Origin of the sequence: Goodfellowiella coeruleoviolacea (assembly GCF_024171785.1) — a bacterium.
GTDB lineage: Bacteria > Actinomycetota > Actinomycetes > Mycobacteriales > Pseudonocardiaceae > Goodfellowiella > Goodfellowiella coeruleoviolacea.
The window spans coordinates 225,847-283,517 of the sequence record NZ_JAMTCK010000006.1 but is presented as its reverse complement, the minus strand read 5'-3'; the positions used below and the strand labels follow the sequence as shown (position 1 = coordinate 283,517).

The following is a 57,671-nucleotide window of genomic DNA, read 5'->3' as shown; positions in this document are numbered from 1 at the left end:
CGAGGTGACCGACTGCCGGACCGTGCACTAGGAACGCCAGCGCGGTCAGCGGGGGCGGGATCAGAACGGGTTCAGCGCGTCGAGCACCTTCTTGCCGCCGCTGACCGCGCCCTCGACCAGGTCCCTGCCGCCCTCGACCGCGTCACCCAGGTTGCCGATGGTGACGTCGAGGGCGTCGTTGGCCAGTTCCCGGCCGGTGCTGGCCGCGTGGTCCCCGGCCGCACCCCAGTCGCCCCGGCCGATGTCGCCGATGACCTGCTTGGTGCCGCCGGCCACGTCCTCGACGATGTCCGCGGTCTCCTTGGCCATGTTGCCCGCCTTGTCCACCGCCGGGCCGATGACCGGCACGTCCGAGGTGGGCAGCTCCGGCGGCAGGGGGCTGTCCTGCCAGCGCTGCGCGGTGACCTCGCCGCCGTGCCCGGTGGCGATCCTGGCCAGGTTCTGCAGCGACTCGGAGCCCTCCCGGTAGTACTCCGAGTGCGCGTTGGCGACGTTGGCGGAGTCGGTGGTGCCGAACACCGTGGCGCCGAAGGACTTGTCGTACGGGCCGGTGGACGAGCCGTCCTTGGTGAACCAGTCCGAGCTGGTGCCCTGCACCACCGGGTCGTGCTCGGTGGCCCCCGCGTACACGTGGCCGGCGCCGGGCGAGAGCTGGTTGACGTTGGACGCGCCCACCCCGGGCGAGCCCACGAACGCGATGTCGTCGGCGGCCAGCCCGTTCATGCCGGCGTAGCCGACGGTGGTGCTGCCGTAGCTGTGCCCGACCACGGTGAGGTGCTGCCGGTTGCCGGCGGCCTCGGCCGCGGCCCGGTAGCCGGCCACGTCGTCGACCAGGTTCTTGCCGCCCGCCTCGGCCTGGGCCGGGCTGCCCACCTGGTCCGGTGACCAGCTCGGCGCGTCGTAGCCGAGCCACTGGATGGTGGCGTTGCCCTTGGCGCCCATCTGCTGGCGCAGGTTGATGGCCTGGTCGAGGGGGAGGTTGCCGACGGTGGTGCCGGTGCCGGGTACGGTGACCGCGAGGTTCTTGGCGGTGTCCGGGTCGCCGAACGCGATCGCCAGCTGCGCGTCACCGCCGGGGCCGGCCGGGTTCCAGGCCAGCAGCCTGGCCGGCTCGCCGAACGCCTGCTGGGACTGGGTGTTGGCCTGTGCCAGTTTGTCCGCCGCCTGCCTGGTGTTCTCCAGCTTATTCGCGGCGTCCTGGCGTTCGTCCAGCAGCGCGGCCAACGCCTTGTCGTTGGTGTTGCGCAGGTCCTGCTGGGTGGCGTTGGCGGGCAGGCCCAGTTCCGCGGCCCTGGCCGCGATCCGCTTGTCCAGGTCCTTGACCTGCTGGTCGAACCGCTTGTCGTCGTCCTTGAGGCGCTTCTCGTTGGCGTCACTGAGCACGTCGGAGGGCAGCCCCCGCAACTGGCCGAGCTGCTGGAACTGGGTGTCCTGCAACTGCTTCTGCTGCTCGGGGGTGAGCGAGTCCCACCACTTGGCCACCTCCTGCGGGGAGGAGCCGATCTCCGGGATCGTCACCCCGGACAGCGAGGTGGCGTCCCCGCCGGGGGTGGACGACAGGGTGGTGAGGCCACTGCCCGGGGACTTGGCGGCCTCGCCGTAGGCGCCCTGGATGCTGGCCAGCTGGGCGGCGTAGGCGCGCAGTGCCTGCTCGTAGCTCTCCCGCAGGGCCTCCAGGTTGCTGTTGACCTTGTTGGCGAGTTCGGTGAGCTGCTGCTCGTCCAGCATGGGTGAGCGGGACCGCCACACCTCGATGGCCTGGTCGGCGCCGCCGCGCAGCTGCGTGTACGCCTTGGCCGTGGCCTGGATGACCTGGCTGCCCGTGGTCAGCCGCTCCCCGGCCTGGCTGGTGGCGGTGGCGTTCAGCTCGGCGCGCTGGGCGAAGGCGTCCGACGCCGCGCCGGTCCAGGTGGACCGGGCGGTTGCGGTGCCCTGCTTGATGGTGTCGTGCGCGGTCCTGAGCGCGTTCGTCGCGTCGGTGAGGGGCTGGGCAGCGGCAGCGATCTGGCCGGCGTCACCGGCGGCGAGCTTGCCGTAGGGGATTTCGGGGTCGGTGTAGCTCATCGCGCCACTCCAGAGACGAGATTCGCCCGATTGAGGACGAGTTGTGCACAGGCAGGGGAGTTATCCACAGATGTGATCGGCGTGGTGTCGGTGGCGGGTGGGACGGATAGGCTGGAGCCGGGGTCGCCCCCCTGGGAAGGGTGGGGGCTGGTCTGGGGGCGGTTTGACCCCTGGCGGCCTGGCCCCTGGGGGTTTGGCCACTGGCGGTTCAGCCACTGGGGGTTCGGTTCCTGGGGGTTCGGTTCCTGGTGCGGTGACCACCGCGTTCGCGCCCGGTGCTGGGGCGTTCGTCGGTGCGCGGCCGGCTCGGCGGCGGTGGGCTGGGGCTGGTGCCAGGGGTGGTGGGGTTTCCGCTGGTCGGGGTCGTGACCCGGGTGTTGTGCTGGCCTGGCCGGGTGGGCCGGGCCGGCTGAGTTGGCGGCGGCCGTCCGGGTGCGGGCCGCCCGGGTGCGGGCCGCCCGGATGTGGGGCGCCCAAGTGTGGGGCGTGCGGGTGCGGTGCGTGCGACCGCCCGCTGGCGTGGTCATCCCGTGCCCCAGATGGCGTCGAGCTTGTCGGCGGAGTCGCCGTCCTGGCGCTCGTACGCCTCGGCGTTCTCGGCGAGCCCGGTGCCGGTGTCGGCCACCCAGCCCGCGCCGGCCTTCAGGTCACGTGCGTGCAGGCTGGTGAAACCCGACAGCGCCCGGGTGAACTCGGCCGCCGCGGCCACCTCGCCCAGGGCGCCGTCCGCCAACCGCACCGAGTCGACCGTCCCGGCCGCCGTGCCGATCGTGTCCGAGGCGGAGGCGAACTGCTTCGACCCCTCCCGCAGGGACGCTGGTTCAACTTCGAAGGAGGCCATGGTGTTCCTTCCCGCAAGCCGATGATCAACCGACGTCCCAGGCGGCGGTCAATCCGATCAACCCCAGATCGTGCGGATGCGACGCAACCGGGAGCACGTCGGTTCCGCCCACCGTGCCGGTGCCGGCGGAGGCTGGTCCGCCGCTGCCGGTGCGGTCCGCCGGACGCCGGCGCGGCGCGGTCAACTGGGCGCTGGTTGGTGCTGTGCGGCGGATGGTGCCAGCAGCGGCGCACCCGGTGTGGGCGATCACGGCGAATCACGCGGAACAGGACAACCCCGCGGCGGGCGGCCGTGGGCAGCGGCCGACGGTGCGAACCAGGATCGATCCAGCGGATCGGTTGTCGGGGTGATGCCCGAGAATCGGGGCGACCCCGGGAAGCGGGCCGGACTGGGCGGGACAGGACGGGACCAGGCCCGGGTCGAGCCAGCGCGCGACGGGCCGGAGCGGAGCCGGGTGGGCGGTCAGCCGCGTCCGCGGTGGGTGCGACAGTAACCGAAACACGGCCGTCGGCGGGCTGCACCGACGACGGACAGCAACGTCGGGGAGGCACGGTGGCAGGGCACGTGGGGCCAGTGGGATGGGACAGCCAGCGGTGGATCGAGGTGTTCACCCGGCAGGCGGCCCTGTTCCGGGAGGCGGTGGACCAGGCCGACCTGGAGACCGGGGTGCCGTCCTGTCCGGGGTGGACCTTCGCCGAACTGGTCGTGGACGTGGCCGCGTTCCTGGAGCTGGCCGGGGACTACCTGCGCACCGGCAGCCTGCTGCAACTGCCCCCGCCCGCACGGGTGGCCGGCGCTGATCCCGTGGCCTACCTGGACGCGCAACTGGCCGCGACCGGCGCCGCACTGGCCGCCACACCAGCGGACTCCCCGGTGTGGACGCCCTCGCCGGCCAGCCCCGACCAGGCGTGGGTGTGGCACCGGCGGCTGGCGCACCGGATGAACCTGCGGCGCTGGGACGCGCAGGCGGCACTGCGCACCCTGGTGCCCACCGACACCGACCAGGCCGTGGACGGCATCGACGAGGTGCTGGGCACCCTGCTGGCCATCAAGTACGCCACGGACGTGGCGCCCGAGGCCGGCGGCACGGCCGTGGTGCGGTGCACGGACGCGCCGGCCGCCTGGCACGTGCGGTTCGTGCCCGGGGTGGCCGCCGAGGTGCGCGCGGCCGAGCCGGGCGAACCGGCCGACGCCGAGGTGACCGGCCCGGCGACCTCCGTCTACTACGGACTGTGGCGTCGCGACGAGCTGCCCGCCACCGGCCAGGACAAGGTCCGCTGGGCGCTGCGACTGGACGGGCGGGCGGCGTGACCGGACCACGGGGTTGATCGGCCCGGCGGCGGGCCGGGCCGACCGGACTGACCGTCCACATCGGACTGGTGGTGCTTGCCGGCTGGGCGCGCCGGCCGTCCGCGCGCCCCGGGCTACGAACCGGCCGTGGTGGTCAGCGTGTGCAGATCGGCCAGCACCTCGGACGCGGTGACCGGGTCGAGCACCCCGAACGCCGTGGTGGGTGTGGGGAACTCCGGTGTGCCCGGCTGGTCGTGCAGCCAGACCCGCTCGACGCGCTGCTCCGGGTAGTAGTCCACCGCGCCGACCGCGATGCCCGGGGACAGGTTGACCACCAGGGCGCGGTTGTCCGGCAGCGGCCGGGAGATCCAGCACTCCAGGCCGTCGTCCTTGACGGCGGCGCGTTCCCACCCACGCCGCTCCAGGCCGAGCACGGTGAAGGTCGACGTGGTGCGGTCGTGGAAGCGGGTCAGCTCGGTGCTGGCGCGCTCCTGGTCGGTCAGCGCGTGCACGGGCCGCTCCAGCTGCGGGAACGGCTGCAGGATCGCGTAGTCGGCGAACACCTCGCGCCACGCCGGGACCGTGTCCGCGAGGTGCACCGGGTGGGCGATGCCGACCTGGGCCCCGGCCGGCAGCACCAGGGTGTCGTCGTGGACGTCGGCCAGGGTGCGGTCCTCGGCGAGCCGGAACGACACCCCGCTGTCGGCGACCCACACCAGCCGCCGGGCGATGTGCCAGACCAGCGGGTGGGTCACGACCAGGTCGTGGAACTCGGCCAGGCTCCACCGGCGCTGGGCCACCATGGCCCGTTCCAGTCGGCGGATCTGGTCGGCGGACACCGTCCGCACGTCCTTCTTCAGCGCGGTGAACCGCTGGTGCGCGGCCGGGGCCAGGTCCGGGTCGTCGCGCACGCCGGGCTTGGGCAGGGCCCTGAGCCGCTTGCCGGTCTGGTCGGTGACGAACGGCTTGAGCTGGTCGTCGAAGCCCACGGTGAACCGGCGGGGGCCGTAGTCCAGGGTGAGGCTGCCGCGCTCGTCCAGCCCGAAGTCCGGCACCAGCCGGTCGGCCAGCTGCTCGGGGCTCAGCCCGCGCTCGTCGGCCAGTTCGGCGATCCTCTCCTGCGCCTTGGCACGCAGGCCCTTGAACTTCACCGTGGTGGCGATGGAGTTCAGGTGCGCCAGCGCCGTGTCGGTGCCGATCGCGACCAGCACGTCCAGCCCGATCACGGCTTGGACGTGCTGGCCGTCGCCGGGCCAGGACCGGATCAGCGGGGCGAGCCGGCGCACCGTGTCGTCGTTGCCGAGCCAGCCGAGCGCGGGCAGGCCCCAGTCCTCCTTGGCGTCGACGTAGTAGTCCGCCCTGGACTGCTCGTACAGCGCCCAGACGAACTCGGCCAGCGACTCCGGGTCGCAGACCTCCCGCACCACGTCGATGCCGGCGTAGCGGCCGTGCGGCCAGGACAGCGCCAGCATGGTGACCAGGTGCTCGACCGCGCTGGCCGGCAGGGCGTGGCGGCGGTCCCGCAACAACACCCGGGGCAGCCGGTACACGTCCAGCCACGAGCCGACCTCGGGCATGGTGGGGGGCAGGTCCGCCAGCGGATCCGCGGCCAGGATCGACTCGACGCCGGCGGCGGCCTGGTCGCCGTGCTGGCGGGCCAGCTCCACCACCTCGGCGGGGCTGCCGGTGGCGGCGAGGTGGCGCAGGGCCGCCTCGGCGGCGCGCCGCCGCTTGCCGGCCCTGCCCAGGGCCGGCGGCACCAGGGCGAGCACCGCGGCGGTGCGGTGGCGCCGCAGCCAGGCCCGGGCCACCGACCGGGCCGAGCGCACCCGCACCAGCCAGTCGGCCATCAGCTCGGCCACCTCGGCGCTGACGAACGGCAGCAGCACCTCGCCGCTGGCCGCCGGCTGGGACCGGGCCACCAGCAGCACGGCGGGCAGCGCGTCGGCGCCGAAGCGCGCGGCCACCAGCTTCAGCCAGGCCGCGGTGTCGTGCCGCCAGAACACCTTCGGCCGCCAGGTCGCCAGCAGTGGTCGCACCAGGTCCTCCGGGGCGTCCAGGACGAACCCGGGGTGGTCGTAGGGGTGCAGGGTGCCCTCGCGCAGGGCGGTGGCCCTGGCCTGCCACGCCGCCCGGTTCAGGTGCCTGGTGTGCTCCTGCCCGTAGTCGGTTCTGGTGGCGGCCCACCGCTGCTGCTCGCCGTCGGCCCAGTGCACGGCGCGCTCGGTGGGCGCGGTCAGGCCCCTGACCGTGACCGGCTGGACGACCGGGCGCTCCTGTGTCCACAGTGGACGAACCAGTGGTTCGGGCAGGGTCTCCAGCGGCGCGTCGGTCACCGCGTCGGTGTCCCCCGTCGCGGCGTCGAGCGCGGCCCGGTGCTCATCCGGCACCTCGGGCCGCAGGGCGGCGGCCAGGTCGGGGTGGGCGGTCACGTGGCCGCGCAGCAGCCGGGCGGCCAGCGGGGCCAGGCGGGCGGCGTCGCCGCCGGGCAGCGCGCCCGCGGCCGCCGCGGCGAGCCGCCGCAGTGCCCGCGCCGGGAACCGCTGGCCGGCCGCGATCACGGCCGCGTGCACGTGCGGGGTGTCCAGCCGCGCCACCAGCAGGTCGAACGCCTCGTCCGTGGGCAGCGCGCCGAGCACGGCCAGGATGCCCTTGCGGTGGTTGTCGTGGTCCTCGCGGTCCAGCAGGTCGGCCACGACCGGCGCGATGGCCGGGCCGAGCCGCGCGGCCACCGTGCACAGCGGCTCCTGGAAGGTCAGCAGCCACAGGTCCCACCCGGCGTGCAGGTGGGCGAGCTGGTCGAGCGAGGTGAGCGAGAGGAGCAGCAGGAACAGCCTCGGGTCCGACCGGACCTCGGTCCGCGGCGCCGCGGCCACGGCCTCGGCCACCCAGTCCGCCTCGGTGGGCGCCAGGTAGGCGGCGAGGATGCGGCGCATGTCGTCGTGGCGGCGCTCGGCCAGGGCGGCGAGCGCGGCCCGGTGGTCCGGCTCGGCGGCGAGCGCCAGCAGGGTCCGCGTCCGGCGCAGGATGTACTTGCCGAACCCGGAGCCGAGCAGCTGGTTGGGGTGGGTGTCGGCGTCGGGCGCGGTGACCCGGTACGCGATGGGCGTGCCTCGACCGTGGGTGGGGTCCTGGACGAGGACGCCGCCCAGTTCCACGGCGGCCGCGGCCGCGAACGCCAGGCCGTGCTCGGCGGCCCACAGGTGGGCGAAGGCGGCCGTGGTGTCCACGTCGTAGCTGTGGTCGGGCAGCTCCTCGTAGATCGTGGCGACCACGGCCGCGCCCACCGGGTCGGCCGCGCCGGCCAGGTAGGCGGCTGCCGCGTTGATCAGGCCGGGGTCGCCGGTGGCGTGCGGCAGCGCGGCCCGGATCTCGGGCAGCCGGGCCCGGATGCCGGCGAGGGGCGCGTCCTCGGCCGGGACCGCGCTCGGCGGCACGTCGCCGCCCCGCCACACGTGGATCTGGTCGCGCCACTGGTCGGGGAGGACGAAGGCGTCCTCGTCCGGCTGCCGCATGCCGCCTCCTCACTTGGCTGTGCGGCGCACCCTACGCAGCCGGTCCGACAGTTTCCGACGGACCGGGGCGCGCCCCTGTCGCGTCCACCCGCCCAGCACCAGGTTTCGTCTGTCCACAGTGGACACTTGGGGCGGGTTCGCCGGTGCCGCTAGGCCTCCGGCGCGGTCAGCGTGGTGAGGTCGGTGAGCACCTCGGACACGAGCACCGCGTCCAGTTCACCGAACCGGCCGTTGACCGCGCCGCGTTGCGCGTCGGTTAACGCCACCCGGACGACGCGCTGCTCCGGGTCGGACAGCGGAGCCCCGCGCTCCACGCCCGGGTCCAGCACGATCACCACCTTCCGGTTGCCCCGCGCCGGACGGCACAGGTACGTGTCCACACCGCCGCCGTGGGACACCAGCGACCAGCCGCGCCGCTGCAGACCGAGCACCCTGGTGGTGGGCACGGTGGTGCCGTGGAAGCGGGTCAGCTCGGCGCTGGTGCGCTCCTCCCCGGTGAGCCGGTGCACGGGCCGGTGCAGCTGCGGGAAGGGTTGCAGGATCTCGTAGTCGGCGAACACCTCGGCCCAGGCCGCGGCCTCCTCGCCGAGGTGGACGGGGTGGGCGACGCTCACCCGGGTCGTCTCCGGCAGCACCGTGGTGGTGTCGTCGGCGTCGGCGAAGGTGCGGTCCTCGCAGACGCGGAAGACCACCCCGGTGTCGGCCCGCCACAGCAGGCGCCGGGCGATGTGCCAGAGCAGCGGGTGGTGGACGAACAGGCGCTGGAACTCGGCCAGCTCCCAGCGCCGCTGACTGATCATGGCCTGTTCCAGGCGGCGGATCTGGTTGGCCGCCACCGTGCGCACGTCCTTCTTCAACTCGGCGAACCGCGCGTGGGCCGCGGGGGCGAGGTCGGCGTCGTCGCGGGCACCGGGTTTGGGCAGGTCCTTGAGCCGCTTGCCGGTCTGGTCGGTGACGAACGGCTTGAGCTGGTCGTCGAAGCCCACGGTGAACCGGCGGGGGCCGTAGTCCAGGGTGAGGCTGCCGCGCTCGTCCAGCCCGAAGTCGGGCACGAGCTGGTCGGCGAGCTGGTCCGGGCGCAGCCCCCGGACGCGGGCGAGCGTGTTGAGCCGCCGCTGGGCTTCGTAGCCCAGGGACCGGGTGGCCGGGCTCTGCGCGATCGAGTTCAACTGCACCAGCGCCGCGTCCGTGCCGATGGCGGCGAGCACGTCCAGGCCGGCCACGGCCGCCTTCCGGTTGTCCTTCTTGTGCCAGGCGCGGATGACCGGGGCGAGCCGGCGCACCGTGTCGTCGTCGCCGAACCGCCCGAGCGCCGGCAGCACCCAGTCGCCCCGGTAACCGTGGAACCGGAACTCCCGCGCGGACTGGTCGAACAGCGCCCAGGCGAACCCGGTGAGCGAAGCCCGGTCGCAGCTGTCGACGACCGCGTCGAGACCGGGGAACGGACTGTCCCATGTGGACAGGTTGAGCAGCGTGGTGAGGTGCTCGACCGCGGACAGCGGCAGGGCGCGCTCGCGGTCCCGCAGCAGCACCTGGGGCAGCCGGTGCACGTCCAGCCAGGCCGGCGGCTTGGGTGCGGTGACCCGCTCCTCGGCCGAGGACACCCGGTCCAACAACGACTGGATCGCGGCGAGGGCGGCGTCCCCGTAGTGGCGCGCGGCCGCGATGATCGTGTCGACGCCGTTGGGGGTGGTGGCGATGAACCGCAGCGCGCCCTCGGCGTTGCCGCGCGGCTTGCCCGCCCTGCCCACGGCCGCCGGCACCAGCGCGCGGGCGGCGACCGCGGCGTGCCGGTGGAACCAGGGCTCGGCCACCGATCGCAGCGCCTTGAGCCGCAGCCAGTCGGCCATCAGCTCGGCCACCTCCACGGTGGCGAACGGGTGCAGCAGCTCGCCCCGCTCGGCCGGGCGCGGCCGGGCCAGGGCGAGCGCGGCGGGCAGCGCGTCCAGTTCGAACCGGGCCACGATCACCCGCATCCACGCGTAGCTGTTCCCCTGCGGCGGCTGCCAGGTGCGCAGCAGCGGTCGCGCCACGTCCTCCGGCCCGAACAGGAACAGGTTCCTCGGCAGCTCGTGCTGGTGGGTGCCGTCGGCCAGGTCCCGGTACCGCGCCCAGTACGGGTCGGCCGCGTCCTCGGGGATGTCCCCGCGGTAGTGGTCGACCCTGGTGTCCGCCCACTTGCGGCGCTCGCCTTTCGCCCAGACCACCGCCGGTTCGACCGACGGCTCCAGCCCCTTGACCACCGGCCGCCGGACCACGGTGCGCTTGGCCGCCCACGGCGGGTTGACCAGCAGCGCGGGCAGCTCGTCCAGTGCTGCCTCGGCGACCCGGTCGGCGGGCTGCTCGGCCCCGTCGAGCGCGGCGCGCGTCTCGGGCGGCAGGGCGGCCACCAGGTCCGGGTGGGCGGCGGCGTGCTCGTGCAGCAGCCGGGCGGCCAGCGGGGCGACCGAGGTCGAGCCCGAGGCGGCCGAGGCGAGCACCCGCAACGCCCGCGCCGGGTACCGCGTGGCCGCGTCCCGCACGGCGGCGTTGACGTGCGGCTGGTCCAGGCACGCCACCAGCAGCTCGAACGCCTCGTCGGTCGGCAGCGCGGCGAGCACCGCCAGGACGCACTTCTTGTTGGCGTCGCGGCGCTCGCGGGGCCACTGCGCGGCCAGCAGCGGTGCGATCGCCGGACCGACCCGCTCGGCCACCGTGTACATGGTGTCGCGGAAGGTGAGACTCCACAGCGCCCGCTCGTGGTGGCTGACGCGGTGCAGCTGCTCGACCGAGCGCACCGAGCAGAGCACCAGCCGCATCCGCTCGGTGTCGTCCTCGTCGGGCTCGGCGGTAGCGAGCGCCTCGTCCACCCAGGCCGTCTCGGTCGGCACCAGGTACGCGCCGATCACCCGTTCCACGTCGTGCTCGCGCCGGCCGGCCAGCACGGTGGCGGCCGCCTGGTAGTCCGTGTCGTCGGCGGCGGCCAGCAGCGCGCGCACCCGGTGCACCACGGGCGCCAGGCCCCCGTAGGAGAGCGCCTCGTCCCAGTCCTCGGGGTCGGCGCGCGCCACCACGTACCCGGCGGTGCCGTTCTCGTCGACCTCGATTTGGGCGAGGTCGACCGCGGCCTCGGCGGCGAACGCGATGCCGTGCGCGGCCACCCACAGGTCGGCGAACGCCGGCGGGTCGAACTTGGCCGCGCCCCGGCGCGCCGCCAGCCGCCTGGCCAGCTTGGTGACCACGGCCGCGCCCAGCGGGGACGCCTCGCCGCGCAGCCAGGCGCGGGCCGCGTCCAGCAGGTCGGGCGCGCCGGTGGTGCGCTCCAGGGCGAGCCGGAACTCGTCGGCACGCTCCCGCAGCGCCGTGACCGCGGTGTCGTCGACCCGGACGCGGCTGGCGGTGACGCTGCCGCGGAACGGGTGGATGTGGGTGCGCCAGGTAGTGGGGATCGTGAACCTGTTCTCGTCTGGTCGCTTCGGCAACGCCGCCTCCTGCTGCGGGGACTGGGAACGGACGGCGGCGACCATACGGACGCGCACCGACAGCCGACCGGACCAACCGGCCGGCACCCGGGCCGCGAGGACTGCGCACGGTGACCGCTCGTGCGCGCGGCGGCGGCCACCGCGATGCCGGTGATCAGGGCGGATTTCCCCGGTTCGGCCGGCATCGGGGGTGGGCTTGGTCACGTGTGGCAATGGCTTGCTGGCGTGGCGGCCACCTGGTGCGCCTTACACTGAGGTGTAGTCCGACTCCGTCATCCAGGGAGCACTCGGTGGTCACCGACCAGACCGACCAGTCAGCAGCCGGACATCCCTCCGCACCCGAAACCCCCGAACCAGAGCCGCGCGAGGAGTGCGGTGTCTTCGGGGTGTGGGCGCCGGGCGAGGAGGTCGCCAAGCTCACCTACTACGGGCTGTACGCCCTGCAACACCGAGGTCAGGAAGCCGCGGGCATCTCGGTGGCCGACGGCAGCCAGGTCGTGGTGTTCAAGGACCTCGGGCTGGTCAGCCAGGTCTTCGACGAGCAGGTGCTGTCCTCGCTGCACGGCCACGTCGCCGTCGGGCACTGCCGCTACTCCACCACCGGCTCGCCCACCTGGGAGAACGCCCAGCCCACGTTCCGCACCACGGCCGCGGGCAGCGGCCTGGCCCTGGGCCACAACGGCAACCTGGTGAACACCGCCGAACTGCTGGAGCGGGCCACGGCCGCCGGCGCGGTGGACACCCGCGGTGGCGCCACCACCGACTCCGACCTGATCTGCGGGCTGCTGGCCGCCGCCGCGGCCGACACCGGCATCGAGCAGGCCGCCCTGGAACTGCTGCCCACCGTGCGCGGCGCGTTCTGCCTGGTGTTCTCCGACGAGTCCACGCTGTACGCGGCGCGCGACCCGCACGGGGTGCGCCCGCTGGTGCTGGGCCGGCTGGAGCGCGGCTGGGTGGTGGCCAGCGAAACCGCGGCCCTGGACATCGTGGGCGCGTCGTTCGTCCGCGAGGTCGAGCCCGGCGAGCTGATCGCCATCGACGAGGAGGGCCTGCGCTCGTCCCGGTTCGCCAACCCCGAACCCAAGGGCTGCGTGTTCGAGTACGTCTACCTGGCCAGGCCGGACACCACCATCGCCGGCCGGTCCGTGCACGCCACCCGGGTGGACATCGGCCGCCGGCTGGCCGCCGAGCACCCGGCCGAGGCCGACCTGGTCATCCCGGTGCCCGAGTCCGGCACGCCGGCCGCCATCGGCTACGCCCAGGCGTCCGGCATCCCCTACGGCTCGGGCCTGGTCAAGAACGCCTACGTGGGCCGCACCTTCATCCAGCCCTCGCAGACCATCCGGCAGTTGGGCATCCGGCTCAAGCTCAACCCGCTGCGCGAGGTCATCCGGGGCAAGCGCCTGGTGGTGGTGGACGACTCCATCGTGCGCGGCAACACCCAGCGGGCCCTGGTGCGGATGCTGCGCGAGGCCGGCGCGGTCGAGGTGCACGTGCGCATCGCGTCCCCGCCGGTGCGCTGGCCCTGCTTCTACGGCATCGACTTCGCCTCGCGCGCCGAGCTGATCGCCAACGGCCTCGACCTGGACGGGGTGCGCCGCTCGATCGGCGCGGACTCGCTGGGCTACGTGTCGCTGGAGGCCCTGGTCGCCGCGAGCGAGCAGCCCAGGACCCGGCTGTGCTCGGCGTGCTTCGACGGCAAGTACCCGATCGCCCTGCCCGACGAGGCCCGGATCGGCAAGCACCTGCTGGAGGGCATCGAGAAGGGGGTGGCCGGGTCGGCCGCGCCGGTGCACGCCAACGGGTACGGTGCGGCGGACGCACTGAGCCGGCCGTGACAGCGCGGGGCCGCACCGCACCGCGTTCACAACCCGAGCTGACCGCGACCCGCACCGGCCGACCGCGACACCCGCTGATGACGCCCGGCCGCGAGTGCCAGACTCAGCGTGACCAGACAACCGACCAGCTCCTCGATGGAGACCTGCCGTGAGCACCCAGATGGACAGTCCGAAGCCCGTGGTCGACCGAGCCGCGGACCGCACCACCCCGGTGAGTGCCACCTACGCCGCCGCCGGCGTTGACATCGCCGCCGGGGACGAGGCCGTCGAGAAGCTCAAGCCGTGGGCGGCCAAGGCCGGGCGGCCGGAGGTGCTCGGCGGCATCGGCGGGTTCGCCGGGCTGTTCAAGCTCAAGCTGGGCCGCTGGAAGGAGCCGGTGCTGGCCGCGTCCACCGACGGCGTCGGCACCAAGATCGCCGTGGCCCAGGCGCTGGACGTGCACGACACCGTGGGCATCGACCTGGTCGCCATGGTCGTGGACGACCTGGTGGTGTGCGGGGCCGAGCCGCTGCTGCTGCAGGACTACATCGCGGTCGGCAAGGTCATCCCGGACCGGATCGCCGAACTGGTCAAGGGCATCGCCGAGGGCTGCGTGCGGGCCGGCTGCGCCCTGCTCGGCGGGGAGACCGCCGAACACCCCGGGCTGATGTCCGACGGCGCCTACGACCTGTCGGCCACCGGCATCGGCGTGGTCGAGGCCGACGCCGTGCTCGGCCCGGACCGGGTGCGGCCCGGTGACGTGGTCATCGGCATGGCCTCCTCCGGCCTGCACTCCAACGGCTACTCGCTGGCCAGGCACGTGCTGCTGGAGATCGCCCGGATGCCGCTGTCCGGGCACGTCGAGGAGTTCGGCCGCACCCTCGGCGAGGAACTGCTCGAACCCACCCGCATCTACGCCAAGGACTGCCTGGCCCTGGCCGCCGAGGCCGAGGTGCGCACGTTCGCCCACATCACCGGTGGTGGCCTGGCCGCCAACCTGGCCCGGGTGCTGCCGGCCGGCGTGACCGCGTCGCTGGACCGGGGCAGCTGGACGCCCGCCCCGGTGTTCGCGCTGATCGCCCAGCGCGGCCGGGTGGACCGCGCCGAGATGGAGAAGACGTTCAACATGGGCGTCGGCATGGTCGCCGTGGTCTCGCCCGACGAGGTGGACCGGGCCCTGGCCGTGCTCACCGCCAGGCACGTGCCCGCGTGGGTGCTCGGCGAGGTCACCCGCGCCGAGGACGCCGACGCCCCGCGCGCCGAACTGCGCGGCACCCACCCGCGCTTCTGACCGGCCCTGCCCCGGCTCCGCCGCGGGGTGGGGCCGGGGCGGGCTCGCGGTGCTGCGGTCGCGGTCCTGCTGCGGTGTCGGGGTGTCGTGGTCCCGCTGTTCGGTGAATGGCGGTCGCCGTGGCGGAGTCATCCATCGGCGCGGGTGAGTTATCCACAGGCTCTGGTTGGCGCTTTGGTTCGTTGAGCAGCGGCGATAGGCTGGTCCAGGGGACGCCCCCTGGGAGGGCGGGGGGTGTTCGCAGGACCGGCCGAGCAACCACAGCGGGCCCGCGTTGAGTGCGGCTGCCGCGTCCTGAACACCTGCCGGCGGGCGCGGAGCCGCCCGTCGTCGCGACGGGTCAGGCGGTCAGCTCTCCAGGTCGTTGAAGCCGGCGCGCAGCGGGATGCCGTCCCGCAGGTAGCTGAACGTGTCCGGGTCGGGTCGGGGGCCGGTCCAGGAGACCACCAGGTAGCCGTCGCTGGCGAGGGTCGGGCCGGTCAACTCGGGCACCACCCCGGCCAGCGCGGCCAGATCCACCCGGGGTGGCCGGACGCTGGCGGTGTCGCCGGTGTCGCCGGCTTCGCGAACCAGGAACGGGTGCAGGTCGACGCCCTCGGTGAGCGTGCCGCCCCGCACCACCCACAGGTGCAGGGTGCCGCCCCGCACCAGGGACGCCAGCAGCTCCCGTTCGTCCGGGTCGGGGCAGGACAGCGCCGCGTGCAGGCTGTCCACCGCATCGGCCAGGGTGCCGTGCGCGTAGATCCAGGCGTGCCGGGCACCGCCCGGCGCGACGGAGAACTCCAGCAGGTAGCAGCTGGGGCCCACGGGTGCGGGTGGCGCTGCCGCGGCTGGCACGGCCGGCCCGACCGGTTCCGGCAGCACGGCGTCAGCCGCGGCGAGACCGGACACGGACAGCTCCCACACCCCGCTCGGCCCGTGCACGACCAGCCGGTCGCCGAGCGGGTCGTAGGCGACGACACTGGGCACGAAGCTCGTGCTCACCCGGTCGGCCTCCTGGGTCAGCGACACCGGTTCGGGCAGCTCCAGCAGCGGCTCGAACCGGCCGGCCGACCAGCGCGCCACCTGCCGGTCGGACACCGACCACAGGGCCCCGCCGCTGGTGAACACCACGTGGGCGGGCCAGTCCGGGGCGGATCCGACCGGTGCCCACGCGTCGTCGGGGGTGAGCAGCCAGAGTTCACCGGCGACCAGCAGGTAGGTGCCGCGTTCGGTCCCGCACAGCAGGCCCCGGCCGGCCGGCGGCCCCGGCGGCAGCGCGGTCCACGCGCCGTCCCGGAACACCCAGCCCGCCCCGTCGCCACCGGCCCAGAGGACCAGCCGGTCGGCGGCGGGGTCGTGGCACAGCACCGCGTGCGGCCGCGCGAGCGTGTTGAGACCGGCCAACCCACCCCAGGGTGCGGTCAACCGCTGGCACTCGCCCTCGGCGGGCAGGTGGTGCAGGGCACCGTCGGGGTCCAGGCGCACCAGTCCGTCGGGCACGGCCGCCGCCACGTTGTGGTGCTGCCAGATGGTCTCGCCGGAGGGGTAGGAGCCAGCCAGCCACCGGTCCCCGACCAGGGTCATGGTCGGCCCCCAGTGGTGGCTCATCGACGCCCGCAGCGGTCCGCCCGCCGTCCAGGTGAAGTGCGCGTGGTAGTAGTTCTCCAGCCGGTGGGGCTGGTCCAGCCGGGTCCACGCCGCACCGGACGGACTCACCCACACCTCGTCGGCCGAGGCCAGCAGCAGCCACTGGCGCCGGGCCCGGTCGAACACGAGTGGCTGGTGCCAACCGAACGGCGCCCTGGTCTCCAGCGGCGGCGGCGTGCCGGGCTCCGCGTCAGCCGGCCAGCCGCGCAGCCACATCCCGGCGCTGGGCGCGCCGGTCCACCGGTCCTCACCGGGCGGGCCGGACAACACCACCACCCGGCGGGCGATCGGGTCCCAGGCCAGGCTCACGCCCCAGGCGCGGGCGTCGCCGACCTGGTGCCACCCGTCATCCAGGGTGAACGTGTGCAACCGGCCGGCCGTGCTGGCCGCGGTGAGCACCCCGCGTTCGGGATCGACCACCACGGAACGCAGCTCGTCGGCCTCGTCGGCCAGGTCCGGCAGGGCCCGGTGCGCCACGACCAGCCGCTGGCCGTCGCGGGTGAACACGGCCCCGTCGCGGCCGACGAACAGCACGGTGTCGCCGAGCACCACAGCACTGGTCACCCGCTGCCACGACGCCCGGTCGGCCCTGCGCGTCCGGGGTCGCAGCACGGCCCGCGCACCCGATGCCTCGACCACGCCGTCCTCGGTGCGGCCGAACACCAGCAGCCGGTCACCAGCGGGGTCCACTGTGGACATCAGGCATTGGACGGTGCCGGGTGGCTGGTGGGGGAACAGGTCGGCCACGTCGAGCTGGAACCGCTGGCCGTCCCACGCCCACAGCTCGTGCTGCCGCAGCCCAGCACCCCGGGCCAGCAGCACCGGGGTCTGCCGGGCCGGATCGAACGCGACCTGGCCGAGCAGGTGCGGCGACGGCGCCAGCGCGCGCCAGATGCCCATCCCCACCCAGCGCCCAGGAAGATCAGCCGAGCTGGTCATACTTCTCGTTTCTGCTGCGTTCGGCGGTGCACCGCGGACCACGGCCCAGCTGTCCGCGCGGACTCGTGACGAACTTTCTAGATCTTTTCCTCGGTCGGGGACAACCCCGCCGGCCGCCGGCCCCGTACTGGTGTGCTGAGACGAGAGAGGGGGTGGCCAGGTGAGTGACGGAGCCCGCACCGGCGCCCGCGCCAGGACCTCGCCCGGACTCCGCGCCAGCCGCACCCCGGCCAGCAGCCGGGACCGGGAGTTCGGCGAGTACGTGGACGCGCGCACGGCCGTGCTGCGCCGCACCGCCTACCTGCTGTGCGGGGACTGGCACCGGGCCGAGGACCTGGTGCAGACCGCGCTGGCCAAGATCTACGTGGCCTGGCCGCGGCTGCGCAAGGACGGCAACGTCGACGCCTACGCGCGCAAGGTGCTGGTGCGCACCGCCATCGACGAGTCCCGCCGGGCGTTCCGCCGCCGGGAGACCGTGGTGGCGTTCGTGCCCGAGGACGCCGCGGTGTCGGCCGGGGTGGGCGGCGTGGCCGACTCGGTGGACGTGCGGCGGGCACTGGCGCTGCTGCCGCCTGGCCAGCGGGCCGTGATCGTGCTGCGCTACTGGGAGGACATGTCGGTCGCGGACACCGCCAGGGCGCTGGGCTGTGGGGAGGGCACGGTGAAGAGCCAGGCGGCCAAGGGGATCGCCGCGCTGCGCAAGCTGTTGACCGTTGCTCCGACGAGTGTGGGGGAGGTGCGATGACCTCGGACAAGCCCGATTTCGGCCGTGTTCCGGCCGACGAGGTGGGCGACGACGAGTTCAAGCGGCTGCTCGGCCAGGCACTGGCCGGCGAGCCGCCGCTGGGGGTGAACCGGGACGAGGTGCTGCGGCGCGGCCAACGCCGGCTGCGCGCCCGGCGCACGGTCCTGGCCGGTGGGGTGGCCGCCGCCGTGGTGACGGTGGTGGTCGGCGCGGCGGCACTGAGCGGCGCCGGGCACCTCGCCCTGCAGGGCGAGGTGGTGTCGGGCAACGGGCAGACCAGCTCCCAGTCGGGCCAGCCCCCCGCGCCCAGCCCGGCGGTGGCCACCCCGCTGACCGTGTACACGCGGTTCCCCTTGGACGACGAGCAGCTCAAACGGCCCTGGCCGACCACGGTCAGCCCGATCGTGCCGATCAAGACCGGCACGGGCGACCGGGCACTGCCCGACGACGTGGTCGCCAAGCGGCTGACCCACGTCCTGGCGCCGGCCCTGCGGCTGCGCGACGGCTCGCCGGGTGTGCCGTCGTCGCCGTCGTCGGGTCAGGTGCGCACCAGCAGCGAGTCGATTCCGGCGTCCGCGCCCTCGCGTGGCCAGACCAGCGAGCCCCCGGTGTTCTCGGCGGCGCCGCCGGTGGCGGGGACCTCGACGCCGTCCAGCGCGGTGCGGACCACGACGTCCGTCCCGCCGGCGGACATCAGCACCACGCCGCTGATCACCTTCAGCTCCACCAACCAGGGCTACTACCACGCCGCGGTCGACCTCGGGGACGAGAGCGGGGTGGGTGCGCTGATCGTGCAGGTGCTGGCCGGTCCGCCCGGGATGGAGCCGCTGGACTGCAACGACCTGCTGAAACTGGTCGGGCCGTCCGGTAACCGGACCTGCCACCCGGCGCTCGTCGTGGACGGCCAGCCCGTGCTGGCCATCGTGGAGGAGGGACCGGACAAGCTGGTCCGGCAGCAGGTGATCAGCGAGCGCGCGGACGGCACGCGCATCTCGGTCACCACCGCGAACGTCGCCGACAGCCAGTTGCGGGCCGGTCAGCGCAACCCGGGCCGGCCGAAGCCGCCGCTGACCCTGGAGGACCAGGCCCGGATCGCGCTGCTGCCCGGGCTCTCGGTGCCCCGGTGACCGCCGGGGCGGCCGGAAATCGGGCGCGCACCGCCGGACGGATCAGGCATGCTGGGGGCGTGGCCGAGGATCTGGTGGTGACCAGCGCGCTGGTGATACCAGCGGGCGAGCTGCGGGAACGCTTCTCCCGCTCGTCCGGGCCGGGCGGGCAGTCGGTGAACACCGCGGACAGCCGGGTGGAGCTGTCCTTCGACCTGGCCCGCTCGCCGGCCGTGCCGGACTGGCTGCGCCCCAGGATGCTGGCCCGGCTGGCCAACCGCCTGGTCGACGGGGTGCTCACGGTCGCCGCCAGCGAACACCGGTACCAGCTGCGCAACCGGCAGGCCGCCCGCACCCGCCTGGCCGACCTGCTGCGCGCCGCCGCGGCGCCGCCCCCGGCCAAGCGCCGGCCCACCAAGCCCAGCCGGGGCTCCCAGGAGCGGCGGCTGACCGCCAAACGCCAACGCGCCCAGGTCAAGCGCGGCCGGCGCGGCCACCCCGAGGACTGACCGGCCGGCCACCCACCCGGGTCAGCCGGCGTGCCAGCGGTAGCGGCGCTCCGGCCGGCCCGCGCCGCCGTAGCGCAGCCGCACGTCCGCCTTGCCGGTGGCCACGAAGTGCTCCAGGTAGCGGCGCGCGCTCACCCGGGACAGCTCGGTGGCGGCGGCGCACTCACTGGCCGACAGGTCGGCCGAGTCGGCGCCGGCGGTGCGTTCCCGCAGCACCCGCGCGACCAGGTCGGCGGTCTGCTCGGTCAGCCCCTTGGGCAGCGCGGCCGTGCCCCGGGGCCGCCCGCCGAACACCTGGTCCACGTCGGCCTGACCGGCGCTGGAGAGCCGGTCCAGCCGCTCGTGCAGGGCGGCGAAGTGCTGCAACTGGTCGTAGAGCGCGCCGTACTCGAACGGCTTGATCAGGTAGTGCAGCACGCCGCCGCGCATGGCCGCCCGAATGGTGTCCACGTCCCTGGCCGCGGTGATCACGATGACGTCCACGTCCCCGGACTCGCCGCCGCGCAGCCGGCGCAACACGGTCAGGCCGTCCACGTCCGGCAGGTAGATGTCCAGCAGCACCAGGTCCGGGCGCAGCTCGCGCACGGCGCGCAGCGCGTCGGTGCCGGTGTGCACGGTGCCCACGACCTCGAAGCCCGGCGTCTTGGCCACGTAGGCGCTGTGCACCTTGGCCACCATGAAGTCGTCGTCGACCACCAGCACCCTGATCACCTGCCCGCCTCCACGGCCAGCGGCAGCCGGGCGGTGAACACCGCGCCCCCGTCGTTGCGCACGTCCACCGAGCCGTGCCGGCGCACACACGTCTGCCTGGTCAGGGCGAGACCCAGACCCCGGGGGCCGCCGTGCTCGGCCGCCTTGGTGGTGAAGCCGTGCCGGAACACCTCCTCGACGATGTCCGGCGCCACCCCCGGCCCGGAGTCGCGGACCTCCACGCACACCGCGTCGTCGGTCTGCCGCACCGCCACCCGGATCCAGCCGTGCTGGCCGTCCCGGCCGGCCGGCACCAGCGCGTCCAGCGCGTTGTCCACCAGGTTGCCCACCACGGTGACCAGGTCGGCGGACAGCCGCTCGTCCACCTCGGCCAGCCGGCTGTCCTCGGCCAGCCGCAGGCCCACCCCGTGCTCGCTGGCCAGGCTGGCCTTGGCGATGAGCAGCGCGGCCACCGCCGGGTCGGCGATCTTCGCGCTGACCTCGGCGTGCCACTGGTCCTGGACGTGGCTGATCCGGTGCACGTAGCCGCGCACCTCGTCGAACTCGCCCAGCTCGATCAGGCCGGCGATGATGTGCAGCCGGTTGGTGAACTCGTGCGCCTGCGCGCGCAGCGTGTCCGTGGTGTTGCGGGTGTTGTCCAGTTCGTGGCGCAGCGCGATCAGCTCGGTGCGGTCGCGCAGCGTCACCACCGCGCCCAGCGCGCCGATCGGCATCCGGTTCATCACCAGCACCCGGCCCCGGCGCAGCACGATCTGGTTGTCGCCGGTCACCTGGCCGGTGAGCACGTCCACCAGCCGGTCGTTCAGGTCGAGGTCGCGCACGCCCCGGCCGACGCAGTCGTCCGGCAGGCTGAGCAGGGTGCGCGCCTGGTCGTTGACCAGGGTGATGCGGTGCTGCCGGTCCAGGCCGACCACGCCCTCCCGGATGCCGTGCAGCAGCGCCTCCCGGTGCTCGATCAGGCCGGTGATCTCGCTGGGCTCCAGGCCCAGCGTCTGCCGCTTGACCCGCCGGGCCAGCAGCACCGACCCGGCCACGCCCAGCACGGTGGCGATGCCCAGCAGCGCCAGTGCGTCCCCGGCCGAGCTGACCGCGCCCGCGAAGAACGTGGGCGCCTCCTTGCCGGCGGCCACCATGCCGATCACCCGGCCGTTGTCGCCGATCACCGGCACGTGCGCGGCGATCGAGCCGCCCAGCTCGTCCACCACGCCCACCCAGGTCCGGCCCCGGGTCACCGTGCTCTCGCCCAGCGGCAGGCGCTCGCCGATCTGGTCGGGGTCCGGCGAGGTCAGCACGGTGCGGTCGGGCAGCATGATCACCACGTAGCTGGCCCCGGACAGGCTGCGCGCGCTCTCGGCGAACGTGGGCAGCGCGTAGCGCTGGAGCGGGTCGGCCAGGCTGGCCCGCACGCCCGGGGTGGCGGCCACGTCCTCGGCCACCGACAGCATCTGCCGGCCCTGGGTGTCCCGGAAGCTGGTGTTGGACTGCACGACCATCACCAGCGCGACCGAGGCCAGCAGGGCGAACACGATCACCAGTTGCCAGCCGAGCAGCTGGCGGGCCAGCGACCCCCGACCGCCCACCACACACCTCCCCGCACCTCGTCCTGCCGCCGCCACCACCCGACCGGTGGGGCGCGCACCGCCGACCAGTGTGCGTCACGACCGGCCGAACCGGCGTACGCCCTGGTCAGCCTGGCCCATCACGCGGTGTGACCACAATGACCACAACGTTCGATACGCGCGCAACCGGGACAGCCGCTTAACGCGGAGGCAACATGACCCACCTCACGGTTCCCACTTCGACGGAGAGGCAGGAATCACAGTGCGGCTGCGGAACTGGCTCGCTGTGCTCGGCGCGTTGCTCGCCGTGCTCCTCGTGCCGCCCCTGGTCACCTCCGGCACCGGCACCGAGGACCAGGCGCAGATCGGCAACCTGCGCATCCTGGTGCCCAACCAGCCGGGCGGCGGCTACGACATCACCGCCCGAACCGCGGCCAAGGCCATGGACGACGCCAAGCTCACCAGCAACGTCGAGGTGTTCAACCTCCCCGGCGCTGGCGGCACGGTCGGGCTCGGCCGGATCGTCAGCGAACGCGGTGACGGCCGGCTGCTGATGTCCATGGGGCTTGGCGTGGTCGGCAGCGTCTACACCAACAAGTCCCCGTCCTCGCTGCAGGACACCACGCCGATCGCCAAGCTGATCGAGGAACCCGACATCGTGGTGGTGGCCAAGGACTCGCCCTACCAGTCGCTGGGCCAGCTGGTGGAGGCGTGGAAGGCCAACCCCGGCGCGGTGCCGGTGGGCGGCGGCTCCTCCCCGGGTGGCCCCGACCACCTCGCGCCCATGCTGATGGCCAAGGCCGTCGGGCTGGCGCCGAAGAGCGTGAACTACGTGCCCTACGACGGTGGCGGCGAGCTGCTGGCCGCCGTGCTCGGCGGCAAGGTCGCCTTCGGCGTGTCCGGCATCGGCGAGTACCGCGACCAGATCCAGGCCGGTGAACTGCGGGTGCTGGCCGCGACCAGCGCCAACCGGATCGAGGGTGTGGACGCGCCCACCCTGTCCGAGGCCGGCGTGGACGTGAAGTTCAGCAACTGGCGCGGCATCGTCGCCCCGCCCGGGCTCACCCCGGCGGAGCGGGACCGGCTGGTCAAGCTGATCGCCGACCTGCACGACAGCGCGCAGTGGAAGGAGGCGCTCGCCAAGAACGGGTGGAGCGACGCGTTCGCCGGCGGCGACGAGTTCGCGTCCTTCCTGAGCGCCGAGAACGACCGGGTGGCCTCGGTCCTGTCCGATCTGGGGTTGGCATGAGCACGAACACGAGCGGCACGAGCGGGACCACACCGACCGACCCGGGCACCGAGCCGGGCACCGGCGTGAGCGCCGACACCCCGGCGGCGGCCGGCGGCGGGCCGCCGCGGTGGCTGCGCGGCCGGTCCGAGCTGGGCGTGTGCGTGCTGCTGTTCGGCCTGGGCCTGCTGGTCCTGTTCGACGCGATCACCATCCACACCGACTTCGCCCAGCGCGGCCCGGTCGGCCCGCAGGCCGTGCCGGTCCTGGTCGGCGGCCTGCTGCTGGTCGTGTCGCTGCTGCTGGCCCGCGACGTGCTGCGGGGCGGTCACGGCGAGATCGAGGGCGGCGAGGACATCGACCTGAGCGAACCCAGCGACTGGCGCACGGTGCTGCTGCTGGCCGGGGCGTTCCTGGCCAACGCCGCGCTGATCGGCGTGGTGGGCTTCCCGCTGTCCGGCGCGATCCTGTTCTGGGGCGCCGCCTACGCCCTGGGCAGCCGCAACTACGTGCGCGACCCGCTGGTCGCCGCCGGCCTGTCGATCCTGACCTTCCTGGTGTTCAACAACCTGCTCGGGGTGAGCCTGCCCGGCGGTCCGCTGATGGGAGTGCTGTAAGTGGATACCCTCAACCTGCTCTGGGAGGGCTTCGGCACCGCGCTCACCCCGGCGAACCTGCTCTACGCGGCCATCGGCGTGCTGCTCGGCACCGCCATCGGCGTGCTGCCCGGCATCGGCCCGGCCATGGCCGTGGCCCTGCTGCTGCCCGTCACCTACGCGCTCGCCCCGACCAGCGCGTTCATCATGTTCGCCGGCATCTACTACGGCGGCATGTTCGGTGGGTCCACCACGTCGATCCTGCTGAACACGCCGGGGGAGACCGCGGCGGTGGTCACCGCCATCGAGGGCAACCCCATGGCCCGCAAGGGGCGGGGCGCGCAGGCGCTGGCCGCCGCGGCCATCGGCCACTTCGTCGGCGGGCTCATCGGCACCATCCTGCTGGTGGTGCTCGCGCCCACGGTGGCCAGCCTGGCCGTGGACATCGGCGCCCCCGACTACTTCGCCATCATGGTGCTGGCGTTCATCGCGGTGACCTCGGTGCTGGGCAAGTCCCGGGTGCGCGGGTTCGCGTCGCTGCTGATCGGGTTGACCATCGGCCTGATCGGCCTGGACGAGATGACCGGCCAGCAGCGGCTCACCTTCGGCTCGCTGCACCTGGCCGACGGCATCGACGTGGTGATCGTGGCGGTCGGCCTGTTCGCCGTGGGCGAGTCCCTGTGGGTGGCCGCGCACCTGCGGCACGGCCAGACCAAGCCGATCCCGGTGGGCCGGCCCTGGCTGGGCCGCGAGGACCTGCGGCGGGCGTGGAAGCCGTGGCTGCGCGGGCCGCTGATCGGGTTCCCGTTCGGGGCGATCCCGGCGGGCGGCGCGGAGATCCCCACCTTCCTGTCGTACGTGACGGAGAAGCGGCTGTCCAAGCACCGCCAGGAGTTCGGCAAGGGCGCGATCGAGGGCGTGGCCGGCCCGGAGGCCACGGCCAGCGCGTCGGCCGCCGGCACCCTGGTGTCCATGCTGACCCTGGGCCTGCCAACCACGGCGGTGGCCGCGGTGATGCTGGCCGCGTTCCAGCAGTACGGCATCCAGCCCGGTCCGCTGCTGTTCGAGCGGGAGCCGGGCCTGGTGTGGGGCCTGATCGCCAGCCTGTTCGTGGGCACGGTGCTGCTGCTGGTGTTGAACCTGCCGCTGGCGCCGGTGTGGGCGCGGCTGCTGCGGATCCCCCGGCCCTACCTGTACGCGGGCATCCTGTTCTTCGCCAGCGTGGGCGCGTACGCGGTGAGCGGTCAGGTGCTGGACCTGCTGCTGCTGTTCGTGATCGGGCTGCTCGGGTTCGCCATGCGGCGGTTCGGGCTGCCGGTGCTGCCGGCGATCATCGCGGTGATCCTGGGCCCCGCGGCCGAGCAGCAGATGCGGCGGGCGCTGCAGCTCAGCGACGGCTCGCTGACCGGGCTGGTGAACACGCCGTTCTCCATCGCGGTGTACGTGGTGGTGCTGGCGCTGCTGCTGTGGCCGGTGCTGCGCCGCCTGCTGCCCGGCCGCCCCGGCGCCACCGCCCCCGCGGCTGGCGACACCGACCCGGCCGGCACCGACCCGGCCGGCACCGACCGGTCCGGCAGCATCGACGAGGAGCGGACCAGGGAGAACGCCAGCCGGTGACCCGGTTTCGGCCCCACCCACCGACCAGAAGTGACCTGAGTCACATTCTGTCCGGGTGGGAACACCGCGCGCCGGACCCGCGTTGAACAGCTCGGTCGGTGCGGTCCGTGTCCCCCGGGCCTCATTCAACGCCTTCGCGGAATACCGTTCGGCTGGAGCCGCGTCGTGCCACTCGCCGAGAGGCGACCGCCGCATCGGCCGCCAACGTCCTGGCCGGCTCCCCCAGCACGGGGGAGCCGGCCAGTTCACTTCCCGGGGTAGGTCTGCTGGACGGTCCGGTGCCCCCGGCTCACGCCGGCACCGGGTCGAACACGTTGGGCAGCCCCAGCCGGTAGTTGACCTCGTCCTCGGCGCGCAGCGGCGCGAACTCCGGCGCCTGGTACAGCGTGCGCACCTGGCAGCGCGGCGCGGTCGACCCGGCCGCGTCCAGGATGCCGTTCACCGCCGCCCTGGCCGCCTCGTTCGCGCCCTCCATGGTGGCCAGGTCCACGTCCGTGCGCACGTAGTCGGCGGCCAGGAAGAGGTTGGGTATCGCGGTCACCGCGGCCGGCCGCCTCGTCCAGGTGCCCACCGGGTGCACCAGCAGCGGGTCGTCGTTGTGCGGGTCCGGCCCGCCAAGGCCGGTCACCCCCGGATCCAGGAACCAGCTGTGCAGCGCGTCGTCCGGCAGCACGGGCTCGCCGGTGTCCTCCAGTGCGGCCTTCAGCTGCGCCCACACCTCGCCGCGGATCTCCTCGGGGGTGCACTCCAGCGCCGGCTTGCCGAACAGCACGCCCGGCGCCGTCCAGTTCGAGATGATCACCGAGAGGCAGTCCCGCACCGACCCGTCACCGAAGTCGCGGGCGAAGTCGTGGCGCGGCCAGAACTGGGCCTGGCCGATCGAGGTCAGCGCCCACGGCGAGTCCACGTGCACGGCGTGGCCTCGGGTGACCGGCGTGGGCTGGCGCAGGTAGAACTGCAGGCCCACCATCCACTCGGTGCGCAGCTCGCGCGCCCGGGCCAGCGCGGGGTCGGCGGCGAGCAGGTCGGCGTTCCACAGCGGCACCGCCCGCTCGATCGGCACCGCGCACACGAACCAGTCGGCGTTGATCCGCTGCTGGCCGCCGTGCTCGTCGGTGGCCGTGGCCGCGGCGATCCGGCCGGCCGAGTAGTCCAGCCCGGTGACCGTCCAGCCGACCCGCAAGCGCACCCCCAGGTCGGTCAGGTGGCGCACCCACGGGTCGATCCACACCTCGTTGGTGGGGCCGTTGAGCAGCCGGTCCACCGCGCCGTAGTCGTCCCGGCCCAGCGCGGTGAACAGGAACGCCTCCAGGATCCGGCCCACCGTGTGCGTGCTGGCCGTCTCCGCGCGCATGGCGGTCAGGTTGCGGGTCAGCCCGATGGCCAGCAGCCGCTGGTAGTCCTCGGACATCCGCTCCGCCTGGACGAAGTCCCACCAGCTGGTCTGCTCCCACTGGCCGAGCCGGCGGGCGTCGCAGCTGGTCAGGTACACCAGCACCCGGTTGGCGAAGAACGCCGCCTCGGGGGCGGGCAGGTGCAGCGCGGTCTCCAGCAGCCCCCGCACCAGCTTCACCAGCGTGTCCGGGTCGAGCACGGCCGGCGGGTCCAGGCGCACCGGCAGCGGCAGGTCGGCCCGGCCGCCGGTGCGGGTGATCAGCTCGGTGTCGGCGGCCACCAGGTTGTCGAACACGCCGTTGGCGTTGCCGGGGAACGGAATCCGCCGCAGGGTGTCCGGCAGGTTGAGGTAGAAGCCGGGGAAGAACCGGAAGCCGTGCTCGCCGGGCAGGTCCTGGCGTCCGCCCTGGCCGGTGCCGGGAACCGGCATGCTGCGGGCCTTGCCGCCCAGCGCGCGCCGCTCGTACACGGTCACCTGGAAGCCCCGCTCGGCCAGCTCGTGCGCGGCGGACAGCCCGGCCACGCCACCGCCCAGCACGGCCACCTCGGTGCCGCCGGCCGGCGATCGGGGTGCCGCCGAGGCCGGGGCCGCCGCCCGGATCAGCCCGGTTGTCACGGCCAGGCCGGCGGGAACGGTGAGGAACGTGCGGCGCGACAGCTTGCTCATGGTCACTCCACGGCTGTGGGTGTTCCGCTCGGCAAGCTGGATCGTACGGAGAGGAAGCCGATTTCAGACACGCAGCGTGCAAACACCACGCGATCTGGTGACTCCACGTGTCGAGTGTGCTCGGTGGGTCAACCCCGCGCCCCGCACCGCGATACCGGTGCCGGTGCCGGTGCCGGTGTCACCCCGGAGGGCGCGGTCGGCGGTCACCCACCGATCCGCGCCCGGCCGGGCGTCGGCGGACCCCGCCGACTCGTGCTCGTAGGTCGACCTCGTGCTCACCAGTAGAGAGCTACTCAGCGACCCGTGTGTGGCGGATACGCACCGCCGCTGAACGCGAGGTCACGTCCGACATCGCCCCGGGTGCTTCCCAGCGGCCGTGGCGCGGTACCGCGGTGGGCTGAGCCACCCCGGATGCCCCGGGACACCCCAACCCGCGCGGTCAGACGTGCGTCAGCGGTGGTAGTCGTCGTACCCGTCGTCATACGGGTCATCGTGTCGGTCATCGTCCTGCCGACCGACAACGGACTTGGCACCCGACAGCTCGCGCTGGAGGGCCTCCCAGTCCGTGTGAGGAGTTCTGTACTTGAGCTCTCGGGCCACCTTCGCCTGCTTGGCCTTCGCTCGGCCGCGCCCCATGGCTCGACCCCCTCGCACAGGGACGGGGCGGCCGGGGGAACGGCGGCCCCGCTCGTCTCGACAACTGATTCCTAGTAACTACCGTACCGTGCCGATGGGGTTCCTCGCGACGCGGCATCCGGTGGGACCGGGTGATTACCACCGCTTGGTGTCACCGACCTGGCCCATGCGACCATGGAGCCGTGCCTCGACCGTTCGTCGCCTACCTCAGGGTGTACGAACCGTTGTCCTCGTTTGACGAACCGTTCGCCGAACGGGTGCGCCAGGCGGTACGACGGGGACCGCTGAACCGGTCCGAGGCCAGCGAGCGGGAACGCGAACTGTGGCTGCGCTCACAGGTGGCCACGCCCGTGCGGCTGCTGCCCGGTGAGGACGCCGACGGCGCCGCCGAGGACAACGCCCCCGTGGACGTCCTGGTGCTGGACCCGGCCGAGGTGCCGACCAACCCGGCCGCCTCGGTCGGCCCCGGCCCGCTGATCTGCCCACTGGACCTGCGCGCCCGCTCGGCCGCGGCCCTGGTCGGCTTCCTGGCCACCGCGTCGGCGCCACTGCGGGCGGCGGCCCTGCCGCTCGGCCCGGACGCGGTGCGCGCCAGGGCCACCTCGGTCATGGCGGAGCTGCCGAGCAGCGCCGTGCACGTGATCTCCACGACCTGGACCGTGCCGCTGCCGTGGTTCTCCCTGGTCGACCCGGACAGCCGGCACGTGGTGCTGGCGCCGCGCGACGACCCGGAACGGCAGGTGTGCTGGCGGATCGCCATGGCCGACGCGCGCCGCCGACTGGCCAGGGCGCTGGCCGTGGTGCGCACCACCATCGGCGAGGACGGCCCGGCCAAGGTGCTGCAGGACACCGGCCGGTGGCTGGAGCACTTCCACCCGCACTCGGCCGTGGAACTCGACTACGGCGGCCTGGTCCAGCTGATCGGCGACACCGAACTGGTCGAGGACACCTCGGCCCAGGACGTGCACGCGATCCTGACCGGACTGGAGTCGGGCAACGCCGAGGAGGTCGCCGGCCGCTACGAGCGGCTGCGCGAGTTCTGGGGCGAACTGGCCTTCCGCGAGCGGCACGGCTGACCGCGCGCATCACCGGAACGTGTGACTCCCGATCCGGTGACGACCCCGGGCCGGTCGGGCCAACCGAGCTGAAAAAGGGCCGACCTGACCGGCCGGCCGGGCCGACTGGACCAACTGATCCGGCCGACCCGGGTGGGCCGGCTGGGCCGGGTGGGCCGACTCAGTCAGCCGGCCGCGCCACCGCTGCCCGCGCCACCGCCGTCGGACCGGGGCTCCGGCGGGCCGCCCGCGACGGTGCCGCCGCCGGTGACGGTGCCGCCGTCCGTGACGTCGCCGCCGTCCGAGGCGCCCTCGACGACGCCACCCGAGGACGGCTGGCGCGCGGCCGACAACAGGTCGTCCACGGACGCCTGCCCCGCCTGGTAGCGGCTGCCGATCTCGGCGTTGAGCCGGTCGACCACCGCCTGCACCTCCCGGCGCCGCTGGGACACCGACGCCTCCTCGGCCACGAACGCGGCCAGTGCCGTGGCCAGCTCCTGATCGGTCAGCGAGGCGACGTTGGACAGGTCCACGTCGGACACCAGCGCCTCCACGTGCCGGCGGTGCGCCTCGGCCCGCGACGGCTGCAGCGTCTGGTACCGGCCCGAACCAGTGGCCGGGCCCACCGCGTTCACCGACAGGATCGTCACCAGCTGGTCCACCACGGACGCGGACCCGCCGTCGGACCGGCGCTGCTGCTCGGCCCGCACGATGTCGATCCGGGCGTGCAGCAGCCGCCGCAGGTAGGACAGGTCGGTCTCCTCCTGGGCCGCTTCGTCCCGCAGCGCGCGCACGTCAGCCAGCGGCCGCTGCTCGACGCCGGTCGTGTAGTCCGGCGCGAGCACCCGGTCGATGCGACGGCGCCCGCCCGGGCGCACCTCGATCACATGACCATCCTGAGGTACATCCGGTCCCGCCGCCACCACTTGCCTGCCTCTCCCGCTGTACCGAGCCAGTGCTGTCCACCGGCGATTACCCGAACAGACGACCCCGACTAGGCCACTGGCTCGGGGCGCGCTGCCCCGAGCAGCGCCCGCACCTCGTCGGCCGACAGCGGCGGCCGCTGCGCGATGCGCGCCAGCCCGGCCGCCCTGGCCACCAGTTGCGCGTTGTCCCGCACCGGCTCGCCCTTGGCGTAGGAGAGCGTGTCCTCCATGCCCACCCGCAGGTGGCCGCCGGCGGACAGGGCCGCCAGCATCACCGGCAGCGAGGTCCGGCCGATGCCGGTCGCCGAGAACGACGCGCCCTCCGGCAGCAGCCGCAGCGCCGCCACCAGGGTCTGCACGTCCCCGGGCATCCCGCCAGGCACACCCATCACCAGGTCCACGTGCACGTGCCCGCCGGCCGGCAGGCCGTGCTTGTCCAGCAGCCGGTGCAGCGAGGCCAGCTGACCCAGGTCGAAGATCTCGTACTCGGGCACGATGCCCCGGTCCCGCATGCGCTGGTGCAGCTCGACGATGAACTCCCAGCGGTTCATGAACACGTCGTCACCGAAGTTGACCGTGCCCATGGTGCAGGACGCCGAGTCCGGCAGGGCGTCCAGCACGCGCAGCCGGTCCGACTCCGGGTCGGTGACCGCCCCACCCGTGGACAACTGCACCACCAGGTTGGTCTCGGCCCGCAGCGCCGCCACCGTCTCGGTCAGCAGCCCCAGGTCCAGGGTGGGTTGGGCGGCCGCGTCCCGGATGTGCACGTGGATCATGCCCGCGCCGACCCGCTCGCAGTCCTGGGCCGTGCTGACCAGCTCGGCCAGGGTGACCGGCAGGTTGGGCACGTCGGACTTGCGGTGCTCGGCCCCGGTCGGGGCGACGGTGATCAGGGTTCCTGAACTGCGCGGGCCCACCGGGCCGGACGGAGACGTGGGCGAGGACATGGCCGCGATCCTGGCACGAGCGTGCCGTTTCGCGCGACCACCCGAATGCCCCAGCCCACCGCCCCGGGTCCGGCCGCCGGCTGGTCCACGCTGGTCAGCGCCGGTCAGCCACGCAGCTGCCGAACGGCCTCCCGACCGGGAGCCACCCCTTCCGGGGGAATCGAGTCCGGGTCCACGGCCGCCTGCACCGCCCGGTCGTCCACCCCGGCCACCAGCTCCACGTCCACCGGCGCGGACCGCTTGAGCAGCGCCAGCGCCACCGTGCCCAACTCGTGGTGGCGGACCACCGTGCCGACCCGGCCGACGACCTTCTCGCCGAGCAGCACCGGGTCCCCGGTCTCCGGCTGCACCTCGGCCGAGCCGTCCAGGTGCAGCAGCACCATCCGGCGCGGCGGCCGGCCCACGTTGTGCACCTTGGCCACGGTCTCCTGCCCCCGGTAGCACCCCTTGTTCAGGTGCACCGCCGGGCCGATCAGGTTCACCTCGTGCGGGATGGTCCGCTCGTCGGTGTCCACGCCCAGCCTCGGCCGCAGCGCCTCCACCCGCAGCGCCTCGAACGCCCAGCTGCCCGCCGGCCGCGCGCCGGCCTCGGTCAGCGCCCGCCAGGTGGCGAGCAGCTCACCCCGGGGCACCAGCAGGTCGACCGCGTGCTCGCCCGGCCAGTCCACCCGCCGGGCGAGGCCGCCCCCGGCCCGGGCCGCCACCCCGTGCGGGGCGGCCGGCACCGGCCAGCCGGCCCGCTCCAGCGTCCGGTCGGTGTCCGGGCCCACCAGGGACAGCACCGCCAGTTCCGCGGTGGCGTCCCTCGGCTCCACCTGGGACCAGAACCGCATCGAGTCCAGGTAGGACAGCAGCGCGCCGGCCGTGCCCGGCTCCACGTCCAGCCACACCACCTCGTCCGCACTGGCCACCGCCAGGTGGTGCTCGATCCGCCCCTGGGCGTCCAGCACCAGGGCCTCGCTGCCCCGTCCCACACCGAGCCCGGTGAAGTCCTGGCTGGTCAGCGAGTGCAGCCAGGAGAACCGGTCGGCGCCGGGCACGGCCAGCACCCCCCGGTTGGACCGGTCGAACACGGCCACCGACCGGGCCGCGGCCCGCTGCTCGGCGAACGGGTCGCCGAAGTGCCACGGCACGCCCGCGTCCACGGCCGGCCGGTCGGCCGAGGCGTCCGGCGGCGGCACCGCGCCCGGCAGGCTGAGGGTGGGGGAGGTGGAGGGGGAGGCCGCCGCCTCGGTCACCGCCGCTGTCCCGGTCGGCTCGGCTGGGTCGACCGGATCGGTCGCTGGGTTGCGCACTGTGGTCCGCTCCTCACGGGGTCATCGCGCCGCGTCCGCACTGCTCCCTGGCCGGGGGTCGGAAACGTCCTCCCGGGGCGGGGAGCAGGCCCGGCAGGTGCCGGACAGCGCGAGGTGGCTCGCGTCCAACTGGAACCCCCGGCGCGTCCGCAGTGTTCCGGCCAGGCCGTCCAACAGCTCGCACGGCACCTCGTCCACCCGGCCGCAGCGGTGGCAGACCAGGTGCACGTGCTCGTGGTCGTCCACCGAGTAGGTGGGCGCGCCGTGCCCCAGGTGGGTGTGCCGGACCAGGCCGAGGCGCTCCAGCAGGTCCAGGGTGCGGTAGATGGTGGTGATGTTCACCGTGGGGGCGGTGCGCTGGACGTACTGGCACACCTGTTCCGGGGTGGAGTGCTGGAGTTCCCGGACCGCGTCGAGCACCAGTTGGCGCTGCGGCGTCATCCGCATGCCGCGCTCGTGCAGGGTCCTGCGCAGTCCGGCGCGCTCCTCCGGCGCCTCGTCCAGCCGGTTCTCACCCACGGTTCCCACCCCTTCGATCGTAGGCGCCCTGTCACCCCGCCGAGGGGCTGTCCGCCCGGGCCCGTGAGTACCCTCGCCGCATGCGCGTTCTCGCTCTGCTCGATGGAACCCTGGCCGATCCGGACAGTCCGCTGCTGCGGGTCGACGACCTCGGACTGATGCGCGGTGACGGGGTCTTCGAGACGATCCTGGTGGTCAACGGGTGGCCCAGGGAGGTGGATGCCCACCTCGACCGGCTGTCCAGGTCGGCGGCCATGCTCGACCTGCCCGAGCCGGACCACGCGGCGTGGCGGCAGGCCATCCAGGTCGTGCTGGACAACTGGACGGGCGGCGACGAATTCGCGCTGAAGCTCGTCCTCACCCGGGGTGTGGAGGGCGGTGACGGCACGCCCACCGCGTTCGCCCTGGGCATGGACATCGGCGAGAAGGTGCTGCGCCAGCGCGTCGAGGGCATCGCCGCGATCACCCTGGAACGGGGTATCGAACCCGGTCTGGCCGAGCGGGCGCCGTGGCTGCTGCTGGGCGCGAAGTCGCTGTCGTACGCGGTGAACATGGCGGCGCTGCGCGAGGCGGAGCGCCGCGGCGCGGCCGAGGTCGTGTTCACCACCTCGGACGGCCTGGTGCTGGAGGGCCCCACGTCCACGGTGGTCGCGGTGACCGAGGGAACCCTGCGCACCCCGCCGGCGACCCTGGGCATCCTGCCCGGCACCACCCAGGCCGCGCTGTTCCGCGGCGCCGAACGCGCCGGCTGGGTCACCAAGGTGGAGCCGCTGCGCGTGGCCGACCTGCGCGCGGCCGACGGCGTGTTCCTGGTCTCCAGCGTCCGCAAGATCACCCGGGTGCACACCCTGGACGGCGAGCCGCTGACCGACGCCACCGCCCTGCACACCGAGCTGAACGCCTTCTACGAGTCGGAGTACTGAGCCGCTGGTGCGGTGAGTGCGAGCGCCTGCCCCGGTCGACCCCGGGGTGGGCGCGCACAACCGTCCCGCGCGATCACTCCCCGTCGGCGCACGCCACCCACAGGGGTGAAGCGGGGTGCGCACCGCGCCGACACCCCACACCCCCGCCCTCCCAGGGGGGCGACCCCGGGTCCAGCCTATCCACCCCACCACCGCCCGGCGATCAGCGCGGCGCGGGCTGTGGACAACCGCGGGACCTGTGCACAACTGCCGCCCCGATCGGCTGATCGTGCCGGCGTCACGCGTGAACCGGGATACACTCCGCCGCCCCGCTCGCCCGGCCGCATCCGTCCGGCGGCTCCGGCGCGTCCCGGTGTCAGCTCACCCGAGGTCAAGCTCACCCGAGGTCAAGCTCACCCGAGGTCAAGCTCACCCGAGGTCAACTCGCCCGGCGTCAGCTCGCCCGGCGTCAGCCCACCACGCGGCGCAGGCGGGCCGAGGTGTGCGGCTGCATGGACTGGCCGACCATGGCGCGTTCCTCCACGTAGGCCAGGTCGCCGCCGTCGACCAGGCCGTACAGCCGCTGGGCCGCGTTGACCTCCTTGGCCGTGGCCGTACGCATCACGATGTCGGTGGCCAGCTCCCACGACGTCTGGCTGCGCGGCCGGCCGTAGAAGATCTCCACGATGCCGGTGGCGTGGGTCAGCAGCAGCTCGATGGTGTCGTCCTCCTGCGGACGCCACCAGCCGACCTCCCTGGCCGCCGGCCGGATCACCCCGCCGGACTCGTCCAGCAGCCACGACCGGGCCTCGTAGTACAGGAACGGCCGCCCGTCGTGGGCGAAGGTGATCTGCTGGCCGTAGCGGTAGTCGCGGTCCAGGGACGGGTAGGTGACCTCACCCTCGCCGCGCCACACGCCGACCAGGGGCAGCAGCGCCAGGCAGCGCTCGTGCAGTTCCGGACCCAGCCGGAGGTTGGCCGTGTCCGCGGGGATGGGCATGTCGTCGAACTGCGGCAGGTTGCGGGCACGGGTGTGCTCGGCGCGCTCGGCGGCGACCCGCAGGGCCTCGTCCCCACTGCCCGGCTCTGGCTTGGCGGTGTTGTTGGGCTCGCTCATGCTCGGCGTCTCGCGATCGGGAGGTGGTGGTCAGCAGCGCCAGTCGGGCAACGGCGACTGGTCAGCGCTGGTCGCTGTAGAGCCGGTAGAGAACGTAACCGGCGAACCAGACCACGCCGATCACGACGACGATCATCAGGGTCGTAAAGACGTACTCAGCGAAGTGCTCCACCCGCTGAGGATAACCGGCCACCCAGCCCGCCGCGCCGACGGCGGGACGAGCGTTGGATCACGCCGTGGCCGCCCCGACACCGGCCGGGAACAGCGGCCGGAACAGCGGTCAGGACAGCGGTCGGGGCCTGGGCGTGCCACTCGCCCAGGCCCCGCGACCAAGCCGACGCCGGCCGACGACGGCCGACGCCGACCGCGGCCGAGGTGGTGCTGATCGGGCCACGGCCACCTCGACGCGGGTGGCGGTCAGGCCACGGCCACCTCGACCGTGTGCAGTCCGGGCCCGGCCGCGGTGACCTCGGCCTGCCCGTTGCCCTGCCGGTGCAGCGCGCGCACGGTCCACCCGCCGGGTGCGGCGAAGAACCGGAAGTCACCCTCGGCCGAGGACACCACCTCGGCGGTGAACTCCCCGGACGAGTCGAGCAGCCGGACGAACGCGCCGCCCACCGGGGTTCCGCCGGCCAGCACCTTGCCGGCCAGCACGGTCTGCTCGTCCAGGTTCACGCCGGCCGGCAGGGGCACACCCTGCTCAGGCGCTCCGCATCCATCCATGCCTTCTCCTCGTTCCGGTCGTCGCCCGCCAGCGGCTGCCACCAGCGGCTGCCGCCCGCGGTGGGTCGCTGGTCCGTGCTGGTGTGGTCAGGACTCCTTGCCCGAGCCGAGTTCGACCGGCACGCCGACCAGCGAGCCGTACTCGGTCCACGAGCCGTCGTAGTTCTTCACGTCCTCGTAGCCGAGCAGCTCGTGCAGGGCGAACCAGGTGTGCGAGGAGCGCTCACCGATCCGGCAGTAGGCGATGGTGGACTTCCCCTCGTCCAGGCCGGCCTCCGCGTACAGCGCGCGCAGTTCCTCGTTGGACTTGAAGGTGCCGTCCTCGTTGGCCGCCTTGCTCCACGGCACGTTCACCGCGGACGGGATGTGCCCGGCCCGCTGCGCCGCCTCCTGCGGCAGGTGGGCCGGTGCCAGCAGCTTGCCGGCGAACTCGTCCGGGGAACGCACGTCCACCAGGTTCTTGGTGCCGATGGCGGCGACCACCTCGTCGCGGAACGCGCGGATCGAGGCGTCCTGCTCCTTGGCGGTGTAGCTGGTGGCGGCCCGCTCCACCGGCTCGGTGCTGAGCGGGCGGCCGTCCAGCTCCCACTTCTTGCGGCCGCCGTCGAGCAGCTTGACCTGGTCGTGCCCGTAGAGCTTGAAGTACCAGTAGGCGTAGGCGGCGAACCAGTTGTTGTTGCCGCCGTACAGGATCACGTTGTCGCCGTTGGCGATGCCCTTGGCCGACAGCAGCTTCTCGAAGCCGGCCCGGTCGACGAAGTCACGCCGCACCGGGTCCTGCAGCTCGTTCTTCCAGTCGATCTTCACCGCCCCGGGGATGTGGCCGGCGTCGTACGCGGTGGTGTCCTCGTCGACCTCGACGAACACCACCCCTGGCGTCTCCAGGTTCTGCTCGACCCACTCGGCCGAGACCAGTACGTTCTCACGGCTCATCAAGCGGCTCCTGTATCTCGTGGTTCTTCTTCTGTCTGCGATGGACGCTTCGTCGGTGACCGGCGCCCTGCTGCCCGGGCCGACCGGCGCTCACCTGCCCGGCGCTGGCGCGTACCTGCGGATCAGCAGGTACATCTGGCAGCCGAGGCACAGGCCGAACGCGGCGTTGAGAAACGCGGCGACCAGGGCACCGGCCGTGGCCACCATGCCGACCACGGGCAGACCGGCCGCGTAGCCGACCGTGCCGATCAGCGCGAACACGAAGCCGACACCCTGGGCGAAGCGCAGCGGCGCCGCCGGCTCGCGTTCGGTCGTCGGGCGCAGCCTGGGCTGCACCACGCGCCGGTAGACGTGTCCCCACGGGTTGAGCTTGAGGCTGATGAAGGCGCACATCGCGAACAGCACGGTCTGCGCGGCCAGTAACCGCCACCAGCCGGTCACCAGCACAACGGCGAGCACGGCGGTGGTGATCCAGGCGGAGAACCGCGGGCCTCGAGGATCAACGGGTGAGTCTGGCGACACGACGACCTCCTGACGTTGGACACTTCTCAAGTCCGTCAGGGGCGGCAGGTGGCGTGCCCGCGCGCGGGCGGGAAGAACTGCCGTGCGCGGCAGGGGCAGCCGGGTTACCGCCCGGTCAGCGCGTCGACCGACACAGGCTGCTGTCAACGCGGCACAGGTCAACCGCGCGGCGCTTGGTCAGCAACGTGTGCACACCGCGCAGACTACCGCCTCGACTGGGCCATCGGGAGGGTCGTCCAGTACGTGGAACAGGGCCGATCAGGTGAACGTGCGGGTCAGCTGGACGTCTCGGGCAGGTGCGGACGCAGGGCGTCGAGCAGGGCCTCCCGCCGGGGCACGCCGCTGAACCGCAGCAGTTCGACGCCGTGCCGGTCCAGCGCCAGGGTGGTCGGGGTGCGCAGCACGCCCAGGTCGGTGGCCACCTCGGGCCGGTTGGTGATGTCCAGGTCGACGTGGCGCAGGCCGGTGGTGCGCGCGGCCAGGTCGGCCAGCAGCACCCGGGTGTGCCGGCACGGCGCGCAGAACGTGGTGGACAGCTGCACCAGGGTGACCGGCTCGGCCTGGGGCGCCCCACCCGGCGCGATCGCCTCCCGCACGGCCGCGGGTAACCGCCGCGCCGCCGCTGGCGTCGTGCTGTCGCTGGACACGTCGTCCTCCCGTCTGTCCCGGTCGGCCGCGGCTCGGGTGCTGATCCGGCCGTCCCTGGCGCGCAGCAGCACACCCAGGGCGACGGCCAGGGCCAGCGCGGCCAGTAACACCCACGGGCCGGCGCCGCCGGCCGACCCGGTCATCGTCCGCCTCCACCGCGTCCGGTCATGACCCGCCCCCGCTCTCCCGGTGCCGCCCCGAGGTCACCTGGTGCTGCCGCCGTCCAGCGGGACGTTGGTGAGCGTGCCCTCGACCACCAGCGCGCCGCTCTCCGCCTTGATCGCGGTCGGGGTGATGTCGAAGGGCAGCACCCCGGGGTAGAGGTCCTCGAACTTCAACGCGTCCGAGGCGAGCTGCTGGAACTGCGGGAGCGCGCCCAGGGACGTGTCACCGAACTCGATCTCGGCCGGGATGATCTTCAGCCCGCCGTCGCGCAGCGACACCGTGGCGTAGGCGGTGAGCTTGTCCTGCCGGCCGGCGAACGAGACGGTCGCGGTCAGCTTGATCGTGGCCGTGCTGTTGTCCACCGGCGGGGCCGGCGTCTCGGGCGTCTCGGTGGTGGGGGCGGGGCGGTCGTCCGGGCCGATGGTGAAGTCGGTGATCGGCAGCTTCTCGTTGATCATCCGCGCGATGTCGCTGGCCTGGATCTTCACCCTGCCCTTGACCTCGTCGATCTTTCCGGCGCTGACGTCACCGGCGAGCAGGTCGGACAGCGGGATGCGGACGTGGTAGAGGTTCGCCTGCACCTCCACGTCGTGCAGCTCCTGCACGGACACGCCGTTGGCCTTGATCTCGATGTCCCGGTAGTCGCCGGACAGCGCCTGGGTGGTGAACGGGAAGCCGTTGATCCGCACCGACGGGTCGTCGCTGAGCTGGAGCTGGGTGCGCATCCGCTGGGCCACCTGGTACTCGGCCGCCGCGGCCAGCCCGAAGTCGGCCGCGACCAGCACACCGACCAGGATCACCAGCACGATGACCAGGGTGCGGCCCCGCCGCCGGGGCCGGCGGGCCGGGCGGTCCGCACTCGCCGGCCTGATCGGCCCGCTGGTCGGCGCTGTCATGAATCGTCCTCCCTCGCCCGGGTCGCACCGGGCACAGCCCGCTGCGACCGCCGGTCAACACCTGCCGGGCCGGCCGCGTTGACCACCCAGTCCGCTATCCGGTCTACCAGGTCCGGTGTCATGGCCGTCTCCGAATGCCGGGCGCCCGGCTCCAGCCACAGCTCGGCGCCGCCGCCGGCGGCGCGGTGCAGCGCGACCGCGTGGTCCGGCGGGAAGTAGTGGTCCTGCTCGCCGTGGACGAGCAGCAGCGGGGTCGGCGCGATCCGGTGCACCACCTCGATCGGGCTGGGCGGCACCTCGGCCCACGGCGCGCCCAGCCGCACGCCCAGCGCCCGCGCCACCGCCCGGCCGTGCGGCTGCTCCAGCAGCCAGTGCACCCGGCGCATGGCCGGTGTCTCCCGCACCCACCAGCGGGACGGGCTGCTCACCGCCACCACCGCGACCGGGCGCCGGCCGTCGGGTTGCCCGGTGTCCTCGGCGGGTCGAGGCTGGTGCAGTGCCGCGTGCCGCAACACCACCGAGGCGCCCAGGGAGAAGCCGATCGTGGCCACCCTCGGGTAGCCCAGCCGGTGCGCCAGCTCGATGGCGGCGGCCACGTCGTGCACCTCGTCCGCGCCGACCGTGGAGCGGCCGGCCGAGCGGCCGTGCCCGCGGAAGTCGAGCGCCACCACGGGAACGCGCCTGGCCAGCCGGGTCAGCACCCGGCGGACCGCGGGTTTGGCCACGTGGTTGGTGAAGCCGTGGCAGGCCACCAGGGCGAGGTCACCGCCGGTCCGCGTCCGCTCGGTCACCGCGCGTGACCGGCTCGTGGTGCCGTCCACGAGCACACCGCGCAGTCGCACGCCGTCGTGTGACATGCACGTAACACGGGTAACACTTGCTGAAACAGATGTGACGCTGACGTTGTGACCTGGGAATTTCAGGGTAAACACCGGTATTCTCCCGGACATCCGCAGGCAACGGGGCCCGGTCACGGTACGCCGTCGGCGCCGCCTCTGGGCGGTCGAGAGTCCGATGGAACGAGGAGGGACTCGAACATGGGCGTCGATCTTTTGTTGCTCACCAACGACCCTGAGCCAGAGGCCGTGCTGCCGGCGCTGTCCCTGCTTCCCCACGATGTGCGCGCGCTGCGCCCCGAGGTGTCCGCGCTGCTCGAAGCCGGTCCGCACGACGTGGTACTGGTCGACGCCCGGGTTGATCTCGCCGGCGCGCGCAGCCTGTGCCGGCTGCTGGACACCGGCGGCGTCGACGTGCCGGTGATCGCCGTGCTCACCGAGGGCGGCCTGGTCGCGGTCTCCGCCGACTGGGGCGTGGACGAGATCCTGCTGCCCACGGCCGGCCCGGCCGAGGTGGACGCGCGGCTGCGGCTGGTGCGCTCCCGGCGGGCCGCCGCCAACCAGGGCGGCGACGGCAGCCTGCAGCTGGGCGACCTGGTCATCGACGAGGCCACCTACACCGCGCGGCTGCGCGGCCGGCCGCTCGACCTCACCTACAAGGAGTTCGAGCTGCTCAAGTACCTGGCCCAGCACGCCGGCCGGGTGTTCACCCGGGCGCAGCTGCTCCAGGAGGTGTGGGGCTACGACTTCTTCGGCGGCACCCGCACGGTGGACGTGCACGTGCGGCGGCTGCGCGCCAAGCTCGGCCCCGAGCACGAGCAGATGATCGGCACGGTGCGCAACGTCGGCTACAAGTTCGTCCGGCCGCCCCGGCCCGGTGCCTTCCGGACCGTCGAGGACCTGCCCGTGTTCGCCGAGGACCAGCCCGCCGTGACCTTCGAGCTGCCCGCCAGGCGCTGACCACGCCGGTCCCGGAGGCAGGCCGGTGACCGCCCCGGCCCCGCACCGCTCCCACCCCAGCTCCACGCTGGGCCGCCCGGCCCAGCCCGCCGGGGTACGGTCGTGGCGTGTCCGAGCTGACCTGGTATGACGAGCTGCCCGCCGCCGACCGAGCGGCCGTGGTCGACCTGCTGTCCGAGACCGAGCGGGCGGACGGCGTCGCCCCGGTCGGTGAGCAGGGCCTGATCCGGTTGCGCACCGGCGCGGCGGACGCGGCCCACCTGCTGGCGGTGCACCAGGGCCGGCTGGCCGCCTACGCCCAACTGGACCGGGCCGGCGACAGCGCGGGCCGCCAGGTCGCCGAACTCGCGGTCCGGCCGGACCTGCGCCGCCAGGGCATTGGCGCCGCCCTGGTCACGGCGCTGACCGAGCGGGCCGGCGCGCGGCCGGCGCAGCCCGGGGCCGGCGAGAACGGTGACACCCTGCGGGTGTGGGCGCACGGCGACCACCCCGGCGCGGCCGGCCTGGCCCGGCGGTTCGGCTTCCGCCGGGTGCGGGAGCTGCGCCGGATGCGCAGGGACCTGGTCGGCGACCTGCCCGGGGCGCGGCTGCCCGAGGGCGTCCGGCTGCGCGCGTTCGTGCCCGGCCAGGACGAGGCCGCCGTGGTGGCCGTCAACCACCGGGCGTTCTCCTGGCACCCGGAGCAGGGCGCGATGAGCGAGGCGGACCTGCGCGAGCGCCAGCGGGAGACCTGGTTCGACCCGGCGGGCTTCCTGCTCGCCGTGGACGAGCAGGACCGGCTGCGCGGCTTCCACTGGACCAAGGTCCACCCGGCGCCGGCCGGCACCGCCGGGGACGGGGCCATGGGTGAGGTCTACGTGGTGGGGGTGGACCCGGACGCGCAGGGCGGGGGCCTGGGCACCGCGCTGACCCTCGCCGGCCTGCACCACCTGCGCGAGCAGGGCATCCGCCAGGTGATGTTGTACGTGGAGGCGGACAACGCGCCGGCGGTGCACGTCTACGAGCGGATGGGCTTCACCCTGTGGGACGCGGACGTGCAATACGCGCTGTGATGGCCGCCCCAGGGCGAATCATCACGCACAGCAAACATCCAGGTCACGACCGGGCCACGGGCTCACCCCACGGGCGGTGTGGATAGTCACTTTCCGTGTTCTGTTCACCCGGCGTTCATCTCTATACGGTCGCATGTCCACCCGGGCTGCCTAACTTTCGGTGGTGCGCGGCCTCTCCAGTCGCGAACACGGACGAAGACCCGAGTTGGAGGATCCAGGTGAACTTCAAGCGGCACGGCGCCGCCCTCGGCATCGTGGCGGCGGGCGCCCTCCTACTGGCTGGCTGCGGCGGCGACCCGACCCCGCCCGGTGGCAGCGCCAACTCGGCGTCGTCCTCGTCGACTCCGGTGGACTGCGGCGGCAAGAACCCGCTGTCCGCCGAGGGCTCCTCGGCCCAGAAGGGCGCCATCGACCTGTTCGCCCAGGCCTACGGCCAGAAGTGCGCGGGCGCGCAGGTGAACTACAACGCCTCCGGGTCCGGCAACGGCGTCAAGCAGTTCAACGGCGGCCAGGTCGACTTCGGCGGCTCGGACTCGGCGCTGAGCGCGGACAAGGGTGAGGTCAGCGCCGCGGCCGAGCGCTGCAAGGGCAACCCGGCGTGGAACCTGCCGATGGTGTTCGGCCCGATCGCCATCGCCTACAAGCTCGACGGCGTCAGCAACCTCGTGCTCAACGGCGAGACCACCGCCAAGATCTTCAACGGGTCCATCAAGAAGTGGAACGACCCGGCGATCAAGGCGCTGAACAGCGGCGCCAACCTGCCGGACAAGGACATCCAGGTCGTCTTCCGCTCGGACGAGTCCGGCACCACCGACAACTTCCAGAAGTACCTGGCCGCCGCGTCCAACGGCGCGTGGACCCAGGGCGCGGGCAAGTCCTTCCACGGCGGTGTCGGCAACGGCGCGGAGAAGTCCAACGGGGTCGCCTCCGCGGTCCAGGCGGTCGACGGCGGCATCACCTACGTGGAGTGGTCCTACGCCAAGAACATCTCCGTGGCCAAGCTGGACAACGGCTCCGGCGCGGTCGAGCTGACCAGCGACTCGGTCGGCAAGGCCATTGACAACGCCAAGGTCAAGGGCGAGGGCAACGACCTGGTGCTGGACCTGGACGCGCTCTACGCCAGCAACACCCCCGGCGCCTACCCGCTGATCCTGGCCACCTACGAGATCGTCTGCTCCAAGGGCTACGAGCCGGACACCGCCAAGGCGGTCAAGGCGTTCCTGACCGTGGCGGCCACCGACGGCCAGGCCCGGCTCGCCGACAAGGGCTACGCCCCGCTGCCCAAGGCGTTCCAGGACAAGCTGCTCACCGCCATCCAGGCCATCGCCTGAGCAGGGGTCGTCCTTCGCGACGCTGAACACCACACGCGATGAGTGAGTCCAGTGCGACACCCACGCCCGCCGGCGCCAGTGTTGATTCAGGCAACACGGGCGTCGGCGGGCGTGTGCCGTCCGCCGACACCACACCGGAGGGTCCGATTTCCGCGCAACCGGTAACCGGAAACAAGACCAAGGTCCGCCCGGGCGACCGGATATTCCGTGGTCTGACCACGGGCTCCGGTGTCCTCGTCGTCGTGCTGATCGGGCTGATCGGCCTGTTCCTGCTGGTGCAGGCCATTCCCTCGATCGGCCTCGACCAGGTCAACTTCCTGACCAGCAGGGAGTGGTCCACCAACGACCCGGCCAACCTCCGGTTCGGCATCCTGGACCTGCTGCTGGTCACCGTCGCCACCTCGGTGGTCGCCCTGGTGATCGCCATGCCGGTCTCCCTGGGCATCGCCCTGTTCCTCACCCAGTACGCGCCCCCGAAGCTGGCCCGCCCGTTCGCCTACGCGGTGGACCTGCTCGCGGCCGTGCCCTCGATCATCTTCGGCCTGTGGGGCCTGTACGTGCTGGCCCCGCAGCTGGCCCCGATCGCCAGCTGGCTCAACGACACGCTGGGCTTCATCCCGATCTTCGCCGACGGCAACGTCTCCTCGGAGATCGGCGGCACCATCTTCACCGCCGGCGTGGTGCTCGGCATCATGCTGCTGCCCATCATCACCTCCCTGACCAGGGAGGTCTTCCAGCGCACCCCGGTGGCCCAGATCGAGGGCGCGCTCGCCCTCGGCGCCACCCGCTGGGAGGTCATCAGGACCACGGTGCTGCCGTTCGGCAAGGCCGGCTACATCAGCGCGTCCATGCTCGGGCTCGGCCGGGCCCTCGGCGAGACCATCGCGCTGACCATCATCCTGCTCGCGCCGAGCACGACCTTCGGCGGCAGCATCTTCGACGGCGGCGCCACCTTCGCCTCCAAGATCGCCTCGGCGTCCTCGGAGTTCAACGACCCCCGGTCGGTCGGTGCCTACATCACCGCCGGCCTGGTGCTGTTCCTGCTGACCTTCCTGGTCAACTTCGCCGGCAGGGCGATCGTGTCCGGCAAGAAGGAGTACCGATGACCACGGCGACGCTCGACGTCAACCAGCCGGCGACGCCGCCAGCCTTCCAGCACCTGAGCACCGGGCGGCGGGTCAAGAACGGCATCGCCACCGCCCTGGTGTGGCTGGCCTTCCTGGTCGCGGTGATCCCGCTGGTGTGGGTGCTGGTCAGCGTGCTGGCCAGGGGCGCGCACATGGTGGCCAACGCCGACTGGTGGCAGCAGTCGCTGGGCGGCCTGCTCGGCGACGACGTGGGCGGCGGCGTCTACCACGCCATCTACGGCAGCCTGGTGCAGAGCCTGATGTGCGCGGTGATCGCCGTGCCCATCGGCCTGCTGGTCGCGATCTACCTGGTCGAGTACGGCCGGGGCCGACTGGCCAAGGCCACCACGTTCATGGTGGACATCCTCTCCGGCGTGCCGTCGATCGTGGCCGCGCTGTTCATCTACGCGATGTGGATCACCACGCTCGGCTTCAACCGCAGCGGGTTCGCGGTCTCCCTCGCCCTGGTGCTGCTGATGCTGCCCGTGGTGGTGCGCTCCAGCGAGGACATGCTCCGCCTGGTGCCCGACGAGCTGCGCGAGGCGTCCTACGCGCTGGGCATCCCCAAGTGGAAGACGATCGTCAAGATCGTCATCCCCACCGCGCTGTCCGGCATCCTCACCGGCATCATGCTGGCCCTGGCCAGGGTGATGGGCGAGACCGCGCCCGTGCTCGTCCTGGTCGGCTACAGCGGGTACATCAACTACGACCTGTTCAGCGGGGAGATGGCGTCGCTGCCGCTGCTGATGAACAGCGAGCGGGTGAGCAACCCGTCGCCGATCGGCACCGACCGGATCTGGGGCGCGGCACTGACCCTGGTCATCATCATCGCCCTGTTCAACCTGGCCGCCACCCTGCTGTCCCGGCTGGTCGCGCCCAAGAAGAAGTAGCCGAACCCATGCCAGCGAACGATCGAGTGAGCGAGCGGTAATCAGCGATGGCAAAGCGCATCGACGTCAAGGACCTCAACATCTACTACGGCAAGTTCCACGCCGTTGACGGGGTCACGCTGTCCGTCCCGCCGCGGAGCGTGACGGCGTTCATCGGTCCGTCCGGGTGCGGCAAGTCCACCGTGCTGCGGTCGCTGAACCGGATGCACGAGGTGATCCCCGGGGCGCGTGTCGAGGGCGACGTGCTGCTCGACGGCCAGAACATCTACGCGTCCGCGGTGGACCCGGTGCAGGTGCGGCGCACCATCGGCATGGTCTTCCAGCGGCCCAACCCGTTCCCCACCATGTCCATCCGGGACAACGTGGTCGCCGGCCTGAAGCTGGCCGGCGTGCGCAACAAGTCCCAGCTGGACGAGGTGGCCGAGCGGGCGCTGCGCGGCGCCAACCTGTGGAACGAGGTCAAGGACCGGCTCAACCGCCCCGGCGGCGGCCTGTCCGGCGGCCAGCAGCAGCGGCTGTGCATCGCCAGGGCGATCGCGGTGCGGCCGGACGTGCTGCTGATGGACGAGCCGTGCTCGGCGCTGGACCCGATCTCCACCCTGGCGATCGAGGACCTGATCACCGAGCTGAAGAAGGACTACACGATCGTCATCGTCACCCACAACATGCAGCAGGCCGCGCGGGTGAGCGACCAGACGGCGTTCTTCAACCTCGCCGGCGTGGGCCAGCCCGGCCGCCTGGTGGAGATCGACGACACCGAGAAGATCTTCTCCAACCCCACCCAGAAGGCCACCGAGGACTACATCTCCGGCCGCTTCGGCTGATCCCACCGGCTCGCGGTCGCCCGACCACACCGCCGGGCGACCGCGCCGCCTTTCCCGTCAACACCCGTCAACAGCACGATCTGACGCTCGCCGTCCTGAATTTCGGTTCCGCCGCACAAGAACTTGAAATTCAGTTCGTGAAATTACTCGATCGTGTGATCTTTCTTCTGTCTCCCGGTTTCCTGCGGGAAGGTGTCCGGCATGGGCAGAAGAAGCAGTCCCGCCGTGACGCGCCGCCGCCTCGCCCTCGCACTGCGCGAGGCGCGCCAGGCGGCCCAGGTCACCCTGCACGAGGTGGCCACGGTGCTCACGTGTTCCCCGGCGAAGATCAGCCAGGTGGAAGCCGGCCGGGTGGCGATCAGCGTGCCCGACCTCAAGGCGATGCTGGAGCACTACGGCGTCACCGGCGAGCGCCGCGACCAGCTGGTCGCCCTGGCCGTCGCGGCCAGGGAACGCGGCTGGTGGCTGCGCTACCGGGACACGGTCAACCCGTGGTTCCAGCAGTTCGTCGGCTACGAGTCGGCGGCCAGCACGCTGCGGGTGTACGAGAACGAACGCGTGCCCGGCCTGCTGCGGACCGAGGACTACCAGCGGGCCCTGCTGCGCTCCGAGGTGCCCAGGTGGGCCGAGGAGGACGTCGACCGCCAGGTGGACCTGCACCGGGAGCGGCAGCGGTTGCTCGACGGCGACGACGCGGTGCGGCTGCTGGCGATCGTGAACGAGGCCGCCCTGCGCCGCGTGGTCGGCACCCCCGAGGTGATGCGCGAGCAGCTGACGTGGCTCGCCAGCCTGGCCAGGCACGACCACATCGTGGTGCGGGTGCTCCCGTTCGGCGCTGGCGCGCACCCGGCCATGTCCACCGCGTTCAGCCTGCTCGACTTCGCCGACCGCGACGGCGAGAGCTTCGTCTACGTGGAGCACCTGAGCGGCGCCCTGTTCCTGGAGTCAGCCGACGATGTGGCGCGCTACCGGTCGGCCTTCGACGAGCTGACCGCCAACGCCCTGTCCAGAACCCGCTCCACCGCCCTGATCAAGGACATTGTGAAGTCCTGGTAACCGGGGCACCCGGCACCGCCCAGCCCGCTCGCCCACCAAGACAACGGGCGCCAACCGTCCACACCGGATCTCGTGGGGTGCATCCACAGTGGACGATTGGCGCCCGTCCTGTTGGTTCTCCTGGGAGATGCGTTCGAGGGATTGGGCCAGGCCGGTGGTGTCCCTCCAAAGTGGGGACGTATGCGTCCTTTGCCCGGTACTGTGCTGACTGCCTGTGGCCATACCGTTCAGGGGGTTAGCGCGATGTACGTGGCAGACGGCGTGGGTGGCGCGGTCAACAGCGTGGCCAACATGGACGCCATGAGCAGGAACATGAAGAGCCTGACCGCGTTGGCCAGCTCCGGCGGCTTCGCGGTCAGCGCCGAAGGCGGCCAGGCCCTGCTGAACGCCATCAACCAGATGAAAGACGCTGTGATGGACTCTCGGCAAGACGTTGAGTATCTCAAACAGGCCGTGAGGCTGGGTACTAGCCCCGATGCTCGAGTGATTACGGCATACAACCAGAAGGTTGCTGCTGACTCGGACGGGCAGTCATTCCTTGAGGCGCTGCAACAGCTCGACGGGGTACTCGATGAGGCTGAAGCTGCTATCAAGCAGGCAATGGCCAACTATGAGAACGTCGAGGCAAGCAACCAGCGAGCATTCAATGGTTGATTCCGGAATTTATCTGTGCGGAGGATGGGAAGAGTAGTGCGCCGGCCGGTAATCGCGTTTGCTTTCGCAGCGCTCGTAGTGTTGACCAGTTCCTGCTCTCCGGTTGGGTCAGGGGGGGCGTCTTCCGAAGGTAGTTCCACTAGTGCTACTACTAAGAGTGGTGGTTCCACGACCAGGAGTTCATCCAATGCGGGGACGTCAGCCAAGAATCCACTGGATTCCGTCGGTGATCCCTGTGGGCTGCTAACTCAGGGCGAAGCGAACCAGTTGGGCTTCTCGTCAGCGGGAAGTTCCACGAGCACTGCGGGTATACCTAACTGTCGATGGCGAGTTTCTGGTGAATACCAACTGTCTGTTGGTCTCGTTTCTGGTGGTCTTGACAAAATAGATGTCGGTAGTGGGCGTGCGTATGAAACTACGGTGAACGGGCGAGATGCTCGGCGGGTTGAGCAAAGTACTGGCGAGGGCGAGTGTTTCGTCTCGGTAGAGGTCTCCGAGGATCTCAGGGTGGATGTTGGAGTGTTTCACGACGATTCCTATCAGCAGGCATGTGAGATTGCCAACAAGGCCGCTGGCTTTGTCGAGCCGAAGCTTCCTAGGGCATAGAAGGGGAAGTTGTGACTAACCAGGGGGCACCTTACTCGCAGTACGGACGAGGTAGCGGAGGCTACGGTCCGCCTAGGTCTAACCCGCACTACCAGACCTATGACGGAGACATGGAGGCCAACTATCGTGCCGAGTATGAACGAGCCCGTCAGGAGCAGGGGTTCTTCGGCAGCCTTGATGACTTCATCAAGTCGCAGCGAGCGGCCCAGCAGTATCAGCAGGACCAGCAGCGACAGCTTGAGCAGCAGGTCAATGAATACCGGCAGCCCGCTCAGTTCGAGGGCACCGACTACATGGGATATGACCATCCAGCGATGAAGCAGATGGTCACTGACAACGTCGATGTTGGGGTAACCGACGAAGTTGGCCGTCTTTGGAACACCGTTGGCAATCGATTGGTCAGCTTGCAGGACGTTATTTCGAGTGCGGTGAACGCGAGTGCGGATGGGTGGCAGGGTGAGGCGGCGGAGGCCGCGCGGAACTTCATGTCGAGCCTGGGGCCGTGGGTGGGGTCGGCTGGGGCGTCGGCGCAGTTGATGGGGAGCCGGGTCTCCGCGCAGCAGGAGGCGGTGGAGCGGGCGCAGAACGCCATGCCGGAGCCGGTGGACTTCGACATGGGGCAGGCGTTGAGCATGCTCATGTCGAACCCGAACCCGTTCACGCTGGCGGACACGGTCAGCCAGATCGAGCAGAAGTTCGACGAGAAGCAGCAGGCGCACGAGCAGGCCGCGCAGGTCATGACGACCATGTCGAGCAGCTTCCAGGAGGCGGGTAGTGCCATGCCGGCGTTCGCGCCGCCGCCGAGTCTGGACGGCACGTCGAGTTCCAGCACGTCGAGCAGCACCTCCAGTGTGGGCACCACCGGTACCGGTGAGTACGGGGTGACCAACACCGGGGTCGGCAGCACCAGCAGTGGCAACCGCAGCCTGGGTGGCAGCGGCGTGAGCAGCAGCGGGCTGGCCGGGGTGGGTAGCGGTGTCGGCACGGGCACGCAGGGCTTCAGCGGTGGCGGCGGCACGGGTGGTGGTGGTCGGATGGGTGGCATCGGCAATGTCGGGGGCGGTGGGAGCACCGGCGGGTACGGTGATTCCGGTGGCGCCGGTGGGGTTGGCCCGGTCGGGCCCATCGGTGGCGGCTGGGGTGGCGGCGCCGGTGGTGGGAACAACCGGGGTGGCGGCGGGTTCGGTGGCAACAACCGGGGTGGTGGTGTCGGGTTGCCCGGTGGTGGCCGGGGTGGGTTTGGTGGGCCTGGTGGGCCAGGGGCGGGGCGGCTGCCCGGTGGTGTTGGTGGTGCCGGTGGTGTTGGTGGCGTGGGTGGTTCTCGGCTGCCGGGGGCCGGCGGTGGGTTCGGGCCCGGCGCGGCTGGTGCGGCGGGGCGGGGCTTCGGGCCTGGTGGTGCCGGCTTCGGGCCGGGTGGGGCCGGGTTCGGGCCGGGCGGGTCGGCCGCGGCGCTGGGCGCGCAGGAGGGTGCGGGCGCGGGGCGCGGCGGGTTCGGGCCGGCCGGTGCTGGGGCGGCTGGCGCGCGTGGCGCCGCCGGGATGGCCGGGGCCGGTGGGATGGGTGCCGGCGGCCGGGGTGGTCAGGGCGAGGAGGACAAGGAGCACAAGGCCGCGTCGTACCTGATCGAGACCGAGGACATCTTCGGCGACGGCACCAGGGTGGCGCCGCCGGTCATCGGCGCTTAGCGACTTCTTCGAGGGGGCTGGAAAACCCGGGATGAACACGTTCACGCTGTCGCTGGCCGCGGTCGACGTGCTGTGGCGGGATCTCAAGTTGGGGGCGCGGCCGTTCCCCCTGGAGTTCCCCTACCACGGCCGCACGCACGACGAGCGGCGGGCGATTCGCGGCGCGGTGCTGCGCGACCTGGAGGCCAGGGGACTGGCACACCGGGGGCGGCCGCTGCCCGAGGTCGAGGACGCGCTGTCGGTGCTGGTCCGGTTCGAGTTCGCGCTGTCCGCGGTCGCCGCGCTGGACCAGCGGACCGAGCGCAGGCTGTGCGCCAGGGGCGCGGCCGCCGGCGAGTTCGCCGTGCTCGCCACCATTGACGAGCAGTCGATGCGGGTGGACCTGCTGCGCCGCGGTTCGCTGCTGCGCGCGGTCGTGGACCTGGTCCCGCCGAACCGGCCGGGGCCCGGTCAGTCGGTCACGCTCTCCTCGGCGGCCGCCGCACCGGCGCCGCCCCGCGCCGACGACGAGGTCGGCGGCATGTTCCAGACCGCGGTGGCGGCCCCGCGGACCAGCCAGGAGCAGCAGTTGCGCGCGGCCCAGGTGATCATGGAGCGGCCCAGGATCAGGGCCGGCCAGTTCGCCGCGTACCTGCGCGACCGCGGCGGCCGGACGGCCAGGTCACCGGAGGTCGCCTGGTTCGACACGGACGCGGGCCGCTACCTGATGCAGAGCCAGCGCCAGCGCGACGGGCACAACTGGGTCACCATCGCCCCGGCGGACAACCCCAGGATCGCCGCCCAGCTGAACCAGCACCTCACCGCGCTGCACCAGCGGTAGGCCCACGAAGTCCACTGTGGACGCGGTGTCGCCCGCCGTCCGTCCACAGTGGATCTGCTGGGCGACCGCTCAGAGTTCGCCGCCGAGGCTGCCGCCGTAGCCGGGCATCTGGCCGGTGACCACGAAGATCGTCCGCTTGGCCACGGACACCGCGTGGTCGCCGAACCGCTCGTAGAACCGGCCGAGCAGGGTCACGTCCACCGCGCTCGCCACCCCGTGCGGCCACGCCTTGTCCATGATCACCGAGAACAGGTGGCGGTGCAGGTCGTCCAGCTCGTCGTCGGTCTCCTCCAGCGCGCGGGCCCGCTTCACGTCCTGGGTGCGGATCACGCCCTCGACCTCACGCGCCAGGTGCACCGCGATCCGGCCCATGTCCGCGAAGTAGCCGCGCACCTCCTCGGCCAGCACCGGGTGCGGGTGCCGGCGGCGGGCCGTCTTGGCCACGTGCAGCGCCAGGTCACCCATGCGCTCGACGCTCTCCGCCGCGTGGATCACGGCGAGCACGGTGCGCAGGTCGGTGGCCACCGGCGCCTGCAACGCCAGCAGCGCGTACGCCTGCTCCTCGACCGTGGCGCGGGCGTCGTCCACCTCCGCGTCACCGCTGATCACCTGCTCCGCCAGGGAGAGATCGGCCGTCAGCAGCGCTTTGGTCGCCCGTTCCATCGCCGTAGCCACGAGCGCGGACATGTCCGCGAGTTGGTTGGCAAGCTGGTCGAGTTTGTCCTGGTACGCCTCACGCATGGCACCAGACTACGGGCAGCCGGGGGCGATGGCGGGATTTGCGGGTGAACCCGGAGTGAACCCAGAACAACGAAACGCGGTGTTCTTGCTGCTCAGGCACACAGGTTCTGGTTGTCGCCGGCCGGCTGCGCCAGCGCGCCCCCACCCGAGGTCTGCTGCGGTGCCTGCACGGTGCCGTCGAAGTTGGAGCCGATGGTGATGGCGATCGCCCCGCCCATGCTCGGGTCCTGCTTCATCTGCGCGCCGGGGAGCGCCGCGGCCACGGTGCGGGCCTGGTCCTCGTGTCCGGCCCCGTACTTCACCACCGTGTCCGGCGTGTTCTGCTTGGCGTTCTCCAGCCGCACCACCTCGAAACCCAGCTCCTGCAGCCTGGTCCGGGTGGAGTTGCCGAGCCCGCCCTGGGCGCCGCCGTTGAACAGCTGGACCTTGATGCCCTTGGGATCGATCACCCGGCCGCGCAGCTCGCCGTTGTCGACCTGCTGGCTGGTGCCGGACCCGGTGGAGGCGGAGCCGTTCTCCTCGTCGGGCAGCGGGGTGCCCTGGCGGATCGCCTTGAACAGGGCGTCGGCCTCGTCGGCCTCCAGCAGCTCCCTGTTGTCGGTGTTGTCGCCCTTGGGGCCCTCCACGGTGCGGTGCGGCACGGTGACGAAGGTGACCTTGCCGGGGTCCAGGCCCTGCAGGGACTGGGCCAGGGTGAGCAACTGGTCGACGCCGATGTTCTCGCCGTAGGTGGCGTTGGCGAAGGCGTTGATGAAGTTGTTGAGCTTGACCGGGTCCAGCAGCACCTGGTTGGACACGGTCTTGTTCAGCAGCGACCGGATGAAGCCCTGCTGGCGTTCGATGCGCTCGTACTCGGTCATCGCCTGACCGACGACCTTGCGCGCCCGTACGTAGGACAGGGCCTGGTCACCGGTGATCTTGTGCTTGCCGCCCTCGCGGAAGATCCAGCCGAGTTCCTTGTCCTCCATCGGCCCCGGCACGCACACGTCGACCCCGTCCACGGCGTCGACCATCGCCTTGAACCCCTGGAAGTCGATGCTGATGAAGTGGTTGATGGCCAGGCCGGTCAGCTGCTGGACGAGCTTGGTCACGCAGCGCGGGCCGCCGTTCGAGTAGGCGGTGTTGGACTTGACGTCCTTGGCGCCCGCGACGGTCTCGCCGGTGTACTGGCCGGTGTCCGGGTTCCACTTCTCGCAGTCCGGCCGCTCGACCAGCAGGTCCCTGGGCAGCGACACCACGATGACCCGCTTCCGGTCGGCCGGCACGTGGGCGATCATCACGGTGTCCGAGCGGGCCCCCGGCTCGTTCTCCACGGTGCCGACGTTGTCCTCGGGACTGGCGTTCGCCCGCGTGTCCGAGCCGACCAGCAGGAAGTTCTCGTCGCCGTACTGGGCGTCCTTGTCCTGGATCGCCGCGGAGTTCTGGTCGAGCGCGGCCACCTCGCGGAACTTGCCGTCGACCCACACCTTGGCGCCCCAGGCGAACCCGGTGGACACGAAGACCAGCGCGGCCACCACGATCGCGGTCGCCCGGAACGCCTTGAACAGCTTCCAGCGCCTGGTCTTCTTGCCGCGCGAGGGGTCGTTGTCGTCGTCCTCGTCGTCCTCGTCGCTGACCGGCGGCAGGGCGTCGGGGTCGAGTTCGTCGTCCTCGTCGAACTTGCGCCACGGCATGTACTTCTGCAGCCGGGTGCGGCGCTGCCGCTCCTCCTCGGCCAGCTCGTCGTGCACCGCGGAGAACCGCGCCAGCGTGTGGTCGACCTCGCGGCGCTTCTTGACCTCCTCACCGATGGGTTCCATCTCGGTGGTGAGGCTGGACGGGTCCACGTCCTCCCGCCGCTCCGGCTCGGGCCGGCGCGGGCGGGCCGAGGGGCCGCGGGTGGGAGGTTCTCCCGGGGCTGAGCCGCCCGCTGCCGGACCTGCGGCGCCCGGAACGGCCGGGGGGCCGGGCGGTGCGGGCGGGCCCGCTGTCGGCGGTGCTGGCGGCATCACATGGGTGCTGGCGTCCGGGCGGACCCGGGTGCTCGCGTCGGGCCGGCCGGGCGCGGCGGGTGGCACCGACAACCGGGCGGAGATCTGCTGGCCGGGCAGCTCCGGCCGGGGCAGGTCGGCCCGGCTGGACATCTCCGGGCGGGGTAGATCGGCCCGGCTGGACATCTCCGGGCGGGGCAGGTCCGCTCGGCTGGACATCTCCGGGCGGCCGGGCTGCGAGGTCTCGTTCGGGGTCGGCGGTCCCACCCGGGGACGCGGCTGCCGACCGGTCGGCTCGCCGGGGCGCGGCTGCGGGCCGCGCTGGGGCAGTCCACCGGCCTGGGTCGGTCCGGCCGGTCCCAGCGGCGCCGCCGGTCCGGCCGGGCCGGGCGGCTCCGGAGGCGGGGGCGCGGCGCGCCGGCCGGTGGGCTCGCCCAGCCTGGGCAGCGGCCGACTGCCGGTGGCCTGGTCCGGCTGGAACTGCTCGGCGCGGGCCCGGCTCCGCCTGGGCTGGTCGGGTCGGGGCTGGTCAACGCGGGGCTGATCAACGCGGGGCTGATCGACCCGGGGCTGGTCGCCTCGGAGTTGGTCGGCCGTGGGCTGGTTCAGCCGCAGCGAGTCGTGCCTGGGCTCGTGCCGTGCCACGTCGAACGGCGGTTCCTCCGGCCTGGCCGGCACCTCGGGCCGGGCGCGCCGGGCCCGACGCCCGGTGGGCTCGGCCGGCGGCGGTGCGGCCGGCGGTTCGGCCAACCCGGGCGGTGGCGGCAGCAGCTCGGTGCGCGGCAGCTCGGTGCGCGGCGGCTCGGTGCGCGGCGGCTCGGGACGCGCGCGGCGGCCGGTGGCCTCGGCCCGGTCCACCCGGGACGGCAGGCCGTGTCGACTGGTCTCGCCGGCACGCGGCGCCGGATCGACGGCGTGCGGGGGCAGTCCGGGCACTTGCTGGTGCCCGGTTGCCTCGTGGTCGGCTTCCCGCCTGGCGCGTCGGCCGGTGCTCTCCGCGCGCGGGGTGAAACCCGGCACACCGGGGGGCGCGGCCCGCCGGCCCGTTGTCTCGCCGGTCGGCGGCATCGGGGGCGGTGGCGGCTCCTCAGCTCGTGATCTTCGGCCCGAGGGCTGTGGCGGTGGCGGTGGCAGTGGTTGGTCGGGACGCTGGGGCGGTTGTGCCGTGCCAGCGTCAAGTCCGTGGCTCGATCCGGCCGCGCGGCGGCCGCCCGGCGGAGTGGGCCGGGGCAGGTTCGACCTGGTGTGCCTTTCCACCAGGTCGGACACGCTGAGCCCGCCCGACTCCACCGAGCGCCGCCGGCGGCGGCCGGTGGGTTGATCCTGCGCGCCGTCCCTGGGGTCAGGGCCGCCGGAACCTCGGGAACCGGTGCCGCCACGTCGGGGTTCGTCGGGCACCCGGGCTCCCTTCAGGTCTGAAGTACTGGTTTGTCATCACGAGTTGACGACAGCCGGGACACATTGGTTGCACGACCCGGGCGCGTCAGTCGCGCACGCGATAGTACGGACGCACGCCTCATCTGACGACATTGTCTGGTCACACGTACACGCTCAGTACGCAGTTCTGCGCACTGGATTCCTCCAAATGGTGGAACAAGATGGCTCAGTAGTAACCGACAGCCCTCGGTTCGGCAACGGCCCGTCGACCAGAAGCTGCTCCAGCCAGGCGTACCCGGCCGTTCTCCCGGTACGCGACCGCGTTGCGGCCGGACTGCTTGGCCGTGTAGAGGAGGCTGTCCGCGGTGAGCAACTGCTGCTCGGCGCCCACGTCGGGGCGGGCCGGCGCGCCCGAGCGCGGTGGTTCGTAGGCGAGCCCGATGCTGATGGTCACCTGGAGGCCGGGCACGATCTTCGACCAGTGGTGGCGCTGCACCCGGGCCCGGGCCGCCTCGGCCACGGCCACCGCGGTCGACGCGTCGATGCCGGGCAGCACCAGGACGAACTCCTCGCCGCCGAACCGGGCGCAGAACGCCTCCTCGGGCAGGCCGTCCTGGAGCAGCTCCACCACCCGTTGCAGCACCCGGTCCCCGACCAGGTGCCCGAAGTTGTCGTTGACCTGCTTGAACCAGTCGAGGTCCACCAGGGCCACGGCCAGGCCGTTGCGGGTGCTGGCCTGCTCGGTGACCAGGGACACCAGCCGCTGGTCCAGGTAGCGGCGGTTGTAGCTGGAGGTCAGGCTGTCGCGGATGCTCTGCTCCCGGGCCTCGGCGTGCTCCTTGCGCAGCCGGTCGACCTCGCGCCGCAACTGCTCGGGCACCTGGGGCTGCTCGTCCTTGTCCGCGTACATCAGGTCCAGGGCGGAGCGCAGGTGCTGGTAGGCCTGGCGCCACTGGCCGCGCGAGGCCAGCAGGGCGGCGATGGACTCGTGCAACTGCACCAGGCCCGCGCTGTCGGTCGGGCAGTCGCCGTGCGGCGCGTGGACGCCGACACAGTGGCCGACGGCTGGCGGCTGAGGGACCGCCTCGACGTCCCGTTGCTGCGTTGGATCTGACTCGGCGACGTCGCGTCGCAGTACGGCCACCGCACTCACCTCCCTACGTCCGTGGTGTCGTCTGGTTAGAGGCGGCGCTTGAGCCAGCAAGACAACGGAGTGCCGGATTTCGCCCGTCTGGTTGACTCCGTACTGCTCCAATCTAGTGACGCACAGTGATCAAACTTGGCTGTTTGTCCGCATTTGGCTGGCCCCTGCCCACCCGACTAACCGCTCAAACAGGGGGCGAAACCGTACGCGGTGCCATCGAGCAGCACCAGCCGCTGCGAGCCGATCTGGCTGCCGACCGGCACACCCTCCCGCCGCACGGTCACCGTGACCGCCACCACGTACACGGCGCCGCGCGGCCGTTCACCGCTGGGCCGCCCCGCGCTGTCCGGGGGTGTCCACCCGGCGTCCGGGCGCAGCGTGGACAGCGTCGGCTCCAGCCGCAGGGTGAGGTCACCGAGATCGCAGAGCTGGTTCTGGTAGTCCGGGTGCTGCCGCCGGCGGAACGCCGCGTGCTGTTGGCCAGCGCCCTGGTCGCCGGCCTGGTTGATCTCGTCGAAGTAGCCGGCCAGCAGCTGGCGGCCGGCCTCGTCCAGCCGCACCGGGCCCGCCCGGCCCGGCACCACCTCGGCCGCGCAGCCGGTGAGCGGGACGGCCGCCGCCAGCACCGCGAGCACCGCGGCGACACCGCGCCGGAGCGCACCCCGGGGCCGGGGTAAGCCCTCGGCGTCAGCCACCCGAGTGCATCACTTCGGCGCCGGCCGGCACGCTCGCGTCGTCCGGGTCGTCCAGCCAGCCCTCGGGCAGCACCACCTTGGCCGGCGAGCCCTGCCGGCCCCTCGGCCCCTCGGCGTCGCTGGGGAACGGCACGTCCGGGTCCAGCGCGCCCAGCAGGTCGTCCAGCTCGGCCAGGCTGGACACCAGGCCGAACCGCTGGCGCAGCTGCGAGCCGACCGGAAAGCCCATCAGGTACCAGGCCATGTGCTTGCGCAGGTCGCGCAGGGCCTTCTGCTCGCCGTAGTGCTCGACGAGCAGCTCCGCGTGGCGGCGCAGCACCCTGGCCACCTCGCCCAGCCGGGGACCGGCCGGCACGGGTGTCCCGGCGAAGGCGGCCTGCAGGTCCCGGAACAGCCACGGCCGCCCCAGGCAGCCCCGGCCGACCACCACGCCGTCACAGCCGGTCTCGGCGACCATGCGCAGCGCGTCGTCCGCGCTGAAGATGTCCCCGTTGCCCAGCACCGGGATGCTGGCCACCGCCTCCTTGAGCCGGGCGATCGCCGACCAGTCGGCCTTGCCGGAGTAGCGCTGCGCCGCGGTGCGGGCGTGCAGCGCCACCGCCGCCGCGCCCTCGGCCTCGGCGATCCGGCCGGCGTCCAGGTAGGTGATGTGCTCGTCGTCGATGCCCACCCGGAACTTCACCGTCACCGGAATGCCGGCGGGCTCGGCCGCCCGCACGGCCGCGCGCACGATCTCGGCGAACAGCCGCCGCTTGTAGGGCAGGGCCGAGCCGCCGCCCTTGCGGGTCACCTTGGGCACCGGGCAACCGAAGTTCATGTCCACGTGGTCGGCGAGGTTCTCGTCGACGACCATCTGCACGGCCTTGCCCATGGTCACCGGGTCGACCCCGTAGAGCTGCATCGACCTGGGGTGCTCCGTCGGGTCGAAGGTGATCATGTGCATGGTGGTGGCGTCCCGCTCCACCAGCGCCCGCGAGGTGATCATCTCGCACACGTACAGGCCGGCCCCGTACTGCCGGCAGAGCCGGCGGAAGGCCACGTTGGTGATGCCGGCCATGGGGGCGAGCACCACGGGAGGGTCAACCTGGTGGGGGCCGATCCGGAGAGTTGGGGTCACCTGCACGCACCCCATTGTGCGGGACGCGCGCGGGTGCGTGGGCCGGCAGCGGCGGTGGCCCCGGTGACACCCCGGCGCTCCGACCGACCCGCGCACGCTCGCCGACGCCGTTGGCAAGCAGGTGCCACTCGTCGTCCGACCGCGGTCGCTCGTGGTTGTCCGACCGCTGTCGCTCGTGCACGGCCTGGCCGGGGTGAGCACCGCCGGCGGACCGGCGCGGGGCCGGTCCGGAGGGCACGGGGTGCTCACGACCGCGCGGGACGCCGCCCTCAGCGTCCACCGCACCACCCGGGTGCCGCGCGTGTTCCCTGGCCGTCATCTACCGGTTGACATCGGAAGTTCGGTCAGAACGGGACGTTGACGCAGGCCAGCCGCTCACCGGCGGAGCCGGCCGCGCCAGCCTCGGCGCTGGTGCGCTCGGAGTGGATCATCACTGACTTCGGCCTCGGGTCCTGGAACTGCCAGGGGGCCTCCACCTGGACCGTGGCCGCGCCCTTGGCGTCGGTGGTGAAGTCCAGCCAG

The 57,671-nt window shown here is 72.6% G+C and carries 48 protein-coding genes and 1 pseudogene (2 of these 49 only partly in view); 23 read left to right on the top strand and 26 right to left on the bottom strand.

Features of this window, described 5'->3' with window-relative positions:
* On the top strand, positions 1–31 hold the 3' end of the coding sequence (locus LX83_RS15125) for a hypothetical protein (RefSeq protein ID WP_253771686.1). 344 nt of this gene lie to the left of the window's left edge; the window shows 31 of its 375 coding nt (coding positions 345–375); the start codon falls outside the window, past its left edge; its stop codon occupies positions 29–31.
* A 29-nt stretch (positions 32–60) separates the two neighbouring features.
* Here the strand turns inward: LX83_RS15125 and LX83_RS15120 are convergent, their stop codons facing one another.
* Positions 61–2,064 (bottom strand): alpha/beta hydrolase, encoded by a 2,004-nt coding sequence (locus LX83_RS15120; RefSeq protein WP_253771684.1) that lies wholly within the window; start codon positions 2,062–2,064, stop codon positions 61–63.
* 523 nt (positions 2,065–2,587) lie between these two features.
* The gene (locus LX83_RS15115; RefSeq protein ID WP_253771682.1) at positions 2,588–2,905 is read right to left on the bottom strand and encodes a type VII secretion target; all 318 of its coding nucleotides are present in this window, start codon (positions 2,903–2,905) and stop codon (positions 2,588–2,590) included.
* 552 nt (positions 2,906–3,457) lie between these two features.
* Here LX83_RS15115 and LX83_RS15110 point away from each other — a divergent pair.
* On the top strand, positions 3,458–4,216 hold the full coding sequence (locus LX83_RS15110; protein ID WP_253771680.1) for a hypothetical protein: 759 nt from the start codon (positions 3,458–3,460) through the stop codon (positions 4,214–4,216).
* Between the two features lie 113 nt (positions 4,217–4,329).
* Here LX83_RS15110 and LX83_RS15105 read toward each other — a convergent pair whose 3' ends face one another.
* Positions 4,330–7,710 carry a DUF4132 domain-containing protein gene (locus LX83_RS15105; RefSeq protein WP_253771678.1) on the bottom strand — a complete coding sequence of 1,127 codons (3,381 nt, stop codon included), beginning with the start codon at positions 7,708–7,710 and terminating at the stop codon, positions 4,330–4,332.
* Between the two features lie 149 nt (positions 7,711–7,859).
* Complete coding sequence (locus LX83_RS15100) at positions 7,860–11,171, bottom strand: DUF4132 domain-containing protein (protein ID WP_253771676.1); 3,312 nt, start codon at positions 11,169–11,171, stop codon at positions 7,860–7,862.
* Positions 11,172–11,383: 212 nt separating this feature from the next.
* Here LX83_RS15100 and purF point away from each other — a divergent pair, with 212 nt between their 5' ends.
* Positions 11,384–13,009, top strand: a complete 1,626-nt coding sequence (gene purF, locus LX83_RS15095; protein ID WP_407649588.1) for an amidophosphoribosyltransferase — start codon at positions 11,384–11,386, stop codon at positions 13,007–13,009.
* Between the two features lie 160 nt (positions 13,010–13,169).
* Entirely contained in the window at positions 13,170–14,279 is a 1,110-nt protein-coding gene (purM, locus tag LX83_RS15090; RefSeq protein WP_253772033.1) for a phosphoribosylformylglycinamidine cyclo-ligase, read from the top strand.
* Between the two features lie 348 nt (positions 14,280–14,627).
* Here the strand turns inward: purM and LX83_RS15085 are convergent, their stop codons facing one another.
* Complete coding sequence (locus LX83_RS15085) at positions 14,628–16,847, bottom strand: hypothetical protein (RefSeq protein ID WP_253771674.1); 2,220 nt, start codon at positions 16,845–16,847, stop codon at positions 14,628–14,630.
* Between the two features lie 160 nt (positions 16,848–17,007).
* Here LX83_RS15085 and LX83_RS15080 point away from each other — a divergent pair, with 160 nt between their 5' ends.
* Genes LX83_RS15080 through arfB form a run of 3 tightly spaced genes read left to right on the top strand, consistent with a single transcriptional unit; the run spans position 17,008 to position 19,207 of the window.
* A complete protein-coding gene (locus LX83_RS15080) occupies positions 17,008–17,592 on the top strand; it encodes a SigE family RNA polymerase sigma factor (protein WP_308203979.1) in 585 nt (194 codons plus the stop codon).
* Positions 17,589–18,719, top strand: a complete 1,131-nt coding sequence (locus LX83_RS15075) for a hypothetical protein (RefSeq protein ID WP_253771672.1) — start codon at positions 17,589–17,591, stop codon at positions 18,717–18,719. Before LX83_RS15080 ends, LX83_RS15075 begins: the two co-directional genes overlap by 4 nt.
* 59 nt (positions 18,720–18,778) lie before the next feature.
* Entirely contained in the window at positions 18,779–19,207 is a 429-nt protein-coding gene (gene arfB / locus LX83_RS15070) for an alternative ribosome rescue aminoacyl-tRNA hydrolase ArfB (RefSeq protein WP_253771670.1), read from the top strand.
* Between the two features lie 21 nt (positions 19,208–19,228).
* Here the strand turns inward: arfB and LX83_RS15065 are convergent, their stop codons facing one another.
* Both LX83_RS15065 and LX83_RS15060 read right to left on the bottom strand, forming a co-directional pair.
* Positions 19,229–19,918 (bottom strand): response regulator, encoded by a 690-nt coding sequence (locus tag LX83_RS15065; RefSeq protein ID WP_253771668.1) that lies wholly within the window; start codon positions 19,916–19,918, stop codon positions 19,229–19,231.
* Complete coding sequence (locus LX83_RS15060; RefSeq protein ID WP_253771666.1) at positions 19,915–21,498, bottom strand: sensor histidine kinase; 1,584 nt, start codon at positions 21,496–21,498, stop codon at positions 19,915–19,917. Before LX83_RS15060 ends, LX83_RS15065 begins: the two co-directional genes overlap by 4 nt.
* A gap of 241 nt (positions 21,499–21,739) precedes the next feature.
* Between LX83_RS15060 and LX83_RS15055 the strand changes: the two genes are divergently transcribed.
* The 3 genes from LX83_RS15055 to LX83_RS15045 are packed head-to-tail and all read left to right on the top strand — an operon-like array spanning position 21,740 to position 24,918.
* The gene (locus tag LX83_RS15055; RefSeq protein ID WP_253771664.1) at positions 21,740–22,726 is read left to right on the top strand and encodes a Bug family tripartite tricarboxylate transporter substrate binding protein; all 987 of its coding nucleotides are present in this window, start codon (positions 21,740–21,742) and stop codon (positions 22,724–22,726) included.
* The gene (locus tag LX83_RS15050; RefSeq protein WP_253771662.1) at positions 22,723–23,322 is read left to right on the top strand and encodes a tripartite tricarboxylate transporter TctB family protein; all 600 of its coding nucleotides are present in this window, start codon (positions 22,723–22,725) and stop codon (positions 23,320–23,322) included. Before LX83_RS15055 ends, LX83_RS15050 begins: the two co-directional genes overlap by 4 nt.
* Entirely contained in the window at positions 23,323–24,918 is a 1,596-nt protein-coding gene (locus LX83_RS15045) for a tripartite tricarboxylate transporter permease (RefSeq protein WP_253771660.1), read from the top strand.
* 289 nt (positions 24,919–25,207) lie between these two features.
* On the opposite strand, the gene LX83_RS15040 is transcribed toward LX83_RS15045, so the two are convergent.
* Both LX83_RS15040 and LX83_RS15035 read right to left on the bottom strand, forming a co-directional pair.
* Positions 25,208–26,980 carry a hydroxysqualene dehydroxylase gene (locus tag LX83_RS15040; RefSeq protein ID WP_253771658.1) on the bottom strand — a complete coding sequence of 591 codons (1,773 nt, stop codon included), beginning with the start codon at positions 26,978–26,980 and terminating at the stop codon, positions 25,208–25,210.
* Positions 26,981–27,430: 450 nt separating this feature from the next.
* Positions 27,431–27,616 carry a DUF3073 domain-containing protein gene (locus LX83_RS15035; RefSeq protein WP_253771656.1) on the bottom strand — a complete coding sequence of 62 codons (186 nt, stop codon included), beginning with the start codon at positions 27,614–27,616 and terminating at the stop codon, positions 27,431–27,433.
* A gap of 182 nt (positions 27,617–27,798) precedes the next feature.
* Between LX83_RS15035 and LX83_RS15030 the strand changes: the two genes are divergently transcribed.
* Positions 27,799–28,692 carry a hypothetical protein gene (locus LX83_RS15030; protein ID WP_253771654.1) on the top strand — a complete coding sequence of 298 codons (894 nt, stop codon included), beginning with the start codon at positions 27,799–27,801 and terminating at the stop codon, positions 28,690–28,692.
* A 317-nt stretch (positions 28,693–29,009) separates the two neighbouring features.
* Here the strand turns inward: LX83_RS15030 and LX83_RS15025 are convergent.
* The 4 genes and pseudogenes from LX83_RS15025 to LX83_RS15010 all read right to left on the bottom strand — a co-directional run.
* Positions 29,010–29,558, bottom strand: a pseudogene (locus LX83_RS15025) (RsiG family protein); the annotation flags it as partial.
* A gap of 107 nt (positions 29,559–29,665) precedes the next feature.
* Positions 29,666–30,544 (bottom strand): BKACE family enzyme, encoded by an 879-nt coding sequence (locus tag LX83_RS15020; RefSeq protein WP_253771652.1) that lies wholly within the window; start codon positions 30,542–30,544, stop codon positions 29,666–29,668.
* A gap of 104 nt (positions 30,545–30,648) precedes the next feature.
* Positions 30,649–31,782, bottom strand: coding sequence for a CAF17-like 4Fe-4S cluster assembly/insertion protein YgfZ (gene ygfZ, locus LX83_RS15015; RefSeq protein ID WP_253772029.1), 1,134 nt, complete (start codon positions 31,780–31,782; stop codon positions 30,649–30,651).
* A 78-nt stretch (positions 31,783–31,860) separates the two neighbouring features.
* Positions 31,861–32,286 (bottom strand): Fur family transcriptional regulator, encoded by a 426-nt coding sequence (locus LX83_RS15010; protein ID WP_253772027.1) that lies wholly within the window; start codon positions 32,284–32,286, stop codon positions 31,861–31,863.
* A gap of 152 nt (positions 32,287–32,438) precedes the next feature.
* Between LX83_RS15010 and LX83_RS15005 the strand changes: the two genes are divergently transcribed.
* On the top strand, positions 32,439–33,281 hold the full coding sequence (locus tag LX83_RS15005; protein WP_253771650.1) for an aminodeoxychorismate lyase: 843 nt from the start codon (positions 32,439–32,441) through the stop codon (positions 33,279–33,281).
* A gap of 448 nt (positions 33,282–33,729) precedes the next feature.
* Here the strand turns inward: LX83_RS15005 and LX83_RS15000 are convergent, their stop codons facing one another.
* The 7 genes from LX83_RS15000 to LX83_RS14970 all read right to left on the bottom strand — a co-directional run bounded on the left by LX83_RS15000 (position 33,730) and on the right by LX83_RS14970 (position 39,121).
* Positions 33,730–34,377, bottom strand: coding sequence for an FABP family protein (locus tag LX83_RS15000; protein WP_253771647.1), 648 nt, complete (start codon positions 34,375–34,377; stop codon positions 33,730–33,732).
* A 417-nt stretch (positions 34,378–34,794) separates the two neighbouring features.
* Positions 34,795–35,100: a DUF1416 domain-containing protein gene (locus tag LX83_RS14995; RefSeq protein WP_253771645.1), complete on the bottom strand. Its 306-nt coding sequence runs from the start codon at positions 35,098–35,100 to the stop codon at positions 34,795–34,797.
* An 87-nt stretch (positions 35,101–35,187) separates the two neighbouring features.
* Positions 35,188–36,033: a sulfurtransferase gene (locus LX83_RS14990; protein WP_253771643.1), complete on the bottom strand. Its 846-nt coding sequence runs from the start codon at positions 36,031–36,033 to the stop codon at positions 35,188–35,190.
* A gap of 90 nt (positions 36,034–36,123) precedes the next feature.
* The gene (locus tag LX83_RS14985) at positions 36,124–36,555 is read right to left on the bottom strand and encodes a DUF4395 domain-containing protein (protein ID WP_253771641.1); all 432 of its coding nucleotides are present in this window, start codon (positions 36,553–36,555) and stop codon (positions 36,124–36,126) included.
* Positions 36,556–36,830: 275 nt separating this feature from the next.
* Complete coding sequence (locus tag LX83_RS14980; protein WP_253771639.1) at positions 36,831–37,346, bottom strand: TlpA family protein disulfide reductase; 516 nt, start codon at positions 37,344–37,346, stop codon at positions 36,831–36,833.
* A gap of 60 nt (positions 37,347–37,406) precedes the next feature.
* Positions 37,407–38,264 (bottom strand): LmeA family phospholipid-binding protein, encoded by an 858-nt coding sequence (locus LX83_RS14975; protein WP_253771637.1) that lies wholly within the window; start codon positions 38,262–38,264, stop codon positions 37,407–37,409.
* Positions 38,261–39,121, bottom strand: a complete 861-nt coding sequence (locus LX83_RS14970) for an alpha/beta hydrolase family protein (RefSeq protein WP_253771636.1) — start codon at positions 39,119–39,121, stop codon at positions 38,261–38,263. Before LX83_RS14970 ends, LX83_RS14975 begins: the two co-directional genes overlap by 4 nt.
* A gap of 180 nt (positions 39,122–39,301) precedes the next feature.
* Between LX83_RS14970 and LX83_RS14965 the strand changes: the two genes are divergently transcribed.
* The 11 genes from LX83_RS14965 to LX83_RS14920 all read left to right on the top strand — a co-directional run bounded on the left by LX83_RS14965 (position 39,302) and on the right by LX83_RS14920 (position 50,105).
* Positions 39,302–40,060: a winged helix-turn-helix transcriptional regulator gene (locus tag LX83_RS14965; protein WP_253771634.1), complete on the top strand. Its 759-nt coding sequence runs from the start codon at positions 39,302–39,304 to the stop codon at positions 40,058–40,060.
* A 107-nt stretch (positions 40,061–40,167) separates the two neighbouring features.
* Positions 40,168–41,112, top strand: coding sequence for a mycothiol synthase (gene mshD / locus LX83_RS14960; RefSeq protein WP_253771631.1), 945 nt, complete (start codon positions 40,168–40,170; stop codon positions 41,110–41,112).
* A gap of 218 nt (positions 41,113–41,330) precedes the next feature.
* Positions 41,331–42,443 carry a phosphate ABC transporter substrate-binding protein PstS gene (pstS, locus tag LX83_RS14955; protein ID WP_253771629.1) on the top strand — a complete coding sequence of 371 codons (1,113 nt, stop codon included), beginning with the start codon at positions 41,331–41,333 and terminating at the stop codon, positions 42,441–42,443.
* 38 nt (positions 42,444–42,481) lie between these two features.
* Complete coding sequence (pstC, locus tag LX83_RS14950) at positions 42,482–43,549, top strand: phosphate ABC transporter permease subunit PstC (protein ID WP_253771627.1); 1,068 nt, start codon at positions 42,482–42,484, stop codon at positions 43,547–43,549.
* Positions 43,546–44,460, top strand: a complete 915-nt coding sequence (gene pstA / locus LX83_RS14945) for a phosphate ABC transporter permease PstA (protein WP_253771625.1) — start codon at positions 43,546–43,548, stop codon at positions 44,458–44,460. The genes pstC and pstA overlap by 4 nt, the downstream gene beginning before the upstream one ends.
* Before the next feature lie 47 nt (positions 44,461–44,507).
* Positions 44,508–45,284, top strand: coding sequence for a phosphate ABC transporter ATP-binding protein PstB (gene pstB, locus LX83_RS14940; protein ID WP_253771623.1), 777 nt, complete (start codon positions 44,508–44,510; stop codon positions 45,282–45,284).
* A gap of 201 nt (positions 45,285–45,485) precedes the next feature.
* Positions 45,486–46,340, top strand: a complete 855-nt coding sequence (locus LX83_RS14935; protein ID WP_253771621.1) for a helix-turn-helix domain-containing protein — start codon at positions 45,486–45,488, stop codon at positions 46,338–46,340.
* 243 nt (positions 46,341–46,583) lie between these two features.
* Positions 46,584–46,994: a hypothetical protein gene (locus LX83_RS14930; RefSeq protein WP_253771619.1), complete on the top strand. Its 411-nt coding sequence runs from the start codon at positions 46,584–46,586 to the stop codon at positions 46,992–46,994.
* 24 nt (positions 46,995–47,018) lie between these two features.
* On the top strand, positions 47,019–47,600 hold the full coding sequence (locus LX83_RS38680) for a DUF3558 domain-containing protein (RefSeq protein ID WP_407649578.1): 582 nt from the start codon (positions 47,019–47,021) through the stop codon (positions 47,598–47,600).
* 110 nt (positions 47,601–47,710) lie between these two features.
* Positions 47,711–49,285: a PPE domain-containing protein gene (locus tag LX83_RS14925; protein ID WP_253771616.1), complete on the top strand. Its 1,575-nt coding sequence runs from the start codon at positions 47,711–47,713 to the stop codon at positions 49,283–49,285.
* A 31-nt stretch (positions 49,286–49,316) separates the two neighbouring features.
* A complete protein-coding gene (locus LX83_RS14920) occupies positions 49,317–50,105 on the top strand; it encodes an ESX secretion-associated protein EspG (RefSeq protein WP_253771614.1) in 789 nt (262 codons plus the stop codon).
* A gap of 69 nt (positions 50,106–50,174) precedes the next feature.
* Here LX83_RS14920 and phoU read toward each other — a convergent pair whose 3' ends face one another.
* From phoU to LX83_RS14885, 6 genes are all read right to left on the bottom strand, one after another.
* Positions 50,175–50,846 (bottom strand): phosphate signaling complex protein PhoU, encoded by a 672-nt coding sequence (gene phoU / locus LX83_RS14915; protein WP_253771612.1) that lies wholly within the window; start codon positions 50,844–50,846, stop codon positions 50,175–50,177.
* Positions 50,847–50,938: 92 nt separating this feature from the next.
* Positions 50,939–53,752: an LCP family glycopolymer transferase gene (locus LX83_RS37830; RefSeq protein ID WP_308203978.1), complete on the bottom strand. Its 2,814-nt coding sequence runs from the start codon at positions 53,750–53,752 to the stop codon at positions 50,939–50,941.
* A 667-nt stretch (positions 53,753–54,419) separates the two neighbouring features.
* The gene (locus LX83_RS14900; RefSeq protein WP_253772023.1) at positions 54,420–55,196 is read right to left on the bottom strand and encodes a GGDEF domain-containing protein; all 777 of its coding nucleotides are present in this window, start codon (positions 55,194–55,196) and stop codon (positions 54,420–54,422) included.
* Between the two features lie 317 nt (positions 55,197–55,513).
* The gene (locus LX83_RS14895; protein WP_253771609.1) at positions 55,514–56,032 is read right to left on the bottom strand and encodes a hypothetical protein; all 519 of its coding nucleotides are present in this window, start codon (positions 56,030–56,032) and stop codon (positions 55,514–55,516) included.
* Positions 56,025–57,164, bottom strand: a complete 1,140-nt coding sequence (dusB, locus tag LX83_RS14890; protein ID WP_253771607.1) for a tRNA dihydrouridine synthase DusB — start codon at positions 57,162–57,164, stop codon at positions 56,025–56,027. The genes LX83_RS14895 and dusB overlap by 8 nt, the downstream gene beginning before the upstream one ends.
* A 329-nt stretch (positions 57,165–57,493) precedes the next feature.
* Positions 57,494–57,671, bottom strand: the 3' end of a protein-coding gene (locus LX83_RS14885; protein WP_253771605.1) for a superoxide dismutase family protein. 803 nt of this gene lie beyond the right edge of the window; only the last 178 of its 981 coding nucleotides appear in the window; its start codon lies beyond the right edge, outside the window; the stop codon is at positions 57,494–57,496.

Coding starts and splice junctions, on each gene's coding strand:
- LX83_RS15020 (WP_253771652.1), bottom strand. CDS start 30,544: ATGTCCTCGCCCACGTCTCCGTCCGGCCCGGTGGGCCCGCGCAGTTCA.
- dusB (WP_253771607.1), bottom strand. CDS start 57,164: ATGGGGTGCGTGCAGGTGACCCCAACTCTCCGGATCGGCCCCCACCAG.
- LX83_RS14965 (WP_253771634.1), top strand. CDS start 39,302: ATGGGCGTCGATCTTTTGTTGCTCACCAACGACCCTGAGCCAGAGGCC.
- pstC (WP_253771627.1), top strand. CDS start 42,482: ATGAGTGAGTCCAGTGCGACACCCACGCCCGCCGGCGCCAGTGTTGAT.
- pstB (WP_253771623.1), top strand. CDS start 44,508: ATGGCAAAGCGCATCGACGTCAAGGACCTCAACATCTACTACGGCAAG.
- LX83_RS15105 (WP_253771678.1), bottom strand. CDS start 7,710: ATGCGGCAGCCGGACGAGGACGCCTTCGTCCTCCCCGACCAGTGGCGC.
- LX83_RS14990 (WP_253771643.1), bottom strand. CDS start 36,033: ATGAGCCGTGAGAACGTACTGGTCTCGGCCGAGTGGGTCGAGCAGAAC.
- LX83_RS14920 (WP_253771614.1), top strand. CDS start 49,317: ATGAACACGTTCACGCTGTCGCTGGCCGCGGTCGACGTGCTGTGGCGG.
- LX83_RS15120 (WP_253771684.1), bottom strand. CDS start 2,064: ATGAGCTACACCGACCCCGAAATCCCCTACGGCAAGCTCGCCGCCGGT.
- LX83_RS15050 (WP_253771662.1), top strand. CDS start 22,723: ATGAGCACGAACACGAGCGGCACGAGCGGGACCACACCGACCGACCCG.
- LX83_RS14930 (WP_253771619.1), top strand. CDS start 46,584: ATGTACGTGGCAGACGGCGTGGGTGGCGCGGTCAACAGCGTGGCCAAC.
- LX83_RS15085 (WP_253771674.1), bottom strand. CDS start 16,847: ATGACCAGCTCGGCTGATCTTCCTGGGCGCTGGGTGGGGATGGGCATC.
- LX83_RS15115 (WP_253771682.1), bottom strand. CDS start 2,905: ATGGCCTCCTTCGAAGTTGAACCAGCGTCCCTGCGGGAGGGGTCGAAG.
- LX83_RS14925 (WP_253771616.1), top strand. CDS start 47,711: ATGGAGGCCAACTATCGTGCCGAGTATGAACGAGCCCGTCAGGAGCAG.
- pstA (WP_253771625.1), top strand. CDS start 43,546: ATGACCACGGCGACGCTCGACGTCAACCAGCCGGCGACGCCGCCAGCC.
- LX83_RS38680 (WP_407649578.1), top strand. CDS start 47,019: ATGGGAAGAGTAGTGCGCCGGCCGGTAATCGCGTTTGCTTTCGCAGCG.
- LX83_RS15035 (WP_253771656.1), bottom strand. CDS start 27,616: ATGGGGCGCGGCCGAGCGAAGGCCAAGCAGGCGAAGGTGGCCCGAGAG.
- LX83_RS15010 (WP_253772027.1), bottom strand. CDS start 32,286: ATGCGGATGACGCCGCAGCGCCAACTGGTGCTCGACGCGGTCCGGGAA.
- purM (WP_253772033.1), top strand. CDS start 13,170: ATGGACAGTCCGAAGCCCGTGGTCGACCGAGCCGCGGACCGCACCACC.
- LX83_RS15040 (WP_253771658.1), bottom strand. CDS start 26,980: ATGAGCAAGCTGTCGCGCCGCACGTTCCTCACCGTTCCCGCCGGCCTG.
- purF (WP_407649588.1), top strand. CDS start 11,384: ATGGCTTGCTGGCGTGGCGGCCACCTGGTGCGCCTTACACTGAGGTGT.
- LX83_RS14975 (WP_253771637.1), bottom strand. CDS start 38,264: ATGACAGCGCCGACCAGCGGGCCGATCAGGCCGGCGAGTGCGGACCGC.
- LX83_RS15000 (WP_253771647.1), bottom strand. CDS start 34,377: ATGAGCGAGCCCAACAACACCGCCAAGCCAGAGCCGGGCAGTGGGGAC.
- LX83_RS14995 (WP_253771645.1), bottom strand. CDS start 35,100: ATGGATGGATGCGGAGCGCCTGAGCAGGGTGTGCCCCTGCCGGCCGGC.
- LX83_RS15075 (WP_253771672.1), top strand. CDS start 17,589: ATGACCTCGGACAAGCCCGATTTCGGCCGTGTTCCGGCCGACGAGGTG.
- LX83_RS14970 (WP_253771636.1), bottom strand. CDS start 39,121: ATGTCACACGACGGCGTGCGACTGCGCGGTGTGCTCGTGGACGGCACC.
- phoU (WP_253771612.1), bottom strand. CDS start 50,846: ATGCGTGAGGCGTACCAGGACAAACTCGACCAGCTTGCCAACCAACTC.
- LX83_RS15005 (WP_253771650.1), top strand. CDS start 32,439: ATGCGCGTTCTCGCTCTGCTCGATGGAACCCTGGCCGATCCGGACAGT.
- LX83_RS14935 (WP_253771621.1), top strand. CDS start 45,486: ATGGGCAGAAGAAGCAGTCCCGCCGTGACGCGCCGCCGCCTCGCCCTC.
- LX83_RS14980 (WP_253771639.1), bottom strand. CDS start 37,346: ATGACCGGGTCGGCCGGCGGCGCCGGCCCGTGGGTGTTACTGGCCGCG.